Here is a 57,671-nt window from a genome sequence, read left to right as displayed (position 1 = left end):
GCTAAAGTTCTGGACTTGTTAGCAAGAGATCATGAATTCAGACCCGATTTTTATCTGGCAATTACCAAAGGAACAACGGCAGAAGAAGCCTTGAAGATCATGACTCCTATGGAAACCATTCCCGCCAATAAACTTTATAACTCTCTGCAGGTTTCAGATAAGTCCTGGTCACCCAGCATGGTCGTGACTCTGGATGAATTAATCAATGGCATAACCAGTACAGGAAAGCACCCCGTCCTCACTGGATTAATGGTAACGGGTGATAAGGAAATCGGAGAAGATAAGAAGAACGTAGAAGACATCTATACTCCAAGCCAATTGCAATATTCAGGGCTTGCTGTTTTCAAATTCGATAAACTAATTGGCTGGTTGAATGAGAAGGAAAGTAGAGGATATCGGCTGATTAGAGGAGATGTTAAAAGTTCTGTAGGCTATGTTTCCTGCAGAAACAAAGGAAAAGTCGTCTTGGAGACATTGCGCACGGACACCAAGCTGAAGGGAAGACTTGTTGACTCTCGTCCAGAGCTGGATATTAAGGTTAGCCTTGAAGGAAATATCGGTTCTGTGGAATGCAGCGGGTTGGATTTGACTGAACCTTCAACGATACGACAGATTGAAGTCGACATGGAAGAGAAAGTAACAAAAATTCTGGAAGAAGTCATAGATAAAGTGCAGACCGAGCATAAAGTTGACATATTTGGTTTCGGTGAGACTTTTCACCGTTCTCATCCGAAAACTTGGAAAAGAATAGAGCAAGAATGGGATGATCGTTATTTCAGCTCCCTTGTAACTCATGTAAGCGTTGATTACAAAATTCGCGGAACGGGTACAACGAATGATTCTTTTCTAAATGAACTTAAGGAATGAGGACAAGTCATGCTGAGTTATACATTCATCGCCATCGTTGCCGCGGTTCTAACCTGGTTGGAACTTCCGAGGATGCGCAAGGAGAAGGAATATAGGGAGATTTGGGGGTTTGCGGCATTCATGCTTCTGGCTATAGGGATCAGTGTGGCTCAAACCATCTTGAAGGAAATTCCAACTCCCTTGGTTCTCATGACGGCGGTATTCAAACCGTTCAGTGATTTGCTCTCAGCGGTAGGCTTGATTCGATAGGAAAAGGAGCAGGAATGATGCCCAAAGTTAAAATTTCTCTGCGTCAAGTGAGCATATTAACTGCAATGTATCTTATCGGGAGTGCCATTCTGATCCTCCCCTCAGGTATGGCTTCTATGGCGAAACAGGATGCTTGGATTGCATCTCTCGTTGGGATGGGATTCGGGTTCATCATTCTCACCGTGCAATGGCAATTGTCCAGAAAATACCCGGAAACCAACCTGCTGAGCTTGTCCGAGAAGCTGTTAGGTAAATGGATCGGGAAAACGGTGAACCTCCTATTCTTGGTCACATTGTTTCTGGGAGGACCCGCTCCCGTGTTACATGATGTTGGCCTCTTCATGACAGTTCAGATGCTTCCGGAAACCCCGATACAGGCAATTATATACCTCTTCGGGCTATTGGTTATACTGGGTGTACGCTTAGGGCTAGAGGTGCTTGCCCGTTCAGCGGAGCTGCTATTTCCTTGGTTCCTGCTTCTGTTCATCTCGATGAGCATCTTGTTGTTATCGACAATTAAATGGGAGAATGCTCAGCCTATTTTGGAATCAGGAGTTAGTCCAATAATTCCGGCAGCGATTTCGTTTGTCAGCATAGCCTTCCTGCCCAACATCGTACTGATGATCATTTACCCAGGCTCAGTTAACCGCGCGGAGGATACTCACAAAGCCGTATACATCGGGTCCCTGATCGGAGGGTTGGTGCTGTTTATGATTATTGCCTTGTCAATTCTAGTCTTGGGACCAGAAGTAACAGCACGGAATCAATATCCCAGTTACATGCTGGCCAAGAAAATCAATATCGGCAATTTTCTACAGCGTATCGAAGCCGTAATGGCTGTTATGTGGTTTATCACTTTATTTTTTCGCATCTCTCTGTATATTTACGCCATTACCATCGGCTTAAGCCAAATTTTTAATATCAAGAATTATCAGCCGCTGGTACTGCCGATTGGCTGGATTATGGCGATGGTTTCCGTTTTCATATACCCCAATGTTCCCTACGAGACCCAATTTAATGAAAAGACATGGGGCCCTTATACGATTACGGTGGGGTTTCTTTTTCCGTTACTCTTGCTATGCTTGCATTTTCTGCGTAAAAAGCGACCACAGAAGTCAAAAAAATCATCTAACTCGGCCTGAATGTTAGGGGTTTGAACAAGTTATCGGATAATCCAGTGAGGATTATTCTAGGTAAGACGTAAAACTATTTACGTGGAGAAAGTCGTGCCCGGGAAAATAGTTGACATAAATTATATTATGTTAACTATAGTGTGAAGCCGCATGAATCATGCGGTTTTTTCAATGTTGCCCCAAAAAAGTGTTTCTCTACTAAATCAGTGATTGAATCACAGTAATATTGGGTTTTTTTCATATTTTTGTTACTATAATCTTAATGTACATACTATCCAGGGGCGATGTTGAAAGCAGCATTGAACCAGGATAAAAAGTTACTTAAAGGTTCATAGCCACCTACATGAGGAGGAGTATGGAGGGATTATACTATTTTATTGGACTTGTGTTGTTAGTGGGCCAGTGGGTCCTGCCTAAGATCATTGATGTAGGCGAGGAGGAAATGAGGGACACGCCGGTTTATAGAGGGTTTCTCTTGGGGTCATGGGCTCTATTGATTCCTATTCTTATTCTCATATGGACGATGGATAGGAGCAGACCTTATCCCGTATGGCCATTTTTATTAGCAGTTCTTTACTGTTTTCGTGGGTATATGGAGTGGAAATACATACGGGAAACCATTCGTCACCAAGTTTCATTCATATTGGCAGGAGTATTCATTCTGTTTGCACTTTTAATGGTTTGTATCCTTTTATTTGGTACAACGAATCTCTGAAAATGTTAAACGTACACCTTTGCAAATATGGGGGAGCGTAATGAACTATGAATTCAGTTTAACTGCTTCGATGTCTGAGCTGGTATGGTATCCAGATGAGTGGGCAGATGAGTATCAAGTCCATCCGAACTTCAAATCGGTCATGGATTGGCTTGGCATCTCGGTTCCGGTATCGGATATTTACGAGCGTTATTTCGAGAGTCCCGTGAATAGCGGCCATGTTCTCGTATATGAGCAGACGTTGGATTCGAATTCCTGCATCGTGCTGGATACATATCGCGATCCACTAGATCAGATGGATTTGATTCGAATGGGTTGGCGAAGTAAGTTTGAAGATCGGGAGATACGCCGGATATCCCGTAAATTTTATGATGCATGTGAATATGCAATTCGATACCAGGAAGGACAATCCGCATTAAGCGAGTGGCTCCGTGAAGATCTGTACCCGCGGAAATTCACCTATCAGACATTATTTGAGCAGAGAATAAAACGATATGTGAACCTTGTGGAGTCATCAAACGATGACAAATGAACAATTTGAATAATAGAGGCTCACGATACCTTTCAAAAACAGGAGGAATATCCAATGGTATATGGTCAACCGGGACATTACACAACTGCTCCAAAAGTTAAAAGAAACATACTCAAACCGCCTGTTAGAAGTGTAGAACCTGCTTAAAGAATCCGGACTCATGGATATGTATTATCCGGTTGCAAACCATCAAAAAAGTATAGAATCGATAGGGGGGATGGATGCTGCTGTCCCATTGTTGAACGGCGGCAGCATGGAATTAACGCCGATGCTTCGAGAGAGATATAGTTATGCAACTTAGATTCAAGACTTGACTTGGTATTTTCCTAGCTTAGGTGAAATCAGTGACATGATGGACAAAGAAGATGTAATCGATGCTTATGAGGCGCATAAGGAGGACTGGGGAGATTCGGCGCCAGCAACCTTTCCTTTAAGCCAGCTCTCACTTCTAGCATACGCAAGCATAGAAGATGGAAATATCGCATATTTGGTTTGGCCTTATTCAGGCAACGGGAAAGAATTGGAACAAGAAGTATGGACTTATGTAGGACACAGTGAAAGCCGTTTCCGGAATTTAGCCGAATTTCTCGAAAGTTTGTTCAATTAATATTCATCCTTAGATCCGGCATTTCGATGCGATGACAATTGCTATTAAGTGATGAGCGACAATAATAACAAGATCCTGCAAACCACGCCAAACGTGGTTTTTTTTCATTTGTACTTACGATTGCTGTAAGTGATTAGTTTAAATGGATATAAGTTGTGATATTCGGGTTATCCTAACCTCAGAGGAAAGACTTTGAATGCATTCTGTTATGCCGCTGGAGGGCAATCATGAATAATACAGGACAATATAGGAGGCTTGAGCATGAAACCCATAACTGGTACATCGAATGTCGCGATCCTTGGAATGGGCACAGCTTTGCCTGTGCACGCTGTGGCACAGACGGATATTGCAGATTTGATTGCCTCAACTTTGCAGGATCGACCTGATCTGGCTCGCTTTGCCCGTAAGGTATTTCGATCATGCGGTGTTGAAAAACGTTATACTTGCGAATCCAATTACCTGGGGCCAGTTGAGGAATGCCGCTACATGCCTTCACCTGACGAGAACGGTGTCCCGACTACTGAGGAGCGAATGAATACATATAAAAGAGAAGCTCCTCCCCTAGGTATAGAAGCAGCACGGAACGCACTTCGGGATGCCGGAATGTCACCCGAACGAATCACCCATCTCATAACCGTTAGCTGTACGGGACAGTATCAACCAGGACTGGATGTTGCGCTGATCCGTCATTTAGGGCTATCTCCGCGAGTGAATCGGCTGCCGCTGATCTTCCAAGGTTGTGCGGCCGGTCTCAAGGCCATTCAAATGGCCCGGGATGTGGTCTTGGGAAAGCAGGACGCCCAAGTACTTGTGGTTAGCGTCGAGCTATGTACCCTTCATTTTCAGCCCGTTCAGGGGAGGGAGGCTTTGTTTGCATCTTCGTTCTTCGGAGACGGAGCTTCTTCCTGTGTCATTGGTTCCCCTGAAACACATCATCAGGATTATCTGGAGCTCGGTGCAGGTTATTCTGTTCTGTTGCCTGATACGACGGAGGATATGACATGGGAGATCGGTAATAGGGGGTTTGATCTGTTCTTATCCCCGCGTATTCCCAAGTTGCTGGGTACCCATCTGGAAGCAGAGCTGCGTGCTTTATCAATAAACGATACGCTTCCCGAGTTGTGGGCCATCCATCCGGGTGGACGAGGCATCGTTGATTCCGTACAAGAGGTGCTGCACTTGAACGATGAACAAACCCGTTACAGCAGGGACATTCTACGAACGGTAGGGAATTTGTCTTCTGCAACGATTATGTTTGTATTGAATGCTATGCGTCAAGAAATGCATGCTCGGAATAAAGCTTCGGCGGAAGGGGTAGCTATGGCTTTTGGGCCTGGTCTGACAGCGGAGCTTATGCGTTTTACGTATGTCAAAGCTTATGCACCATCAATTAAGGAGCAGGATCATGTCCTTCTTTAGAACATTGTCCTACCGTGCACGGGAAGATGAGCTTATGGATGACTTCAGCATGGGAGGAGAAGAGCTGAGCGAAGCGCTTCAGCATCTAAGGCGGCTGAATCGGATATTTGCGGCGCCTGGGCCAACGTTATCCGGTGTCGAGAAGTTATGGAAATCGATGGGCTGCCCGAGCACGCTGAGTATCATGGATGTAGGCGCCGGTTCCGGAGATGTCAATCAGAAGCTGCTGCGTTGGTCGGATCAAAAGGAGATACAGCTGAACATTACCTTAGTGGATAAAACCGAGGAAGCATGTGATGAGGCAAGACGGCTGTTTCGTCATGAACCAAGAGTTCAAGTACGGCTCGCCGACGTGAAAGAGGTCCCGGATGCCTCCGCCGATATTGTGACCGGTTCCCAGTTCATTCATCATTTCGAAGGAGAGCAGCTCATTGAGATTGTTTCGCATATGCTTCGGGCCTCCATCCATGGCGTTGTGATCAATGATATTCACCGGCATCTGTTACCTTATACAGCAGTCTGGCTTACCACCCGCATGATCTCAGCTAATCGTTACATTCGCCATGACGGGCCGCTATCGGTTGCCAAGGGATTCACAGGGAGAGATTGGAGAGAATTGAAAGAGCGGCTCCAGCATGAAACGATGACCTATGAATGGAAGCCGTTATTCCGCTATTCCGTTGTCATTCCGAATGATCCGTAGAGATATATTCTAATCCACTGCTTACTGCGTCAACAACTTCATCATGCTATAGGAAGGCAGGGATTCTTTCGATGTTGAAGCAAGCGGATGTCATTGTCATCGGAGCTGGAGTGGCTGGCACCAGCTGTGCGCTACAGCTTGCGAAGCAGGGACATCGTACGATTTTACTGGATCGCCAAGCTTTTCCACGCCACAAAACCTGCGGGGAATTCATGTCACCTGAAACCCGCGAGATGCTGAATTATTTAGGTGTTGAACTGCTTGTCCAAGAGGTTAACCCCACAATAATGGATCATGCCAAAATCGTGATGCCTCACGGCGGTGAGATAACGGCACCACTTCCGGGGCAGGCAACAGGTATAAGCCGCTATGAGCTGGATCGTATTCTGCATGAGAAGGCAACAAGTATGGGGGTGGAGATTGTTACCGGCATTACGGTGACCAATATTCATAAACGTGGTGATCATCACTACGAGGTCAATACGAAGCAGGGAAAGGAGTCTGCTCGGTATGAGGCTAGGGTTATTATTGGAGCATATGGCACCAAAAGACCCCAAGGTGTTGCTTCCCCTGATGGATATCGGGATGACACCGTATATGTTGGCGTAAAATCTCATTATAGCGGCTTGAACGTGACTTCACGGGTGGAGCTGTATTTTTGCACCGGTGGTTATGTCGGGATCTCGCCAATCGAGAATGGAACCGTCAATGTGGCTGCATTGCTTAGTCTGAATTCGGTTCGGGGAAGTGGTAAGTCGGTTCCGGAAATTCTCCGAGCTGCTTCCAGTACGAACAAAAGGTTAGCTGACCGAATGGCTGAAGGAGAACCTGTGCCAGGAACCCAGGTATCGATAGCCCCGCTTCGTTTATCCAATACACCGGAGCCATGGTCTCAATATCCGCATATTGGCGATGCCATGCTCATGCTTCCGCCCCTTTGTGGAGATGGAATGTCGGTTGCTCTGCGGTCTGCATGGTTATGCTCAGTGTGGACTAACAAGTATCTAAATGAAGAAATCAGCTTCGATGAATGGAAACAACAATATACGGATGAAGCGAATCGCACCTTTGGTCAGCTTGTCAGAAGGGCGAGGAGAATCCAAAGCTTGGCCTTTGCCAGAACCAACAGATTCTATCCACGCATTGCCCGGATGATGCCCGGACTGGCAACCTATATCGTAAAAGCTACCCGATTATCAGAGATGGATATCGCAACAAGATAAGCCGCTATTTGCGGCTTTTTTGGGTTGTATGGTCAGAATAGATTTAATCACGGAGCCTATCATTGTATAATGAGATCTATTATGACAGAATAAATGATGCTAAACAAAGCAATATTAGCCCATGGAACAAGGAGTCGTTTTCATGAACATAGCAGATCTGGAGCAGCTAAGAAGTCTTTTTGCAGAGCATCGAAATGATGTTTTGGCTGGTAAAATGAAAGGGTATATGCGCAATCACTTTGAGTTCTATGGCATACAGTCGCCTCTGCGAAGAGAGCTAACCAAGAAATTTCTTGATGAATATGGTTTTCCGCAGGAAGATCAGGTTTTCGAAGTGATTACGAAGCTATGGAGCATGGACGAAAGGGAAATGGCGTGCGTAGCGCTGCAGATCATGGATATGAGAAAGCGAAAATTCCACCTGGATGACATCAAGCTTATTGAATATATGACGGTCCATAAATCATGGTGGGATACGGTTGACCATATCGCTTCAAATCATGCGGGGCATTATTTTAACAAATTTCCTGAACAGCGGGGGATCGCTGATGAATGGATTCGTTCAGACAACCTTTGGCTGCAGAGATCGGCAATCTTGTTTCAGTTAAAGTATAAGCAGGAGACGGATATGGAAAGACTATTCCACTATATTACTTTAACTGCGGACTCGAATGAATTCTTCATTCAAAAAGCGATAGGTTGGAGTCTCCGCCAATACAGCAAATATAACCCCGACGCCGTAATCAACTTCGTGGAGTCAAACTCTTTAGCAAATCTAAGTAAACGTGAGGCCCTAAAAGTGGTTCAGCGAACAATGCTTTCCTCGTAAGACCTATTTCATTCTATAGTAAGTTGATACCGCCTGTTCCCGTTAAATATAATGAAGGCTCCAACGTTGTCATGTATAACCTTGAAGCCTTCTATGTACTTTATCTGAAAATTCGACTCAATTTTCGATTACGATCCGATTCAGCTTGAGATTAACGGGTGCGGCAATCGTATCGCCTACAGGGCATTTACTCTCCAGGAATTCTACGAATGCCTCAACCTTCTCGGTGGGTGAAGAAGTCTTAATGTAGAACGTATAACGAATATCGGAGTAACCTGGGCGCACGTCAGAACGGTTAAAGAATCCGTCGAGATCCAGATCTCCTTCTACATCAACCCTGAAATCATCGAGAACTACATCGAACTTAGGGGCATACACACGCGCTACAATGGATTGGCATGCTCCCAAAGAGGCGAGTAATGCTTCCACAGGATTCATACCCGTGTCTGTACCGCCGAGGCTGGCGGGTTCATCGATGATAAGTTCAAATTGTCTTGCTCGAGTGACGACTCTGACTCCTTCTTGCAAGTGAGCTGTTGATTTGAATGTTTGAACGTTTGGCATTGTTGTATCGCTCCTTAATATCCATGTTAGAATTGCTTCACACTATAAAAACCGACTTTTCTTGTATGATTAATGTGGATTATATCTTTGCAGCTCTTATCTGTCAATAAGAAATTAGTAATCAAGCGAAGAGGAGGGGCTGAAGCGATTGCGTGAGATTAGAAGAAAGGTGAAGGAGTCCAAAAAAACAAAGAGCATGTCTCGTAAGGAGAACATGCTCTTGCAGCGATACTAAGAACGGTCGGACGCGTTATTTTGCTGTTTCAGCAAATCGCGAATTTCTGTTAATAATTCTTCTTCCTTTGACGGAGCAGGTGGTTCTTCCGGTTTGGCTTCTTCTTTTCGTTTAAATCGATTGAGAGTCCGAATGAACATAAAGATCGAGAATGATACGATTAGAAAGTCCACTACCGTTTGAAGAAATACACCGTATGTAAGGGTTGCATCCCCGATGGTCGCATTTAATCCGGAGAGATCCACACCGCCCAGAAGTAATCCGATGACAGGCATAATGATGTCGCTCACTAGAGAGGAGACGATTTTGCCGAATGCTGCCCCGATGATTACCCCTATGGCCAAATCCAGGACATTCCCTTTGAGGGCAAAGCTCTTAAATTCTTTTAACAAGTTCATATGTATTCACCTGCTTTTCAATCCATAATATTAGGCAGCATACTGCCACTCGAAATATCCTAACAGCAACCAGCTCAATGTGCAAGATCACAAGGTCATATTTTTTCATGGCATTTTTACTTCTACCAAGGATTACTGTATGAGGAGGTGTGCTTCATCGGTTAATAAGCCTGGTATACAGGTTGACCGTGATTTATATCCATGTTAAGTTTTTATTATTCGAAATATAACGGGATTGTATAGAGGAGGGATAAAGCGATGACTGAGCTAGAGGTTGTAGATGTTTATGTGAACCTGTCGATACTAAGCAACTTAGACAAGGTTCACACTATAATGAATCAGATACCGGAACTTTATCCTTCTATACTTAATACGCAACTGTGCTTAGCGATGGCTTGATTGTCGCTTAGTTTCTTTATGGTATAGTTAGGTTAATGTAAGCGCGAAAATGCACCGGAACTCTGGTGTTTTTTGTGTTTTTTTTCGTTCTGAAATTTTGCCATAGAGGGATGAGAAAAATGTCATTAATCAATGTTTCAAACCTTTCGTTTACTTATGATAGCAGCTATGACCCGATATTCGAAAATGTTAGCTTTCAAATCGATACCGATTGGAAATTAGGATTTACCGGAAGAAACGGCAGAGGGAAAACTACATTCATGAACCTGCTGCTGGGCAAGTACGAATACAGCGGAACGATCTCGGCTTCCGTAAGTTTTGAATATTTCCCTTATCATGTCGAGCACAAGGAAAATCTCACCATCGATGTGATTGAGGAAATCTATCCGGAATATGTTCATTGGCAAATCGTGCGCGAGCTCAACTTGTTAAAGGTCTCGGAAGATATTCTCTACCAGCCGTTTAATTTATTGTCCAGTGGAGAACAAACCAAAGTGATGCTGGCGGCGCTGTTCATCAAGGAGAATCGTTTTCTGTTGATTGACGAACCGACGAATCATCTAGATATGCATGCGAGAACATTGGTGAGTGAATATCTCAGCAAGAAAAAAGGGTTTATTCTGGTGTCTCACGACAGGTCCTTTCTCGACCATTGTGTGGACCATATTCTCTCCATTAATAAAACCAATATCGAAATCCAGAAAGGAAACTTTTCCACATGGTGGGAGAACAAAAAGCGGCAGGATGAATTTGAGCTTGCCAGCGACGAGAAACTCAGGAAGGATATTAAACGTTTAACCGATTCTGCCAGAAGGACTGGAGGTTGGTCGCATGAGGTGGAAAAATCGAAGAACGGTACCCGCAATTCCGGCTCGAAGGTAGATAAAGGGTATATTGGCCACAAGGCAGCCAAAATGATGAAGCGATCTAAAAACTTGGAGCAGCGGCAGCAATCGGCCATTGAAGAAAAGTCAAAGCTTCTTAAAAATATTGAAAGCGCGGAGAGTCTGCAGATATTCCAACTGGATTACCACAAAAAACAACTGGTCGAGCTGGAAAATGTATCGATTTCCTATGGCTCCAAGCAGGTGTGCGATAACTTGAGTTTTGCCATCGAAAAAGGGGACCGGATTGCCCTTTCGGGTAAAAACGGTTCAGGAAAATCCAGCATCCTTAAACTGATAAACGGGGAGGATATTCCCTATACTGGACAACTTTCAAGAGACAATCAACTGAAGATATCCTACGTGTCCCAAGAGACGTCCCACCTTCAGGGCAGTTTATCGGATTATGCCTTCAGCTGCGGTATTGATGAGAGTCTGTTTAAATCGATATTACGAAAGCTTGATTTCTCCAGACTTCAATTTGAGAAGGATATAGCGACTTATAGCGGAGGACAGAAGAAGAAGGTGCTGATTGCTAAAAGTCTTAGTGAGCACGCTCATTTGCATATTTGGGATGAGCCGCTTAATTTTATTGATGTGATCTCCCGTATGCAGATTGAAGAACTGCTGCTTGAATATGCACCAACGATTCTGTTCGTTGAGCATGACCGTGCATTTTGCGAAAATGTGGCAACGAAGTTCGTTGAGCTTGAAGGAACTATGTAAACCGAACATGCCCTGCATAAGTAAAACTTTATACATCCCATCCGCATTCGCTATAATGGATACAGCGATTTAGGGAAAGGAATGTCAGGCATGAAGAAAGTGATCGTCATAGGATCAGGAATATTAGGAGCATCGACGGCTTACCAGTTGGCAAAAATAGGAGCCGAAGTTGTTATTATAGACCGTAAGGATAAAGGACAGGCTACGGATGCCGCGGCAGGTATTATCTGCCCCTGGCTATCACAGAGGCGAAATCAGGCTTGGTACCAATTAGCCAAAGCAGGGGCGCGTTTTTACCCTGAGTTAGTGCAAGAACTAATCCGCGAAGGTGAAACCGAAACAGGCTATGCCCAAGTTGGCGCATTGAGTATTCATGAGGATTTGGACAAAATCTCCAAGATGGAGGATCGGGCTCATATCCGAAAGGCAGATGCTCCCGAGATTGGTGAGATTACCCGGCTGAATGAGGAAGAAACCCATGAGCGTTTTCCACTGCTTGGCGAAGGCTATCATTCCGTCCATATTAGCGGTGCCGCCCGCGTTGATGGTCGAGCACTGCGCGACGCGCTGATCCGATCTGCGCAGAGGAATGGGGCTAAGCTTATAAACGGGGACGCTGCATTGTTATATCAGGCTAATCGGGTAACGGGAGCAGCTGTCGGTGACGATCGCTTTGAGGCTGATGAAGTCATCGTTTGTGCCGGCGCATGGGCGAATCAGCTGCTTCAGCCGTTAGGCATCCATTTTCAGGTGCGCTATCAGAAAGCGCAAATCATGCATATCCAGGCGTCTGATCAGCAAAATACAGGTGACTGGCCTGTTATTATGCCGCCTTCGGATCAGTATTTGCTCGCTTTTGATCATCAGAAAATTGTGATCGGGGCGACTCACGAAAATGAAGTCAATGGCTACGATACGAGAATAACTGCCGGTGGCATGCAGGAAATCCTGAATAAAGGATTGGCCTTGGCACCCGGTTTGGCAGACAGCATATTTCAGGAAGTACGTGTAGGTTTTCGTCCGTTCACACCCGGATTTCTCCCGGTTATAGGTGCTGTCCCTGGATGGGAAGGCCTGATTACGGCCAACGGACTCGGCGCGTCCGGACTGACGATGGGGCCATTTATCGGTAGTCAATTGGCGAAGCTGGCGCTGGGTTTGCCACTCGATATCGACATCCGTGAATATGATATTCGCTCGGCGCTAGGAGAGAGTTGAGGTAAGTACAACACAATCGGATTTGGTTCAAGCCAGTCATGGAAGGCAGACTTCCGATATAGAGGCCATAGGTAACACGAGGACAAACAGAAACTGACTATTTAGTATGATGAAAGCCGCGAATATTTCGCGGCTTTTTAATGTTGAGATGACTGTAGTCCAATCTGTTAAACAGTAGATAGTGATTTGTTCACTTGGTTCGCCTTGAGCTTGCCGAATATAAGTCGAACTGTCGGTCCTACAATGAGAAGCTGAAGCGGCAGGGCAAAAATAAAATTTTTCAGGAGTATGGAGAAGTAATTACTAAGCAAAGAGCCTCCAGCAATGCTGTTTGCATGGTAAGCGGAAGCCAGTCCGTACATGGACATAAAGGTAACCATGCCGATCACCATACATAGTGCCATCAAGACAACCATAAGGATCTTGCTGGATTTATTACGCATTAGGGAAAATACAATTTTCTTTGCTGTGGGTCCCACAACAAACGATTCCAGCAAGAAGGCTATTACAAAGCCCAATATCAATTGCATGAGTATGGCCATGAACGATATCTTTCCAATTAATCCGTTGGTGATCAGATTGTAAATCGTCATGAAAATGACCATTCCCGTGCACATCATCAACCCGAAATAAATATGCTCTTTCTTTGTTGCTGGCAATTTCATCATCCTTTCTAGTTACCTTAGTCATTATAGAGATCGGGGAAAGCCTCTCGTAAGTGAACGTTCTGTGAACATTTACAGAAAACATTCCGTTTTTTATGAATTCTTAGTCCTAAAGTTTTAAAAGTTGAACGAATCCTGGTTGAAAAGTTATAAGCGAATATCAGTGGACCTAGATGAATTTACGGACCTCCGGCAGATGTGCGGATTATCCATGTCATGATAGGGTTAAGATAGGATCAGACAGCCATTGTAAGTGAAAACGAACGATGTAGCGTCGAATCCTCCTTTTTTAACAAAAAATGACCATATTACGATATTGGTCAATCGGTTCTGTATCGAGATCCACGATGTCCCAATGGGGACAAACTTAAAGAGATTATAGGATTATGGAGGGAGATATCATGACACAGAATAAGGCAGTGCCTCAACCTAAAACCTACGGTCCGCTGGGCAATTTACCGCTGCTGGATTCAGCAGCTCCGGTCCAATCGCTTGTGAAGGTTGCTTCAGAACTTGGTCCAATCTTTCAGTTTCAGTATCCTGGTGGACGTAAGGAGCTGTATGTATCCGGCTATGAATATGTGAAAGACGCTTGTGATGAGAAGCGGTTTGATAAACGAGTCTGGGCGCCGCTCCAGAATGTACGGCCTTTTGCAGGAGACGGATTGTTTACGAGCGCCACACATGAGCCCAACTGGAAAAAAGCACATAATATTCTGCTCTCCAGCTTTAGTCAGCGAGCGATGCAAGGCTACCACACCAAAATGGTAGATATCGCCATGCAGCTTATTCAGAAATGGGCCCGGCTCAACCCCGACGAAACCGTTGATGTTCCTGCCGACATGACACGGCTAACGCTGGATACCATCGGCCTGTGTGGATTTAATTACCGGTTTAACAGCTTCTACCGGGAAGACAATCATCCGTTTATCGACAGCATGGTGCGAGCTCTGGATGAAGGTATGAACCAGCTGCACCGACTGGGCATCCAAGACATGTTTATGCTCAAAAAGAAGCGGCAGTTTCAGGAAGATGTCCAGAGTATGTTCTCACTTGTTGATGAGCTCATTCAGGACCGCAAGAAGCATGGCGGCGATGAAGGGGACTTGCTTGCGCATATGCTGGAAGGCGTTGATCCTGATACAGGCGAGAGACTGGATCAAGAGAATATAAGGTACCAGATGATTACGTTTCTGATCGCCGGGCATGAGACGACAAGCGGTTTGTTGTCTTTTGCCATCTATTTCTTGATGAAAAACCCGGATAAATTGCAAAAAGCGGTAAGCGAGGTGGACCGCATTCTGAAAGATCCTGTGCCAACGTACAACCAAGTGCGGGAACTCAAATACGTCCGTATGGTTCTGAACGAGTCACTGCGATTATGGCCAACTGCACCTGCGTTCTCGCTGTATGCTAAGGAGGATACGCTAATTGGTGGAAATGTTCCGATCAAGAAGGGCGATAGTGTAACGGTTCTGATTCCTGGACTGCATAGAGACACCCGTGTGTGGGGAGACGATGTGGAGACGTTCAGACCGGAACGCTTTGAAGATCCCAGCAAGGTACCACATGATGCTTACAAGCCTTTTGGTAACGGACAGCGAGCATGCATCGGACAGCAGTTTGCCCTGCAGGAGGCGACCTTGGTGCTTGGCTTGGTTCTCAAATATTTTGATTTGATTGATAATCCGCCGTATGATCTGAAGGTTAAGGAAACCCTCACTTTAAAACCGGAAGGATTCCATATACAAGTTCGAAACCGTCAAGAGGGAACAGCACTCTTGGTCCCTGGAGGAGGCAAGGCGCCGTCATCCGATTCGGAGAAGAAGGCAAACTCCGCGGCGGCTGATACGGCTGTGGCGAATGCCCATCATACGCCGCTGCTCGCTTTATACGGATCCAATCTCGGTACGGCTGAGGGAATTGCCCGCGAGGTCGCAGATGCTGCGATGCAGCAAGGGTTCGACAGCCAGGTAGGCACATTGGATGATTATGCCGGAAAGCTACCGAAAGAGGGCGTCGTTATTATAGTCAGCGCCTCATACAACGGACAGCCGCCTTCCAATGCAAGAGCGTTTACAGAATGGCTGGAAAAAGCCGAGGCATCGGAAATCCAGGGTGTGAAATATGCCGTATTCGGCTGCGGGGATCACAATTGGTCCAGCACTTATCAGCGGATTCCCCGCTTGATAGACGAACAGCTTGCTGCCAAAGGGGCCAAGCGTTTGCTCATGCGTGGTGAGAGTGATGCCAGCGGCGATTTTGAGCGTGAAGTCGATGAATGGACCGAGCATTTATGGCCGGATCTGATGCAATCCCTAGGACTGCCGATGACTTCTGTCAAAGAGCCGAAACGAAGTAGCGTGTCTATCCAGTTCGTTCAAGGAGCCGCCGCCGTGCCTCTGGCAGAAACTTACCAGGCTGTTACAGGACATGTGGTTCACACACGCAATCTGCAGCATACGGACAGCGGAAGGATCACGCAGCATATCGAAATCGAGCTACCCGAGGGAACGGATTATCATGAAGGAGATCATCTGGGGGTGCTCCCCATCAATCCGGTGGAGCTGGTGCAGCGTGTTCTTCGAAGATTCACACTGGAGGCCGGATCGAACTTGATCCTGTCTGCTGAAGGAAGAAGCAGTGCACATTTACCGACAGGCATTCCTGTCCGTTTGGACGACCTACTGTCCCGCAGCGTGGAACTGCAGGAGCCTGCCACAAGAGCGCAGATTCGGGAAATGGCAGCCTATACGGTATGCCCGCCACATGCCAAGGAGCTTCAAGCGCTGCTAGAGGAAGCGACCTATCAGTCTGAAGTGCGGGCCAAACGGATCACCATGCTTGACCTGCTCGAGCGATACGAAGCGTGCGAGCTGCCATTTGAACGTTTCCTTGAGCTTCTGCCACCACTGAAGCCAAGATATTATTCAATTTCCAGTTCCCCGAAGGTTAGTCACCATACGGCAAGCATCACGGTCAGTGTGGTTCGAGGACAAGCATGGAGCGGTCATGGGGAATACAGAGGTGTGGCTTCCAACTATTTGGAGCAATTGAAACCAGGCGCTGAGCTTCTGATGTTCGTTCGTACGCCGGAGTCGGGCTTTGCACTGCCGCAAGATCCGGCAACACCAATCATTATGATCGGACCGGGTACGGGCGTGGCTCCCTTTAGAGGGTTCATCCAGGCAAGACAAGCACTTCGGAAGGCTGGTCAGGAGCTGGGTGCTGCGCACTTGTACTTCGGATGCCGGAATCCGGAACATGACTATCTTTACCGCGAGGAATTTGAGCAGGCAGAGCGGGAAGGTCTGGTGACTTTGCACACGGCGTTTTCGAGGGTCGACGGCGTAGATAAATGCTATGTGCAGCACTTAATGACACAAGACGGCGAATTATTGCTATCCCTGCTGGAGTCAGGAGCACGAATGTATATTTGCGGTGATGGCTCACGAATGGCACCGGATGTGGAACAAACGCTGATTCGTGCTTACCAGGAGCGACATGACGTAAATGAGGAACAAGCAGCCGCCTGGCTATCCGGGCTGGAGGCGTCGGGACAATATGTCAAAGACGTTTGGGCCGGATTATAATCATGACACCGTGATTTGTCGTTCTCAGATCTCCTTGCGATCTGCTACGGTTATTATGTAAGATGGTCAGTACATGATAATTGGAAAAGATTCGAAGGAGAGTGTGACCTATGCTCGAAACTGAAACCTGTGTTCCGACTGGTGTGAAACCCCAAGATACCGGCTTTGGTTATACATTATCCTTGATCGGCGGTAAATATAAAATGATCATCTTGTATTGGCTGGCTGAAAATAAGGTGATGCGGCATAATGAACTGAAGCGAAGCATTGATTCCATATCCTTTAAAACACTAAGCATCATGTTAAAGGAGCTGGAGGCAGATCAGTTAATCGTTCGCACGGAATATCCGCAGGTCCCTCCAAAAGTCGAATACACCTTATCAGAACGCGGGTTATCCCTCATTCCTGTGTTACATATGATGTGCGAATGGGGAGAGAAAAACAGTTTGCCGGCTCTGGAAGCTGTACAGCGGAAAGTGTGAGGTTGTTCTATCCAAAGAAGTGTTTCCTGAACCAGGAAATACTTCTTTTTTTAACGGTTTCATTCTGTCACTCATCATAGGTTGTCTATGAACTTCAAATAATCTCGTGCACTTATATCCAGTGCGCGATCAGGAGGCGATAGGTCCATGTCAGGCGTGTTCCCGCCAGGAGCAGCCTCCTGCCCGTAAAACGCAAAGAACGAACGATAATCTGCGTCGCAGTAGAGGAAGGTTGTTTCAAAAGGAGTTAGGATCTGGGCAAGCGTGTAGCGATACCTTCCGTCTTCCCGATAATCTTCATTCTTTATGCCGGCGGATACAGCTAAAGCCACTTTTCGATTCTTTAATTTATCGCCTCCATTTGAACCGTAGGCCCAACCATAAGCAAAAACATCGTCAAGCCATTTTTTGAGGAGCGGCGGGCAATTAAACCAATAGATGGGAAATTGTAAAATAAGATTGCCATGTGATTCGATGAGCTGCTGTTCTTGTTGTGCATCCATGTTTCCGTCTGGGTAAACCTTATGCAATTCGTGAACCGTATACCGCTCCGGATATTTTTGGAGTTCCTCGACCCAGCGCTTATTTATGACCGAGGTTTCCAGGTTTGGGTGTGTAACGATAACAAGTGTTTTCAATGATCTGTCCTCCTTGAGCATGATTGATTTCCTAGAGTATAAAGTTCGAACTGCAATTATGTAAGTATGCACTTTTAGTACAGGTACTTACCAAAAGGTGAGTGTTAAATCACTGAAAATTATATAAATCGGACATTATATGCCCAAAAGTACATCCTGCGAGTGCCCCTATGTACGATTTCAAACTACTGCACGGACGTTATAATGACAGTTATTCTTGCTAATAGAGGAAGGTGATTACGTTTGGCAGCATTTTTGTATAAACTTGGAATTTTAGCTGCTCGAAACAGAAAGAAGGTCTTTTTCGGAAGTTTGGCGGTTCTCATCATCGCCGTTTCAGTTGGTCTCGGCATGGGAGTTCATTTAAACGGTGAAATGACCATTCCTGGCACAAAATCCGAGGAAGCGATGAAAGTATTGAAAGAAGAATTTTCACAAGGAGAAGGTACTGAAGGCGGGACGATTCAAGTGATTTTCAAGGCTCCTGACGGTCAAACGCTGGAATCGGAATCAACGCAAAAAATGATCGCCAAGACACTTAAGTCCATATCTAAAGACTCTGAGATTGCATCGATCATCAGCCCATACGAGGCAGGTACAATCAGTTATAAAAAAGAGATTGGATATGCGGTAATCACGTACAAATCAGAGGCCTTGCAAGTCACGGATGCATCTAAAGAGCTCGTGTTGGAAAGTGTAGAGAATGCGCGTAAAGAGGGCTTACAGGCTGAACTCGGAGGAAGTGTCGAACTCTCCGAACTTGAAATAGGAGGAATCTCCGAGATCATTGGCATTATTGCCGCATTTATGATCCTGGCCATTACATTCACATCCTTGCTCGCAGCCGGGTTGCCTATACTAACAGCCGTAATCGGACTTGGAATAGGCGTCATGTCCGTCATTATTGCTTCTAATTTTATCGAAATGGCGTCGTTCTCATTAATACTTGCCATCATGCTTGGATTAGCCGTCGGAATTGATTATGGCTTATTCATTATTTCAAGATACAGACAAAATCTTGTGGAAGGTAAAGGTGTTGAGGAGTCCATTGCGCATGCAAATGCTACCGCCGGCAGCGCTGTTATTTTCGCCGGATTGACGGTTATTATAGCACTTGCCGGATTATCCGTAACGGGAATTCCGTTCATCACGGTAATGGGCGTAGCGGGAGCATTCACGGTACTTGTGGCCGTAGTTATTTCCGTCCTCGTCGTTCCTGCGCTTCTTGGATTTGCGGGTGAACGGATTCGTCCGAAGTCGAAAACGGCTTCCTTTCAGGATCCCCCTAAAGTCATTGAACAATCGAATCGCTGGGGACGAATGATAACGAAGTATCCATTACCTATCGCACTTGCAGGCATTTTGCTGTTAGGAGCCATAAGTCTGCCTGCACTGCATTTGCAAACGGGCCTTCCGGATAAAGGTTCAAAATCAACCGAAACAACGGAACGGCGCGGTTATGATTTGATGGCGGAAGGGTTTGGGCCTGGTATGAACGGACCGCTCGCTATTATTCTTAAAGCAGAGTCAACAGACGACGCGCAAGCGACATTTGCTAAGGTAGGTAAGGAACTAAGCGAGCTGCCGAATGTGACAATGGCAGTTCCGCCGGTCACGAACACAACGGGCAATGTTGCTATGGTAACGATCATCCCTGGAACCGATCCGAAAAGTGACAAAACAACCGAATTGGTTCATTCCATCCGTGAAAAGGCGGCCGAAATTAAGCAACAGGATCAAGTTGAGGTTATGGTTACGGGTACAACGGCTGTGAATATCGATATATCTGAGAAATTAAATGAGGCTTTGCCCAGATTTGCAGCTCTGATTGTGGGACTGGCTTTGATTCTACTTATGATGGTATTCCGGTCCGTCTTAGTTCCGATCAAAGCCGTGCTAGGTTATCTCCTTACGCTTACGGCAACACTCGGATTCGTCGTTTTTGTCGTTCAGGACGGTAACCTGGCCAAGTTTTTCGATATTCCTGCAGCCGGTCCTGTATTAAACTTCTTGCCCATTCTGACTGCAGGCATACTATTCGGCTTGGCCATGGATTATGAAGTGTTTCTGGTCAGTCGCATGCGCGAAGAATTTAACCATTCGGGAAATGCGAAAAATGCCGTACTGTCCGGCCTTAAAAATAGCGGCGGCGTTGTAACGGCCGCTGGTCTCATCATGATTGCTGTGTTCGCAAGTTTTATCTTCGTCGAAGATGTCATGATTAAATCAATGGGTTTGGCATTAGCTTTCGGCATATTGTTCGATGCATTTGTCGTAAGGCTGACAATCGTGCCAGCGGTCATGACCCTAATGGGCCGCTCGGCATGGTATCTGCCGAAATGGCTTGGACGCATATTACCAAATATCGATGTTGAAGGCGAGTCCATGGAGAAAGGAACGAAGAGCAAAAAAGAAATCGCCTAGTGAGCTCAAAATTAAAATCTGTATTACATTATTGCCCGATCGTACATAAGGGTCTCTGCCCTTAAGTACGATTTTTTCATGTTTACTAAAAGGTATAATAGAAAATACAATTGAAAATTGTAATTGTTGTTATAATAGGGGGAACGAAAGGGGAGAACTCATGGAAACGGGAAACGAGTTCAAGCGGTGGTCGCAAATAAATCGAGATAACGACTTACCCGATGCCATGTTTAATGCCAGAGTCCCGAGTATGACATGGATTTTTTTCGTTTATTTCATATCCGTGATTGTACAGGTTCTGCAGGAACCGTCGATTATTTCTTTGATCTTCTTTTCGGGATTGATGCTGCTTCACGCCTCATTAATTTGGCACTTCTCATCTCTAACTGAAAAATATCCTTGGATCTATTTCATGATTCAAGGTCTCATAATTCTGGGATGTTCGCTTATCATGGATCAGGCAACTTTCATGCTATTGCTCGGGATGTATCCCGTGTTGACTGGCCAAAGCGTCGGGGTCTACTTTAAAAGAATCAAAATGCTCATGCTGTCCGTTTTCTACTATGTGTTATTCCTATCGACTTTCTTCATTATGGGACAATTTGAATTGTTGATTTTAATGTCGATTTTGTACGTAATGATGACCGTCATTTTCGTTTCTTTTGCTGATTTATTTTTAAAGCAAGCTCATGCTCGGAAACGCACCCAAACTTTTCTTGAAGATCTAGAGCGTGCACATCGCAAGGTTGAGGAATTGACATTGGCTAACGAACGTCAAAGAATGGCCAGGGATTTGCATGATACGCTGGCACAAGGTCTGGCTGGTATCATCATGCAGCTGGATGCGGTTGACGCACATTTGACGAAAGGCAATTCTAAACGAGCTCAAGAAATCGTCCAGCAATCCATGATTCATGCAAAGAAAACGTTATCGGGAGCAAGATTGGCCATTGATAATCTTCGTTCAAAAACGTTCGCGACGGTCGATTTCTCTGATGCCATTCGAGACGAAATAGAGAGGTTCCAAAATGCGACCGATATTCAAGTATTTCTTGACATGAGCATAAATGGGAGCATCCCCAAGTTGATGATGGAGCATGGACTTTATATTATAGGCGAATGTTTAACCAACGTAGCCCGTCATGCTGAAGCCAGTCGTGTCTGGCTGTACATCCGCATAGAGGCCGAGATTATGAATCTTGAAATAAAAGATGATGGGAAAGGCATGACTTCGAATCAAAAGGGCTCCATGTCTGGGCATTACGGACTAATCGGTATAAAGGAGCGAGTTCGCATCTTGGGAGGATCGTTTATTATAACCAACAACATCCCTCGGGGAACTTTAATTAAAATTGATACATCTGATGAGAAGGGAGAGAGCCCTGATGACATATAACGTGCTTATCGCCGATGATCATCTTGTGGTAAGGGAAGGGCTAAAATTCATTATTGAGACGAATGATGATTTTCATGTCCTCGGAGAAGCGGAAAACGGTGAGGAGGTCCTGAGATTATTGGAGTCGCTAACCCCGGACGTCATTCTTATGGACTTAAATATGCCTAAAATGAGCGGATTAGAGACCATGGAGGAATTAAATAAAAGGAACATCAACATCCCTGTCGTTATATTGACAACATATAATGAAGATGAACTGATGATAAGCGGACTGGAATTGGGGGCCAAAGGATATCTCTTGAAAGATACCGGCAGAGATCATTTATTCCGCACGATAGAATCCGCGGTTCGCGGCGACACGCTGCTGCAGCCTGAAATTATGGCAAGAGTATTCGCTGCAAGGAACAAACGAGAAGAGGCACTTGATTCGTCTTCAGATCAAACGGTGCTCTCCGAGAAAGAGCGAATCGTTCTACGGGCCATTGCGCTCGGTTATCGAAGCAAAGAAATAGCCGGCGATATGGGGATATCCGAGCGTACGGTCAAAGCTCATTTGACGAACATTTATAACAAACTTGGAGTAAACTCCAGGTCACAAGCAGTCGCTGTTGCAGTCGAACGGGGTATCGTTCAGTTATAGGATGATGGCGGACCTCATGAACAAACCACAAGGCACAGAATTCCCATGATTGTAAGCCCATAAACAAGGTTGCTTGCCAAGCTAATGCGGATTGCCATAAATTCATAGCCCCCGTATTTCGATACTAACATAATGTCATATTATGATATAATAAATTGCACTGACTGTAATTAGAATGAACTCTCGCGGGTACATAAACACTAGATCGCTCTCTAGATCACGGCTAGAATTATGCAAGGCACATATTAGAGGAGCGTATCGGTATCATACTTTTTAACTAAAAGGAGTTCTTGTATAATGGTAGATTTCTTTATGAATTTCAATCCCATTATCCAAGCATTACTAGCCACCTTGTTTACTTGGGGAATGACGGCATTAGGGGCGGCTCTTGTGTTTGTGACAAGAACTTTAAATCAGCGCCTGCTGGATAGTATGCTCGGTTTTGCTGGTGGTGTCATGATTGCGGCGAGTTACTGGTCCTTATTGGCACCAGCCATCGAAATGTCGGAAGGCCATGCGATCGGGAACTGGTTTCCCGCAGCCTTCGGATTTTTATTAGGCGGGGTTTTTATATGGGGTATCGATAAGGTATTGCCTCATCTTCATCCCAATTCTCCGATTGGAGGAGCAGAAGGATACAATCCAAAAGTAAGAAAACGGAGTACGCTGCTGGTACTTGCCATTACTCTCCACAATATTCCTGAAGGACTAGCGGTCGGGATCGCGTTCGGTGCGCTGGCCAATGGAGGAACCGAAGCTTCGCTGGTGGGCGCTCTGACGCTGGCTCTGGGGATCGGCATTCAGAACTTTCCGGAAGGCGTAGCGGTTTCCATGCCACTGCGAGGAGACGGAATGTCTCAGCGGAAAAGTTTCTTCTATGGGCAGTTCTCGGGGATGGTTGAACCGATTGCCGCTGTCATTGGAGCTGTAGCCGTCACCTTCATCGAACCCATGCTGCCATACGCACTTAGCTTCGCGGCCGGTGCCATGATCTTCGTCGTTGCTGAAGAGGTAATTCCGAGCTCGCAAGAAAAAGGTAATAAGGATTTGGCTTCCATGAGCCTCATGTTTGGTTTCGTATTGATGATGATTCTCGATGTAGCATTGGGATAAAGAGCAGAACAGCCAGCCGGATGGGGACTGGCTGTTTTTTGTCGTTCAGACCTGCTTACTACAAGCAGGGGATACATATGTAATTGTTATACGAACGAGTGATACTCCCTGCCCATTCATACTGGTCTCAGGTCGAGGTTTCCATTTCATTCCCAGGACCAATGTTCATTTTCCTAAGGAATGCTATACTATTTCTGGACTTCAAAGATTTGGCATTTAGGGAGATAGTTAAAAAGGACCGTGGAGGGAATGAGAGATTCGATATGAAGAAAAAAACAGGTGTATGGATTGTGGTGGCCGGCGTACTGCTCCTGCTGCTTGTGATGAATCCGTGGAACATTTTTTCGGATGTTCAATTCGGATTTTCATGGGAATCGAAGAAAGTCAATGAAGAGAAGACATGGCCAGCGGATGATGTCCAGGCGTTGAAGGTAGACACTGGAAGCAGCAATATTGCCATCATTAAAGGAAACTCAGATGAGATTAAGGTCCGCTTGGACGGAAAAGTAAGCAAGACAAATGCAGATCAGGTGAGATTAAAGGCCGAGACAAACGGCGATACGCTGGTAGTCGGGATTGATATGCCTGAGGGAATTCAGTTTGGAATTCGTATTATGGATCTTGAGTTAACGGTGGAGCTGCCGGAAAAGCAATGGAAGGTTGCAGAAATCAAGAGCGGAAGCGGTAATATTGAAATCGATGGATTACGCGGTGACACGGTTTCAGTAAAGTTATCCAGCGGCAATATGGATATACAAGATGTGAAAGCTGGATCACTAACAGCGCATACCAGCAGTGGACGGATTGAGATCGAAGATATAGAAGCCGAATCCTTGGAGTTAACATCTGGGTCCGGCAATATATCGGCAGAACGTTATCATGCCACTACGCTGAGCTTTCAAAATGGAAGCGGCAATGTTGAGCTGAAGGACGGGGAGTCAGCAGTACAAGGAAAGACAGGTTCGGGCAACATTCGTTTGGAAACTGAGCGCTTGATTTATGATACCGATCTGCAGGTAGGCAGCGGCAATGTGACCATTGATTTAGAGCAAGAGCCAACTTCCCTGAAGGTTGATTATCAAGGAAGCTCCGGCAATGGGAGAATCGAGTGGGATGGAATCCAATATGAGTTAAAGAACGAAGACAGAAACAAACTGAAGGGAACGTTCGGAAGCGGAGATGCGTTACTGAAGGTTCGCACAGGCTCCGGAAACTTCAGATTGGAATAAATGGAATGGCGATAATAGCATGAGATGAGAAGAAGACACCCCGCAGTGCGGGGTGTCTTCTTCGTCATGTATGGTAGAAAAGGGGAGATGACAATCCATTAGATTAACGAACAAGTGATTGTTGAATCAGTTTTGCATAGATCACCGCAGCTTCCTTACGCAGGAGTTTATCGGACGGCCGGTAATCTGCGGCGCCGTTCGCGTCAATTGTTACATCAGGGCCATGCAAGCCGGCACCGACCATAAATTGAACGGCTTCATCTGCCCAGACGGCCGGTTGCGAGCTCAATTTTGCTTGAACGGCTTCTGCTCCTAGCACATTGTGTGCCGTCCGCCATATGATGGCCGCAGCTTCTTGGCGAGTAATCGGCCGGTCAGGTTCGAAGTTCTGGGTTGGCGTGCCGGTGACAGCGCCCATATCCACCACGTTCTGCACATAACTGGCGAGTGGGTGCCCTTGCAGATCGTTAAATGTGCTTACGTTCGAATTTGGCTTGATGCCTGCCAGACGACTGATCACACTGACAAACTCAGCCCGCGTGATCGGTTCATCCGGTCGGAAAGTGGACGACTCTTGATCTCCGAAAGCCTTAAGAGATGATATAAAGTAAATATCCTTGGCATATGGATTCTCTTCGGCAACGTCATTGTATGCGGAGGGTTCCGCCAGCTTCTCGGACATGCTGTCTATCGCTGTGTAATACATATAAGCTATCTCACCTGTATCATCCTGCTTGAACGCAGCCGGAGTTCCCTTTTCATCAACGAAGAGCAGAGGACCCACTGGCGTGAGCTTATGTTCACCCTGAGCATCCAAGACTGATAACCCACCTGGGATAGCCTTGACTTGTGTCGTTATTATTGGTGTCCTCAAACTTCTATAGAACCCTTCAAAGCTATTGAGCTGTTCCTGATTGAGAGAAAAGTTGTTCTTCTGTTCCTGTTTCTTCGGATAGAAATAATTCATGAATGCGGTGAAAAAGTCTTCACGGATTGGAATGCTAGCATCGCTGTTTACAACGATCATGCCTCCAACATTCTGGTCGGGGAGCAGCCACAGCCAGGAATGGTAGCCGTTTAAGTCGCCTCCCTTGCCTATGACGGTCTGACCATTGTGGCTGCTGTGCAAGAACGACTCGAAGCCGTATGACATCAAGGGAATGCCGGCTGCGTCAACATGAGTTTGGTGCATCAAGCGCATGGTCTCTTCCTTCAGGATGCGGGAGGACCCGAATTGGCCATTATTTAAGTGAGCTGTAATGAAATTGGCCATATCGGTACCGGTGGCAAACATGCCGCCCTCTGGTGCGATTGTAGGTATATTGGGGTATGGTTTGATCGGTTCGCGGTGGATATTGTAGCCTGTAGCCAGATTCGTGATGATGTCGTTATCCATTCGAAATGCAGCATGCTTCATTTGTAGCGTGTCGAAAATATGTGTTTTTACATATTCTTCAAACGGGTGTCCCGATACCTTCTCGACAATATAGCCCTGCATGGAAGAGGCAAGATTATCATAGCGGTAAACTTCTCCTGGCGAGCGGACCACAGTCGGTGCATTGACCCGAAGGAAGTCGGCGAGCGGTACCTCATCGTTCTGTAGGAGCTGAGGGGGCACGAGGTTGCTGTCAGTATAATCAAACCCGGTCGTATGAGTTAATAAATGCTCTACGGTAACGGGCTTGCCAGTATTATTGACGATTTTGATATCGGGCATATAGGTCGTAATATCCTGTTTTAGATCGATTTTACCTTCCTCAACCAGCTGCATCATCGCTGTTGCAGTGATCGACTTGGATATCGAGGCCATGCGGAACAAGGTTCGATCCGGATCTATCTTTTTCTTTGTTTCCAGGTCGGCATAGCCGTAGCCGGTATTGAGCAGCACCTTGTCATCTTTTACAATTACGACCAGTGCACCAGCCAGCATGTCTGAAACCTCGGGCTTGGCAAAATAGGCATCGGTGAATGCCTTGACTTCTTTGGCGCTCAGTAGCGGTGTTCCCATGTGCTGGATTACGGTTTGCCCCGTGGTGGGTTTTGCCGTATCAGCATACATATCGGCTGGATAAGCCAACAGGCTGGCGGACAGCGCAGAGGCTGCCAGGATACAGATGGTTCTTGACTTGCTTTGTTTATTTGACTTCATGCGTTCCTCTCCTTCTCAATCTCAAGTGGTTTCCATTTCATGGTAGACGATGGAAGGAGAGGGAAGAACGGACCGCAGAAGGAGATTTACACAGGTCTCTAGGGGGAATGGAGGGCTCGACTTAAGTCTAGGTAAGTTAGAACTTTCTCGTGGAGCCAACCACTTGTTTGTTATACTATAATGAAACGTGATGCAATTATATTTCATGCCAATAATTATTAATGATATTTATTAATCATAAAACAGGATCAGGAGGATGATCAAACTGAACAATCTATACATAAAGGAAACCGGAAACAGCGAGGCAGAGAGACTGATTGTATTTTTGCATGGCGGTGGAGTGAGCGGCTGGATGTGGAACCATCAAATCTCGTATTTTAAGGATGATTATTGTCTGATTCCCGATTTGCCCGGTCATGGGCGCAGTCCAGGCACCCCGCCTTTTTCCATAAGCCGCACAGCTGAGGTCATCAACGAGATGATATCGGCAAAGGCAGACGGAAGAGAAATCGTCGTATTCGGCTTTTCGCTGGGGGCACAGATTCTGGTGGAGATGATAACTCAACAACCGCGTCTTATCGATTATGCAATCATAAACAGCGCACTGTTGAGGCCGATGCCGTCCGCGTACAAGTGGATTGAGCCTTCCATTCGGATGACTTACCCGCTCATACATTACCGATGGTTCTCCAGGCTGCAGGCCAAGACGCTTTATGTGGATGACGGCCATTTCGAGCAATATTATGCTGAGTCGCTGCAAATGTCCCGTGAGATGTTAGTTTCTGTTCTCCAGGAGAATATGTCCTATGCCGTCTCTCCAAGAATTCAAGAAACAACGACGAAACTATTGATTACGGTAGGAGAGAAGGAGAGAGGAAGTCTCAAGAAATCAGCGGAGGATCTTGAGAAGCTGTGCGTTCATGCCGACAGAATCGTCTTTTCTGGTATCGGGCATGGCATACCGCTTGCTGATCCGGGGCTGTTTAACCGGGTAGTTGATCACTGGCTGGGCACGGGTACCGTTCCAGAGGATGTATCTCGAAGATAGAGTCCCGCTTATTGTCTACATAACCCAAGATACGATGGACTGAGCTGGAGAGTTTATCCTTTGGGGCACTATGGCCGACAGCCATCCATGTATGCCCTGCACCACGCACCGTGCGCTCAGGGATTCTCATCGCATCTCTAAAATTAGCTGTAGACTTTGCCCTTACGGCAAGATGTATAGTGGTCTTGAACAAAGGTCGTTACCAGAAAAGAGGTGAATCAGTGCTCACGATTGGAGAATTCTCCAAAATATGCGAAGTGTCCGCCAAGACGCTTCGTTATTATGATGAAATCGGATTAATCCATCCGGATCAGATCGACCCGGACAATGGCTACAGGTATTATTCCATCCATCAATTGAAGAAAATGCTTTATATCAACCGATTGAAGTCGTATTATTTTTCACTCGAAGAAATCAAAGAAATTATTAACGGGGAGACCGATCCATCCGAAGAGAAGCTTCGCTATGCCCTCCATCGCAAACGTAGGGAAATTCAAGAGAAGCTGACGAGGTATGAAGATACGCTGGTACAGATGAATCAGGATATCGTGAACTTGGAGCAGGGGATCCATGTGATGGCGTATTTGGATGAGATCGAAGTGCAGCTTGTTGAAACTGAGTCTATGAACATTCTCTACGAGCGCCAATTGATGAGCAGAGAAGAATATGCAGAGGGATACGGAAGGTATTACAGCAAGCTATATGAACAGATAGCCAGGGAGAATCTGACTTTGGCAGGTACGCCCATGACGATTTACCATAGTGAGGAATTCAATCCTGCAGGCAATGATACGGAGTTTGCACTTCCGGTAAGGGAAGCAGTCAAAGGTACAAGAGAATTATGCGGCGGTCTCTGTGCGAAGTCTGTCTTGAAGGGCTCCTATTCGAACCTGACTTCGGTATATGCCAAACTAAGGGAATGGATCGAACAAGAGGAATATGTGCTGACACAATCCCCGTATGAGGTGTATGTCACGGACCCCTATCAAACATCTGCGGCTGATGAACTGGTTACCGAGGTGTACTTTCCTGTGACGAAGAAGTAGAAGGACTGTTGTCGATACGACCTTGTGGTTTTAAAAAACAAATCTGTGAGGTATTTTCAATGAAAAGAACCTACTGGCCAACGACCGCATGGCAAAGCCTGGACCCGGAGAGCCTGCGAATGGATGCAGGCAAGCTTGCGATGCTTGAATCATTGATCCAATCGGAATATCCAGATATTAAGGGAATGGTCATTGTAAGAAATGGATCCATCGCGTTTGAAAAATATGCACATGGGAATGGTCCTAATGATACATATCATGTGGCATCGATCACGAAGAGCGTCCTCTCTGCCCTCATTGGCATCGCCATCGATTCAGGCTATATTCAACATGCAGATCAGAAGGTGCTGGACTTTTTCCCCGAATATGGACAAGAGACTGCCCACCGGCAAATAAGAGATATCACGATACGCCATCTTCTCACGATGACGGCGCCTTATCCATTTGAAGATTGGCAGGAGCCGCTAGACCAGCTGTGCATGCAATCGGACTGGGTAAAGTATACGCTGGATATGCTGGGAGAAGGAGGAACATTGGGGGCATTTAAATATTCTACCGCTGGGGCGCATCTTCTATCGGCCATCATTACCCGCAGCACCGGACAAAGTGCGCGCGCTTTCGCAAACGCATGCTTATTCAAACCAATTGGCATGAACGAAATTCCGGATTATGACATGGGTTCATTCGGATTTGATGAGTTATTCGGAAAAAACGTCAGGGGATGGGTCAAAGACCCGGCTGGCCATTCTACTGGCGGGTGGGGACTTACATTAAGTCCTCAGGATATGGCTCGTTTTGGATTTCTATATCTAAACCGCGGCATATGGGACAGTCAACCGATTCTTTCGGGGGAATGGATAGACCAATCCACGGCCATGAACTCCAACCATTATGGCTATCTGTGGTGGTTGCGAGAAGAAGACGGCCTATCTACATACTCGGCCATAGGCGATGGAGGCAATATCATCTGCTGCATTCCGGAAAAAGATATGGTTGTTGCGATAGCATCCGCATTTTCTGTCAATCCGAAGGATCGGTGGACCTTGATCAAAGAACATGTCATCCCGGCAATCGTTGAATAGCATAAGATTTCAGTAATGCTTCAGGTATCAACTGGATAACGAAAAACTGATGTCACTAGATAGTAATATCTATATAGAAGAAGCCGCTGAGCTAGCGGCTTCTTTCTTGTCACCGAAGATCCTCCTGATTATTCTGATTAAGCGCCCATGTTCATACAATGTAGGGACAAGCGAAAACTCTGGTAAGCAGAGGAGGGATAACTTCGGTGAAGCTGCATCAAATCCATGTGACGGGCATGACATGTACAGCTTGTGCAGCCCGAATCGAAAAAGTTCTTCGAAAAGTGGAAGGCATTCAGTCAGTTCATGTCAGTCTCGCCTTGTCACAAGCGACCATACATCATGAACCGAAGCAGATTGGATTAAAGTCAATCCTGGAGAAAATCGAAAAACTTGGCTATGGCGCACACGTTCGGCTGTCTGATCCGAAGGAAGGGAACAAAGCGGAGATTGATGCGTACCGCATGAGGTTCATCAGTGCTGCTTGTTTAGCGGTCCCGCTCATATGGGCGATGATGGCACATATCCCCTTCTGGCCAGCACATTGGACGCCAAGCTTGTTTATGGAGCCGGTCTTCCAATGGGTGCTCGCTACTTTGCTTCAGTTTGGCGTAGGTTATCCTTTCTATTATGGTGCTTACCAGGCACTGATCCATCGTACAGCAAATATGGATACTCTCGTTGCGTTAAGCACCTCTGCTGCTTATTTTTACAGCCACTATGTTATGTTCGAATCGAGACATAGCCTAACTCATCCCACGCTGTATTTTGATACAATCGCGATGGTAATGACGGCAGTTTTACTAGGCAAGTGGCTTGAGACGATGGCCAAGGGTCGAGCGCTGAAACAGCTTAGCGCCTTATATGCCCTTCAAGTTCAGCGGGTTCGAATCGTACGCATCCACGGGGAAGAGTGGATTACAGCAGATCTGGTGCAGATCGGGGACCGTATTCGGGTGAAGCATGGCGAATGGATCTCCGTGGATGGTTACGTACAGTCGGGAATCGCGGATGCCGATGAATCCATGCTAACAGGGGAAAGCAGAGCTGTGGCCAAGGGAAGAGGGGATCGAGTCTATGCAGGGACGCAGTGTCTGGTAGGCAGCTTGGACATTGTGGTGGATAAGAATCATGCCGGCACCCGTTTATCCCAAATGATCGGGCTGATCGAGACTGCGCAGCAGGGTAAACCGGCCATACAGCGAACCGTTGATCGAATTGCGGCATATTTTGTACCTTTGATGATCGGTTGTGCAGCGCTCACTTATGCTGGATGGCTATGGTTCTCCCATGCTGCAGATGCTTCCGAAACGGCCATGCGCCATGCACTGTCTGTTCTGCTGATCGCCTGTCCCTGTGCGCTTGGTTTGGCTACGCCTGTATCCATTCTGATCGCTACGGGTTCGTCAGCCCAAAGAGGTGTACTCTTTAAAGACGGCGGTTCTCTGGAGAAACTAAGGAGAACTGATATCGTGCTCTTGGATAAGACAGGCACGTTGACAGAAGGCTCTCCCCAGGTAACGGCCATTCATCCAGCCGATGGCAGTCATAAAGCTTACATATTATCCATGTCGGCTGCGCTAGCTTCCCGGTCGGCTCATCCGCTCGCACAAGCCATTGTACGAGCCGCTCGCGACAAACAATCCATCTATTCGGAAGTACAGGATTTTCGGGAGTGGGCCGGTAAAGGGATGGAGGGTTATGTAACAGGAAAACGTGTCCTTGTTGGAAACCGGAGATGGCTGCTGGAGCAAGGCATACATTTGAAGGCTCAAGCAGATCAACCCGGCTATACGAGGCTTTATATCGCTGTGAACGGTAAGTTTATCGGTACGCTGGTGCTGATTGACGAACTCAAGGAAGACGCGAGGAAGGTTGTCCAGGCGTTACAACGCAGAGCCGAGGTATGGATGGTAACTGGGGATGAGGAGCCGGCAGCTGCAGCTGTAGCTATCCATGCAGGGATTGACCAAGTGCGTGCGGGCATGCTTCCTGAAGACAAACTGGCATTCATTCGTGAGCTTCAGCAGCGAGGAAGATCCGTCGCCATGGTTGGCGATGGAATAAACGATGCGGCAGCGCTTGCGGCGGCTGATGTGGGGATGGCAATGGGTGGTGGTACGGATGCTGCTAAACAAGCCGGAGACATCGTGCTGATCGGGAACAGGCTGAGCAATATTATCGATGCCTATACTTGGAGCCGCCATACGATGCGGAATGTTCATCAGAATCTGCTCTTCGCCCTGCTGTATAACACGATTACCGTGCCGCTCGCAGCCTGCGGATATTTGGATCCGCGTATTGCATGCATGGGTATGGCGGCAAGCTCAGTACTCGTCGTTGCAAATGCGCTTAGACTTCAGGTCAGCCTGAAGAGAACGGACAAGAAGGGCTTAATCAGCTGAATGGTTGAACACCAGTAAGGCGTGACGCTGTGGTCACGAACATGGCGAAATCTTAAGATTCTCACCGCCTTTCTGTTCTGCTAAAATATCTCATATAAGGGAAAATAGACAGGTTGCGAGAAAGGAAAGCCAAACCTGCTAGCGGGAGGTCCTTATTGGTATGAAGCTTACCTTACAGTATGTTACATTCATTGTCGGTTTTGATCTTCAACCTGAGATGGTTTGATTCATTGGCAAGGAGCGAATTATCTATGAATGAAGCATTATTGGAAAGATTACAGAAATTCCTGTCAAGGGAGGATCGGGCCTCACTGGTAGGATGTCCGGCAACCCAAGAGGAAATCTCACATGCAGAGCAGTTACTGAATGTAAGGTTTCATGAGGACTATTTACGTTTCATAAGAATGTTCGGTGGAGCTTATGTGGGTCTTGCTATACACGCATTCTCTAATGGTTCCAGTATCGGAAATGAAACAATCGTTGATTTGACGCTGGATTTCCGTGAGCAAAGTAAGGAGCTTCCTTTTGGAGATGAATTACGAGCAAGTTATGTCATTTCAATCGACGGTTCCGGCGATCCGATTATCATCGATCAGACGGAAAAAGTATTTATCTGCTATCACGACACAGGCGAGGTCAAATTTTTGGCAGATTCCTTTGAGGCGCTCATCGAGGACAATTTTTATGAATGGTAAGACATTCATAAGTTGTTGCGTGATACAGCGGTCTACAACGGAATCAACAAGTTCGTACGAGAAGAATACGCAGCACAATCTCCCTTGGCGAAGGGAGATTGTTTGCTCTTCTTGGAACTAAGTGCAAAGGATAATGGCTTATCCACACCGTCGTATAACACGAATGCGATCCTCCAGCGTATCCGAGACCTTGAAACTCACTGTTGGGGAAGACCCAGAGACTAAGAATTTTACCAGAAGGGATCATATACTGATAGGCAAAAAGCAGCTTGCCACTGGTTCATTTACCGGGCGTAAGCTGCTTTTTATTACCGGAAAGGGAAGATATACATTTCTGCATATAACACTCAAGTACATGTATTATTCGTTGGGTTTTGGCTTATGCATATCGTTCGCTCACAAATTCACCTGAATACTTTGAGCGCCCATAATGAATAATAAGGTTGAATTGCGAAAAAATTTCAAGCCGGTTGATATCATTCGGTGTCTTTAAAAGCGAAGAACAAAGAAAATAGGAGGCTAGTGTAAATGAATCAACAACCACAAAATCATCAGAATATGCAAACAGGAACGGTTCCACCGCAGCTGAATCATGGCGGTCATGAAATGTTTGATGTGCACGAGGTGCTGAGCGGGGCTATCAATACGATCGATACCTATACCATGCTGAGCGGGCATGTACAGGACCCCGAGCTTCGGGATATCTTGCAGCGTCAAAAGCAATTTATGACAGAGGAATATAACATTACCTTGGAGTGCTTCAAATCAGGGATGGATCCGTCCCAACCGACGAAAAGCTATAAAATGAAACAAGGAAACGATTTTGTTTACGGTGTAAAACCAAGTCAACCGAAAAAGCCGATGCAATCTGCAGCCGAACTGACTGATGAATGTATCTCACTCAGCATGTTGAACGCGGTCAAGTCAGGCGCCACAATGAAAACCAATGCTGCGATGGAATCGACGAATCCAGTGGTGCGTCGCGTTCTTGCGGATTCCCTTCCGAACTGTATCGAGATGGCTTACGAAATTTCTCTGTATCAAAATAAACATGGCTACTATCAAGTCCCACAATTATCACAGCAAGACATGCAGCATATCCAGAACAGCTATGCTGCCGCAGTAATCCAGCCGCAAATGCCTGGGAAGATGACACATTAATAATAGAAAAGCGCCGTGTCTGTTAAAGGACGCGGCGCTTTTTTTGATCATTAACAGGCTAGATTAACAATCGCATCGTACCTCCGTTAAACCAGTCCGCTCTATGGGCTGTTTTTTTGGTTTCCAGAAAAACAGGCGCTGTATCTGTAAGCTTGTGAGAAACTTCACACTATGTTACATGTGTCAAATGGTTTATAATGATTAGATGATAGTAGGTATTTTCAACTTTGAATATATATTATAAACTATAATATGGTTGGAATTGACACAAATGACCATGTGATTTCAGGAGACGCCTTGCTTTATTAATGACATTAAGCAAAAAGCGCCTGCCTTTTTTTCAAATATATGAGATAAGGAAGGTTATCATGAGCAACGTGGACAATAAAACGGATGTAATCTTGATTGGTGCCGGAGTCATGAGCGCTACATTAGGATCTATACTGAAAGAATTGGTACCTGAATGGGATATCAAAGTGTTTGAGAAGCTCGGAAGCGCAGGAGAAGAAAGCTCTAACGAATGGAATAACGCAGGAACTGGCCATGCCGCATTATGCGAACTCAACTATACTTCCGAGAAACCCGATGGATCTATAGATATCAGTAAAGCCATCAATATCAATGAGCAGTTCCAGCTTTCAAGGCAATTCTGGTCCTACCTTGTGAAACGTAATCTGATCCGAAATCCGCAGGATTTCATTATGCCCATACCTCATATGAGTCTCGTTCAAGGCGATAAGAATGTAGCCTTTTTGAAAAAGCGTTTTGAAGCGCTGTCAACTAATCCTTTATTTCAAGGCATGGAATTCTCCGATGAGGTCGATAAATTAGAGGAATGGATTCCGCTAATTATGGACGGCCGTACTTCAAGTGAACCAATCGCCGCAACCAAAATCGACTCCGGAACGGACGTTAACTTTGGCGCTTTAACGCGTATGTTATTTGAACACTTGAAGAGCAATGACGTCGAAATCAATTACAAGCATAGTGTCAAGAATATTAAACGCACCAGTGATGGCTTGTGGCAAGTCAAGGTTCATAATCTGAATACCGGGATCGTCGAATATCATACGGCAAAGTTTCTATTTATCGGAGGTGGCGGCGGAAGTCTGCCATTGCTGCAGAAAACAGGCATCCCGGAGTCGAAGCATATCGGCGGTTTCCCTGTAAGCGGGCTGTTCCTGGTATGTAACAATCCAGAGGTTGTAGAACAGCATCATGCTAAGGTATACGGCAAAGCCAAAGTTGGAGCTCCTCCAATGTCGGTTCCGCATCTGGATACCAGATACATCGATAACAAAAAATCTTTGTTGTTTGGTCCATTCGCCGGCTTCTCGCCTAAGTTCCTGAAAACCGGTTCGAATCTTGATTTGATTGGTTCAGTTAAACCGAACAATGTGATCACGATGTTGGCCGCAGGTGTTAAAGAGATGGCTCTCACCAAATATCTGATCCAGCAGGTCATGCTCTCGAATGAGAAGCGGATGGAAGAATTGCGAGAATTCATTCCAAATGCCAAGAGTGAAGATTGGGACATCGTGGTTGCTGGTCAACGCGTGCAAGTCATAAAAGATACCGATGCTGGTCGGGGAACGCTGCAGTTCGGTACGGAAGTGGTCAGTGCTTCTGACGGCTCGGTAGCTGCTCTGCTTGGCGCTTCGCCTGGTGCTTCCACTGCAGTGCATGTCATGCTGGAAGTTTTGCAGAAATGCTTCCCGCAGCATATGAAAGAGTGGGAGCCGAAAATAAAAGAAATGATTCCTTCTTATGGAGTCTTGCTCGCCGAGAATCCTGAATTATTCCAACAGATCTATAACGAAACTGCTCAAACGCTTGGGCTCAGCAACAAAGAACTGGTTTATCATTAGATTCTGGCTATCATTCCATATACATTACAAACCCATGAATCCATTTAAGGATCATGGGTTTTCTTATTTCATATGAATGATGATTCATAAATCAGGTTATGGGGTAATGTTGAATGAAATTTTTCTGTAGATTTAGAGAGGGGGAGATACTCGACGAATATGACAGGGCAAGCCCGTTATCTGGATTCGGGTTGTGCAATACACTTATTTTAATGGATGGAGGTTTGTTTATGTTTCGATTTAAATTAAACCAATCATTGAGAGTTCTGACTTCATTGTCGCTCGCTATACTCTTGTTTGGCATGTCAGGCTTGTCTGCTTTTGCGGCCACGCCCGGGAAGACGGTTAATGCATCAGCTACGCTCGCGTACAATCTCAAGGGACTAAATCATAATGTTGCGGTGCAGAAGGCTTATATCGCGGATAAGTACATTTACGTTACCCAGCGGTCGAAGGGAAACTGTTATCTTTCCCGATTACTCATTAACGGAAAGGACGCTACATATGTTGATGAGATGACTGTTACGAATACGGGGCATTGCCAAACACTCGATATGTATACCTACAACGGAAACAACTATTTTTATTTCAGTTCCAAGGCTGATCCATCCACCGATTATTACTGGTCCCTCCAAGTCGCTAGACTCCAATACACAGCAGGCAAGACAGTGGACTATACAGCTCTTCCACGATTCACCTATATGAATTACGCGAATAAGACGGGCAGTCGGCTAGGTGAAACCTACCGCGTTGATGGGGGCGGTAATAGTACCCACACGGTCTTCCGTGTGCAAACTGCTGAGAAAACCGTGACTTGGTCCATTTACGACACCGTTGCATTAAATAAGCTGCTGGATAGCAACCAACAGGTGCGGATGGATAGCGCGGCAGCGGTTAACGCTGCGGTCACCAGCTTTACGCAGTCTGGTAGTGATATCATCAGACCAAATGGATCATTCCAGGGAGTTGACCTCCTCGGTCAATCAAAAATATTTACTTCAGGCGGGGCAGAAGGTGAAGTCCCGCAAATCGCATTAATATCAAGTTCAGGGGCTTATAAAACGCTGGCGAAGATAACGAATGTGGGCAATCATGAAATTGAGGGTGTGCAAACGAAGAACGGAAATGTGTATTTCACCATCGTAACAGATCCCGTGAACAAGAAAAACACACAAAAGATCTATTATGTTGCAGACAGCATATTTAACTAATATATAGTCAGTCACTAGGTTGTCGCCGAGCTACTGCTTGGCAGCAGCCTTTTTTATTGCACACATCACCTAAAATGGTAACTTCGAATTCACAGAGTGTTGCATTTCGGTATGACTGTAATCACAGTGGTGACGGAAGAAGTTTCATATACTTGAGTCATAAGAAGTGAAATTAATCACAAATCGATTCATTATAGAGGAGGTTTCATTATGAGTTCATTTACACTTCAGACTCTTGTATCCGATATCGTAACAGCCGTTCCACAGACTGCGGATATATTCCGATCACTTCGGATTGATTTTTGTTGCGGAGGACAGGTCCCATTGGAAGAGGCCGCTAAACAGCGTCAATTGGAACCTGCAGCCGTATTGAAGCAAGTGCAATCCCTTGAGGATAAGTTTGCAGATTACCTTGAGAGTCGTCCATCGTCACTGAATGAAGTGGAACTGATTGAATATATTCAGGAGAAACACCATGCTTTCTTGCGGGAAGAGCTACCAGCTCTAACCCCGTATGTGACAAAATTGGCCCGTGTCCACGGCGACCGCCGTCCAGAGCTTCTCGAGGTGCAGAAGCTTTTTTCTGGATTGAAACAAGAGCTTCTGGATCATACACAAGACGAGGACGATCAAGTATTTCCGCTTATCTTAAAGTTCGTTGCAGATCCGAATCCTCAAACTGCTGAGCAGCTTAAGCCTCATGTGTCTGAATTGGTGCAGGAGCATGCTCAAGCTGGCCGGATCCTTCAAGAGTTACGCAATGTAACAACGGATTATGAATTGCCGGCAGATGCTTGCGGTACGTATCGACTGGTATATCAACGGCTCGCGATGATTGAAAAGGACACCTTCGAGCATATCCATCTTGAAAACAACGTGTTGTTCGAAAGGATTCGTGCAGCGGTTTAACTAAAATAGAAGCCTTTCCTCGTTAGAGGAAGGGCTTCTTGTTTTTACTGGTTAGAATGTAATCGATGCTTGGGTTAAAATAACAGGTACAGCCTGAAAGATAAATGATGATTATAGTTAGTTTTAATATTGCTATAGGTATGGGAGGTATTCGCATCGATAAGCTTTACAGGAGATTAAATGAGATCGGAGACAGGGGAAATGCGTTAGTCCTACATCGTCTGCTCCAAAGAACAATGCATCTTACTACAGGAGAAGATTGGGAAGAAAGGCAAGTTGCGAATAGAATGTATCGGCTGCTAGTAGAGGAGATCGAGTCCGTTTACAAACAGCAGATACGAGCCGAGGAACTTCAAACCCACGTCCATATCGTGTTCAGTCTTTCAAATGCGGGTTCACTGAAAGTAGCGCTAAGCAGGCTTGGAAAACGGGAGGAAAATATAGTATTAGCTTTTAATGATCTTTTCTCAATCGGCCCCATTGCAGATTTGCACACAACGGAAGGACAACATCAACGGCAAATGTGGTTAATGGAACATGACAGAGATTCCTTCCATGCAAGTCTTGCCAATCAAGAGCATCAAATCATGCCTATGATTGAAAAGTTAAAGAATATTCAAGAGAACAAGTCGGTTGTGATTTGGTGTGCGGATAATGCACACGATCAAACAGGACTTCGCTTCGCAATGTTTTTATTGAGAGAACGGAAAGCACCCGTGCATATAGTTAACTTGACAAAGATATTTCAAGAGACAGGATCATACGGAGAGAAGGGAAAAGCTCCGTTTGCTCAATCGTCAATCGAATACGATAATTATTTGGATATCGTCAGAAACTATGACAATGGTGTTCTTCTGGATGCTAATCAGAGAAAGCAGTTTGTCTCTGAATGGACAGAGTTAGCAGGCCAAGACCATGTTCTCCGCCTGTGGGTACAGGGGAGAATCGTAGGTTGTGATGAGAATCAACTGGATGAAGTTATTATACAATCAGTTATTGAACTCCAGGCAGGCTTGGATGCTGATGAGTTCGTCAGGGCAGGGGAAGTCGTGGAGAGAGTCATGGAAAATTCTCAGCAACTTATAAGTTATTCTTACATGGTCAACCGAATCTGGACGTTGGTCAATGATGGCCTCCTTGTATTTAAAGGAATACCTAATTTGTTGCACCAGTTTTCTGTTCGTATGTCTAATGTTCATTATGAATTGAACCAGATTCCAAAGAAACGTTAAGTTATAGGAGCAAATAGAAAAATCAACATAAATATAGTCAGCGCGCATCGATGAGTAATCGTTGCGCGCTGTTTTTAGTTTACTATTGTAATCGCTGTTCCCCTCTGGGCATCTACTCACTGAGTAACTCCAGCTTCGCGATCCTCTTGTTGTACACGATCCGCGACAGTCCAATGCTGATCTCGTATAAGAGAAACAGCGGCACGATTACAAGAATGTCTGATACGATGTCCGGCGGCGTAATCGTAACGGCTGTAATTGTGAGCAGCATATAGGCAATCTTCCGCATTTTAGCAAGACGGATTGGATTCAGAATGCCAAGCGAGGTTAGGAACATGATGACCACAGGCATCTCGAACAACACGCCAAACGGAACTGTCATATGGATCATGAAGCGAAAGTACTTCTCTGCCGTATAGGCGGTGATGAAATTGTCCGACAGCGAGTTCAGGAATGAAAGTACCATGGGATATATAACGAAATAGCCGAAAGCGAGTCCCATAATAAACAGAATCCCGATCGCCGGAATATAGGCAAGTGAGATGCGTCGTTCAAGCGTGCTTAAACCGGGTGCAACGAACCGCCATACCTGAAATCCGGCAATAGGCATCGTTACGGCAATGGCAATCACACCAGCAATCATGAAATATACCCATATGACGTCGGTTGGTCCGAGGAGCTGCAGCTGGCCATCAACATCCCGGGTCAACCTTTGGTACAGCGGTTCTACATATAGAAAAGCAGCACAAAGGGCAACCAAAAAGGTGCCCAATGTGATGAGAATCCGCTTGCGAAGCTCCGTCAAGTGCTCCGTAAGATATTGCTCCGGTTGTTGCTGATCCATCATTTCAATTTATCTCCATCGCTTGCATCATCACTGGTTACCAGTTCCCGCGTTGAGTTTTTGAACTCGGCAAGTGTTCGGCCGAATGCACGACCGAGCTCGGGAAGTTTAGAGGGACCGAATATAATTAATGCGATTAACAATATCAGAATCAGCCCCGTTACGCCTATGTTTCCGAAAGGCATAAAATCATCTCCTTCAGCCAGTTATTTGTTATTGGATGCCATTTGCAGCAGCTCGGTTATATCCTTGGCGATCGAGCTGTCCTTCGGCGATTTGTGCAGTTTCGTTGTGATTCGTTCAATGATTACAGGTGCTTGCGGATTGGTTACCGTGAGAATATGAATCTCCTCATTAAACATCTTCTTCACCTGTTCTTTAGCTTGTGACAAACTATCGCCATCCACTGACTTAGCACCGCTTACGCCTTGATCAGGCTCACCCTTGCCTGATAAACCATAATTCTGGTTCAGAACCTTCTGCTGCATTTCGTCGTACCGATTCGATGAAACATGTGATTCTGCCCTGGCAAGAATTACCGTGTCGTTGAGTACAAAAGCTTGGACTCCTTCAATACCCGCACTTGCAAGTCTGGATCGAATATGCGAGGAGATACCACCTTCGTGCAGATTGGAGGAACCAATCATACTGTACACGGACATGCCCATTCCACTCGTCGTTTTTCCATGGACATTGGTCGTTTGCGTTTTGGGTCCATGATAGTTCGGAATCACCGAAGAATCATGAAGTCGCGCCGATTCGACATTGTTTTTTTTCACGGATTGACCCTTTTTTTGCTGGTTGTCTGCTGCTTGATTGGAACAAGCCGTTAGAGCAAGAAGCAGGGACGAGCCCAACAAGAGACCTTTCCAACTGCCCCACAATTGATTCATAACATTCGCCTCCATCATCTTGGTATAGTTATCATGCCCGGATGGAGAATAATGTATGAATGGAATTTTCATGGGGACAATACCCATTATCCAATACATGAAGAAGAGTAGGAGGTCTCCAGCTTGAGTGAGCAAGAACAACAATCTAAACCATCGAAATCCGATCAAGGGCAAGCTATGTCGAGGCGGAAATTTCTGACTAACTCTGGTTATGCCGTAGGAGGCGTCGTGTTAGGCGGTGTACTTGGTTATTTGCTGCCAAAGGCAAAAAAACAACCCGCTGCCCAGCCTGCGCCTAAACCAAATGAAAACAAAAACTTTAATGAAGCCTTGATGTTCTTCAACCAGGAACAATATATGATCACGCAAGCCGCCGTTGAGCGGATTTTTCCTGCGGATGACAATGGGCCTGGAGCAAAAGAGCTGGGTGTTCCTTTTTTCATCGACCACCAGTTGGCTGGAGATTGGGGTTTCAATGCCAGAGATTACATGCAGCCGCCTTTCTATGTCGGTGAGAAGACGCAAGGTTACCAGGGGCGTCTCAGAAGAAGAGAAATCTTTTATATTGGGCTCCGTGAATTGCAGAATTACAGCCAAACCAAGTATAAGAAGGACTTCCCAAGTCTGACGCCCGAGGAGCAGGACGCCGTCCTGACTGCATTCCAGAAAGATGAAGTAAAATTAACGACGATTTCCGCAAGTGGTTTTTTCAATCTGCTCCGCAGCAGTACCTTAGAAGGAGTCTACAGTGACCCGCTGTACGGCGGAAACAAAGACATGAAGGGATGGGTCATGCGGGAATACCCGGGCAACCAAATGTCTTACACGAATGTCATTGAGCAGAAGTTCAAGGTTATGCAGCCGAAAAGTCTAAGGGATCATCTATAAAACCAAGGATCGAGAGGGGTATCAACATGGCAAAAAAATTGCCGAAAACGGATGTTGTGATCATAGGTGTCGGCTGGGCAGGCGGTATTATCGCTTCGGAACTGACTAAAAAAGGACTCTCTGTTGTCGGGCTGGAGCGAGGTAGGGAACGTGTGACTGAAGACTATTACATGGCCCATGACGAGCTGCGTTATGCGCTGCGGTATGATTTAATGCAGGATCTATCTAAAGAAACGATCACGTTTCGAAGTAATGAGAAAGTACGCGCGCTGCCGATGAGGTCGTATGGTTCTTTTCTGTTAGGTGAGGGGCTTGGAGGTGCGGGTGTCCATTGGAATGGACAGACTTTTCGCTTCCTGCCATATGATTTCAAAATACGGAGCATGACAATAGATCGATATGGGAAAGATAAAATACCCCCAGGTATGACGATCCAGGATTGGGGCATTACCTACGAAGAGCTTGAACCGTTCTTCGATAAGTTTGAGAAGACTGCGGGAATCTCGGGTGAAGAGAATCCTATGGCAGGCAAGCGTTCGAATGCTTATCCGACTCCGCCCATGAAGCACACGCCATCCATGAAGATGTTCTCGGAGGCTGCGAGTAAGCTCAAACTTCACCCATATACGTTGCCCTCGGCTAATCTGTCGGAGAACTATACGAATCCCGATGGAATATCGCGAGCTGCATGCCAATACTGTGGGTACTGTGAACGGTTTGGTTGTGAATATGGGGCGAAAGCCGATCCGGTCGTTACCGTCATTCCTGTTGCAAAGAAAACCGGTAAGTTTGAAATCCGTACCCTTTCCTATGTAAGGAGAATCCTTCATAAAGGTGGCAAAGCCACTGGGGTTATGTACACGGATCTTACGACAGGTGAGGAGATCGAACAACCTGCAGATATTGTCGTCTCGACAGGGTATGTGTTCAACAATACAAGGTTGATGCTGCTCTCCAAAATCGGCAAGCCGTACGACTCGGCCAGTGGAACAGGTGTGATCGGAAAGAACTACGCTTATCAGGTTATTAAAGGGACCGCGGCCGGATTTTTTGAAGATCAAAAATTCAACTTGTATGCCGGCGCTGGAAGCCTGGGAATTAGCCTGGACGACTACAATGGGGATAATTTCGATCACTCAGATTTGAAGTTTATCCATGGGGGGAATATCGCCCACACCGTAACAGGGCAAAGACCGATCCAGAACAATCCGGTTCCGGAAGGGACACCACTCTGGGGTAAAGATTTTAAAGCGAAATCCTTAAAGTATGCGAACAGTGTGCTCTCGGTTGGTTCACAAGGATCATCCATGCCATTTCGTCATCACTATCTGGATTTGGATCCTACTTACAAGGATCAGTTCGGCGATCCATTGATTCGCATCACCTTTGACTTTGAAGATCAGGATCGTGAACTAGCAAGATATCTGTCCGACCGCTGCGGAGATATAGTGAAGGAAATGGGCGGCCAGAACATTTTGAAGTTAAAGGAATTGGGGCCTTACGAAATTACGACTTACCAGTCCACGCATAATACTGGTGGGGTCATTATGGGGGAAAATCCCGGGAATTCAGCGATTAACAACCACATGCAAATGTGGGATATGGAAAACCTGTTTGTCATCGGAGCATCCGCGTTTCCGCATAATAGCGGATATAACCCGACAGGGACTATCGGCGCCCTTGCATATCGAGCTGCAGAGGGGATAGTCGAATACAGCAAAAAGGGTAAGTTATTAGTGTAGCCTAATTAATTCACAACAGGAGGTAACAAAATGATCAAAAAGAGTTTGCTGATTATGATGCTGCTCGCGGCTTTTGTCATGGTGGTCTCGGCATGCGGAGGGGGTAATAAAACTTCCGAGCCAGCCCCGGCCCCTTCAGGAAACGAGGCGCCAGCAGGAAACGAGGGAGAAACGGGTGGCAACGCGACAGAAGCTACATCGCTATACAATGCGAACTGTATGGCTTGTCACGCGACGGATTTGTCAGGGGGCGGAAGCTTCCCGAATCTGCAGAAGGTAGGATCGAAATATGACGCCAGCCAAATCGCAGGTATTATCACGAACGGTAGAAACGGGATGCCGTCATTCCAGGGCAAGCTGACAGATGCTGAAATCACAACATTGTCCGAATGGTTGGCCGCCAAAAAATAAAGGAACCAAATGCAAGGGTCATCCCGAATGATGGGATGACCCTTTTGATAGTGATTTGGCCTTAGAAGCACATTCAATTAATGGTGATGATGCGAGTGAATGTCAGAGGTACCCCCTTTAATTGAGCATAATAAGGATTGGTCGTGGAGATGCTTTTCTGATTCAATTTGAAGAGTTACATGTTGAATTTCTTTATGCTCCAGCATATGCTCAATTTTTTGTTGTAAAAGTTCGGATTCATAGATGGTTTTATTCCCATCAACTACGATATGCGCAGAGAGAGCATTGAAGTTACTTGTGATGGACCAGATATGCACATCATGAATTCCTTCGACACCATCTACTTTTTGAATAGATTGAATAAGATCTTGCAGATCAATATGCGATGGTGCTCCTTCCATCAGAACGTGCAGGGACGCCTTGGTCACATAGTAACCACTCCGTAATACAAGCACTGCGACGATGACGCTTGCGAGAGGATCCGCCCAACCCCAGCCAAAAAACATCATCAACAATGCCGCAGCGATAGCCCCTACAGAGCCCAGCATATCACTTATGACATGAATAAAAGCGCCGCGCATATTCAGATTGCTATGGGTATCACCGCCTCGCATCATAATCCAGGCGACAAGGATATTAATAAGTAAGCCAATAATGCTGATGATTAGCATACCGGTCGTTGCAACTTCAGGAGGATTCGCAAAACGGATGACAGCTTCATAAAAAATGTACAGCGAAATCGCGATTAATGTGAGTCCGTTAAATGTTGCGGCGAGTATTTCGAAACGTTTATAACCGTAGGTCTTGCCGTGGTTTATTGCTTTCTCTCCAAACTTGAAAGCCAGAATGGCGATCCCCAAGGAGATTGAATCAGACAGCATATGACCTGCATCGGATAACAGAGCTAAACTATTGGTAATAAATCCTCCGAAAGCTTCAACGATCATATACAATGTGATAATGGAAAATGAAATAAACAATATTCTCTTGTTCTTGGTATGGCCATGATCATGGCTGTGGTTATGCTCAGACATATGGAAACCCTCCACATTACATATTTGTATTTGAACAACTGCTCATATACTCATGATAAATATTAGTTCTTGGTTTGTCAATCCATCTAAACCTATAATTTCTTAAATGATACGAAATTATGAATGAGGGTTGGAGAATGTCTCATCAGGTAAACGGTCTTGAACATGAAGGAATGTAGGTTATTAAGTAGAATTATTGCATATAACGGACGATTGGGATGATATCGAAAATGTTAAAACCTGTCTAAATAAGTATCCATTGCGGGTTGAGGTGTATGGACTCATGAGTTTCCTCTTGACCCTATACCTTAGTACGGGGTGTAAGATCATGAGTGGAGGGAGGAGCGGTGTTTGACTTATATAACGATCGGAGAACTGGCAAAGCGGGCAGGCGTTCATCTTGAAACCATAAGGTATTATGAGCGGCGCGGATTAATTGCGGAGCCTCCACGGAACAAAGCCGGTTATCGGCTGTACACCACATCGGATATTGAACATATCCGATGGATACGGCAGGCACAAGGAATTGGGTTCTCTTTGGAAGAGATCCGTTATCTAATGAGTCTGCGTACGGGAAAAGCATGGCCGGAAGCAGAGCTTCGTCAACATGCAGAGGAGAAGATCAAGGATATCGAGAATAAGATCAAGCAACTGGAGCAGATGAAAGTTCTTCTAATTCGCACCGTGGGTCAAACGAACGAATCACATATGTCATGCCCGGTCCTCCTCACGATTACTAAAGGAGGAGAAGCCCATGAGCAAGAAAATTGATGTGTACTCTGACGGGAGCAGTTACAGTCAATCCCTCGTCAAGTTGGTTCAAGAACATGCATGTTCGAAATGTGAGATTACGATTCACCATATTGAAGAGGGACAATTCATGACACCGTCAATCTGGATGGATGGGAAGGTAGTAAACATCAGCAAGTATGAAGAGAAAAAAGCTTAAAGAATGAATGGCGGAGCTGCCGGCACATATCGGCAGTTTCGTGTATATGAAAATATAGAAATCCATTTGTAGCGCGAAAAAAGACGCTGTTTCTGTTCATATTTGATGCTTGACTTTTTTGTTCTGTTCAGGCGGGTACTTGACAGCCGTGTGCTATATTAAGAGAGTATGGCTTCCTATATTTCATGACAAGCCATAACACTCAAGGTTTTTAACCATACATAGGAGGCAACTCATGTTTCAATATAGCAATCAGAATTATGAAGGAGTCAACTTTAGCACACAAGATTTAAGGTATGGAGAGCTAATTAGCTGTACATTTAATCAGTGCTCGTTTACTAACGGATCACTCGAAGAGATTACATCCAACAACTGCCATTTTATAGAATGTGATTTTCGCGGAGCCATGTTGAACGGTTCTATTCATACAGAATCAGCGTTTGTGAATTGCAGCTTTAACAGCGCCAATCTTTTTGTAGCAAAATTTGAAGATTGTAAAATGACAGGATCTGATTTTTCCGGATCGAATATGGATGGAATCACGATTTCGCAAGGGGATTGGTCCTATACGAATTTGAGACACTCCAGATTAGTTAAGCAAGATTTACGTAACGTGAAATTTCATGAAGCAGATCTGTCAGGTGCTAATCTGGAAAAAGCCGATTTAAGAGATTGTGATTTAACTATGGCAATCATGGCGAATGCAAAATTGCAGAATGCTGACATTCGAGGGGCAGATATGAAAGGTGTAGATTTTACAACATTTACGATTAAGGGAATGAGAATGGATAAAGAGCAGTCCGTGTTATTTTCGCTTTCTCACGGTGCCAAGGTCGATTAGCATAAAGGTTAACAATATAGAATTAGCAGCGTTGGATTGGCATCATGAATGGACGACTGCAAATAGCCCATACAGAAAGGTGAAGTGAAGAGGATGACAAAGACAAGGCAAACGATACTGTTCCAAGGCGACTCCATAACAGATGGGAATCGGGGGAGAGACCAAGATCCTAACCACATCCATGGACATGGTTATGTTTATCTGATTGCGGCTGAGCTGGGATATGAATTAGCGGGAACTCAGCCGCAATTCATCAATAGAGGGATAAGTGGTAACCGTGTCTCTGATATGTACGCGCGGTGGAATGAGGATGCAATTAGTTTACGTCCGGATTTAATCAGCATCCTGGCAAGGGCAAACGATGCCGGGCGGATCATTGATGGGTCGCCAAGTGGAGCTACCGACAGATTCGAAAGAGCCTATCGCCACATTCTGGAGGAAACGAAAGAAGTGTTGCCTGAGACTGGACTCGTATTATGTGAGCCGTTCGTGCTAAAGACAGGAGCGAGAACCCTAAACTGGGAAGAGTGGCGTCAAAGGTTGGATGAATATAGTCTGGTGATTCAGCAGCTGGCTCAGGAGTACGATACGTTATTTGTTCCATTGCAAGCGGCATTTGACCACGCATCTGCACGATCAGGTCCCGATTATTGGATATGGGATGGTATCCATCCAACAACAGCTGGTCATAGCTTGATAGCTCGAGAATGGTTGAACGTCGTTCAGAATAGTTCATGGGCTATTTGTTAAATGGAATTATGCCGAGAGACAAGAACATGGTACCATTAAAGTCGCTGTTTTAGCGGCTTTTTTTAATAGGCACAAGTTCTTCTTCAGAATGGACGGCTTTTCAAAATGGACAAGAATATAGTCCCATTACGGAATAGATGATTATCTAAACAATAAGCACATTTAGTTAGAACCTCAATAAACACCATTAGTAGGTATTGATTCATAATCCGTGATCTTCGATCTTCATGGTCCGAGCGAGTGTATTGTAAGAGATGGAATATTTCATGGTGTAGGTGGAACATCGAATCTAGATGAGATACTCATTTACTTTAAAAGTTGGGCTCTCATGCATTAATCAAAATGGGAATCTTGGTCGGGTTGTGCCTGCCTTCAATCAAAGTCTTCAATATATACTGACGGACTTTAACAAAAAGTAGTTGTGAGGATAAAACGTGGTACATTACCGATTAGGTAAGAAGTATCTAGTCTTTTCTCCCCGTTATTTCATTAAGCTGATAGCAAAATGAAAAGCAAGAAAGCAGCCGATAGAAGTGATTCGATGCTCTTATACAGTTAATGGACAGTTTAACACTGTCTTTCTATATTGTTAATCTTCATCTATCTAACTACCGCATTGCAATCGAAAGCCTATTTTTGTAACTTCACTATTTTAAAAATTCACTTGTATGCAAAGAGAAATATAACTAAAGTTAGATGCAGATAAAAACACAAGATTTGTTTATCAGATAAATTTGAATAAGGTATTCCTAACATAAGAATCTTTTGATGGAAGTAATGTATTTATTTATCATATATTGTATGTTATGATGCATAGGAAAATAGAACCAGTAGGAGAGAGCTTAAAATGAACAAAAAGGCACTTGTTACTACCGCATTATCTCTGCTTCTTCTTACTAGTGTAACAAGTATGTTAGCTAATCCAGGGAGAATAGATTCAAATGGTGGTATACATGTTGGACAAAAATACTACACCAGTAAAACCCAAAGAAACTAAACCTCAATATCCGGAATCTTCTTTAATAGTATATGTTAATGACAAAAAATTGATTTCACCAAATAAGCCGGCACAATAATCTGTTTCCTTTACGAGACATTGCAGATGCATTCGATGCAACATATAATAACACATTAAAAATTGTGATATAAAACAAACTAGTGGGGAGCTAGTAGCTATCCCTTTTTATTCAATTCTTTGCTAATTTTCAAACGAAATAATGTTGATGAACTGAAAATTTAGTGGGGTAGGTGATCTGATCCACATTGGTGGGATTCAAGACTGTATACATGGTATCAGATAATTACCTCTTTGAACCAGTTGAAAATAATATTGGAAGCATGCTCAGCAACATTAAGGATAGAGCTAAGTTCTATCTGAACGAAAAATATGACTGAAAGAGCACTTATAAAAAATACTTCGTTGCTTCCAATTTATTTTGTAATAAGAGGAGAAGATTTGTATGGAATTACTAAAGTATCTTAATATACCTGAATTAACAACAATAGTTACTATTGTTTTCATGATAGTAATTGGAATACATTTCATAAAAATGTCGGAGCCAGAGAAGTTGATGGAATCAGGGCGATTAAAAACATTGCGAATGCTAATTAATGAAATCATTCTTTTTGTAATAGTAACTATAGTATTAACTTACGTACATCAAGTAGGAATCATTAACCCTGCTCTGATGCTTATCAATTTGTTTTGTTTATTGTTTAGTACTATTCTAGCATTTAGTTATTCCGATTTTAAACACAATAGGTTTCAGATAGCCGTTAATAAAGTAGTTATTCGTTTCTTGGGACAGAGGTTTTATAAGTATTTTGTATACCTGTTGATCTTAGGACATTCATTTTTAGTTATATGGTTCTATAAACAATCAATTTCAATGCTGATAGATAATTTAAATACATATTATAAGTTGAATCAAACAGACCCGGTACTTATCCTAATCGAAGCTACTCAAAAAAATAAGTTAAATATATATTTGTATTTAGGATTTGCCTTTTTTATGTTTTTCTTATTAAGAAAAGCATATATGCATCCAATTAATAAAATTACTAATGGTATATTCCAAACCAAGCATAGAAAAAATATTAGATTAAGCAGTGGTGAACAAATTAAGAATGTATATGTTTTCCAATCAGCTGACAACAAATTCATCATAGCTAGTGTAGATGAAGTCTTATCAAGCTCAGTTAAGCATTACCATATAAACAAGGATAAAATCGACTATATTGAAGTAGCTTCGAATTCATGGGATAAGATAATTAAGTAATCAAACCAAGTTTTAAACTTGGGAACATTCTTTTAATTACGTAATTATAGGGGAATAAGAGGCATTCAATGTATAGATTTTAGAGGGTATAGCACTGTCTCGTGACCTATCCGGTCAATCAGTTATTTTAATGAAGCATACACCGTTACAGTTTGCATCAAGAGTGTTTTTTACTTTCGATTCCTTAAAATAGCAACAATAACAGAAAGCTCATTTTCCACATCTCAACCATTTGTTTTGTTATTTTCTTTCATTGGAACGGTAATTAGCCCCATGGTCTCACACGATAATATACCGAGAATAAATGCAGGCATATCTGTTTCATGGTTTCAAAACGGTGATCTACAAATCTTTAATGTGCAAATAAATTTTTTTATATAATAATAGGCTCATTCCCCCTCGGAGGTGATTTTCCCCTGCCACCTTACTATGAAAATCATTTTTTTAGCCAGTCTTTCTGTTGAAATATATATATTGAGTAATCATTCAAAGATTGTAAGGTTCTATTTTTATATGTAATCTGAGTGGTTGTCACAATGGGCATATAGTAGAAAGTAGCATAATCAAGAAGGAGAGGATTGCTTGGCTTCAGGGACTATATTTACTTTAGGAATTATGGGAATTGTGTTTATTATAGGTATCATTTTTATGATAAGGCATTTTAGAAGTCATCAACGAGAGGAAGGTATTGCTTATTTCATCATCATGTTTGGTAGTGAAGTAGTTGCTACATCTTTCGGGACACTAGATGATAAGATAATTGCTTTTCTCCGTCACAATGATGTAGATACGAATTATGCGCAAATAATATCCGGGTTTATTTTAATCGGGATAGGTGTGTTCCTTATGTTTCACAGCAGAAACAAGATGTATATCCTAAATCTCAACGGTATGTTCCATGATCGTAGAATTGACAATCATCATAAAGAAGTGGGCTTGAGTCCTTTTCAATTCAAAGAAAAGGAAGTTGATTTTGTTCGCTTGTACAAGAAGACGATGAACGCTGACATTGCCGCTGAAATAATTGAAGAAATAAAACATAAAGTTGAAGTCTTTAAACAAGAAAGCAAAGATAAGAAACGTGGCTATACGGGGATTGCATCAATACCTTTCGTCTTGTTTGCTGGTAAGTACTTTGAGCGTTCAGTTATGCATGATTATTTTGAGTATGATAAGTTCCAGCAAGTTTACTACCGACTTACTTCTAAACATCGATTCCCTAAGCTAAGTTTATCCCAGAATGATGCTATTACTCGATTGCAATCAATACATTGTGTGGAGGTTGTTATTGCAATCAGTATCACAGCATCCATTAGAGCCGAGCAACTAGTACAGTTTACTTGTCCTCAACTATATTTATCTGTACCTAATCCAAACGATAATTTAATTAAACACAAAGAACAGTTGCACTCATATGTTGAGAAGACATATGATGTTTTGAAAGAGACGCATGAAAGAATACCAAACTTAAAGAAAATCCATCTTGTTATATCATCTCAAAGTTGTTTTGCTTTTAAACTTGGTCAGTTAATTGAAGATACACGAATGCCTATGGTCATAAGTTATCAGTATAACGCCCAATCGTCACCAAAGTATCCATGGGGCATTATTATTAATGGCGATCAAAAAGGTGATTTTGTGCAATTCTAGAGAAGAGGAGTAAAAGGATGACTACTAGCATGTACAATGCAAGTTCAAAGTTTAAGAAGTTCTACGATGAACATGTTGTGCTTTCTGCCTCAGAGCAAACAAATTTACGTGAGAAAAAAGATATTAACATTGAGAGATTGAAGTCTGGATTAGTAGAATATAATGCGGATAATAAAACTACTTATGAACTAAAGGATCATAAAGTACAAGGAAGTATGGCTATGAGCACAATTGTACAAAATGATGAAAATGAATATGACATAGATGTAGCCATTATATTTAACAAAGATAACCTTCCTGTTGGGAACATTGCGACAAAAAAAATGATTGCAGATGCACTAAAGCGTAAGTGTAAAAGATTCAAGACCGAGCCCGAAGCAAAAACCAATTGTGTTCGGGTTGAATATGCGGATGGGTACCATATTGACTTTGCAGTTTATCGTAAATCACAAGATGAAAATGGAAACAATCTCTTTGAACATTGTGGAAGTGACTGGAGAAGACGAGATCCAGAAGTAATTACTAACTGGTTTAATAACAGCAACAAAGAAAATAACGGGGATGTTCGTGTTGTTGTTCGATTGCTTAAAATGTTTTGTAAGTCCAGAAGTGGCTGGTCAATGCCCGGTGGGCTCATTCAATCTGTACTTGTAGAAGAATGCATTGATTCGAAAGACAGAATGGACGAAACCTTCTACTACACAATGCTAAAGATAAGAGATCGGCTTGAAGATAATAAAGAAGTGTACAATCCAACCGATATAGAAACAAGTTTGTTGTTAAATGCCAAGGACCATCAAAAGGTAAAAAATTTACACACACGATTAAAAAGTTACATCAGTAAACTGGATGTATTGTTCAATATCGATTGTACCGAAAATGATGCTTTCTCTGCATGGAAAGAATTCTTTAATCATAACTTTTGGGGGGATCTTGTTTCAGAGTCTGCTGAAAACAAGGCAATACTCTCAAAAAGGATGTATGGTGATTATTCTGTAGATATAATTACTATGGTAGAATGGAATCCTGGCGATTACATTCCAATTAATGAAGTTTTGGGGCCGATTCCAAAAGGAAAAAGTATACGTTTTACTGCAAAACCTAATTTCTTTCAATTCAATAAAGTTGAGTGGGAAGTAAAAAATGAAGGCGATGAGTGCTTGGAAATGGATGACCTCGGACATTTATCTGAGGGAGTGAGTGTTACTGAAAACACCGCGTACAGAGGTATTCATAAAATGATTTGCCGTGTCTATCAAGACGGAGTTATCGTATGTGAAGACTATGTGAGAATACAAATTAAATGAGTAGTACTTTATCAGAAGGTTAAGTTGCACAAAAGAAGAGTCAGTCCTCTTCAATGTATAAGGCTTTAAATTTTTCGCTGTCAACTAGAAGGAAACCTTAATTCATACTATACAGAATTAAGGTTTCTTTTTCTTTTTGGAAGTATTCGCGACTGTAAAAAGGGTGGTATTGTAAATCGTTTGTTAGCTTTTCGTCGGATGAGAAGAATGTGAGCCCAGACATTTTCATTTGTAGTCCCCAAAATAATCTCTTGTTTCAGCTGTGTAACTATACATAAAGGATTAGTTCACTCCGAAAATTTTCTATGAGGAGTAAAGCCGAATAAAAGGTTGAAGTGGTCGCTCACGGATAAATAATACTAAAATCTATTAAAAAAGGAGCCTTTCGTCTGCCTGCATTACGGTCTAGATTCAGTATTGTGACATGGAAGAAGCGTGTCGGTATAGTCATCAAGATACAAGCTGTTTCCACATTTCGGGCAGGTAAAAGGACCTTTGCCTGGCTTTCTCCGGTGGTTGATTATGGTATTCCCTCCTTAAATGGCTTGATTTTAACGTTTATTTCTTATGCTTCGTGGGATCTACCAACTTATAACCATCTCCTGGCATTTGGGTTGGAGGTAAGGGGTTACTTTAATTGATAATTTCCCGACCTTAATCGCCACCGCGAGGACCTACTATAGCGTATTGATCGGATTTTGGTGTCGAAGTTCCTGGTTTTAAAGGCTTAGACTAGTGAGATTACGAAGGATAGATGAGATGAGAGCGTATGTTCTCTATCAAAAAGCAGATTCAAGGATTAGATTAATTAAGTGAAAGACACGAGATTAGAACCTGATTTGAAAAGAAGGCAGGAACGTTGTGTATTACAGGAACGTTATTATACGTGGTATCTTTGCTTGGGGTCACTAATACTAGCCCTAGTTCAATAACATTTGAATAAAAATATATTGCAGGGAAGATCTAATCATGTCAAACCGTATTCTTTCCATAGAAGAAAGGAGGCCGTAGCAATAGCTGGAGTTTTAGACGGGATTTCATTGTATACTTTGAATGGTGTTGCTAACCACTATATATAGTTGTAACAATAGAGTCGAGAGACAAGAATATATTCTTAAAGAAGTCGCTAAATAGCGACTTCTTTATTTCCTCGGTACAATTTCTTTTCTCGGGCCTTCAATATAGAATTATAATGTGAATAAGTATTATTTTCTAAATAACTATAATTAGTTTACCTAACATCTATTATGTAAACATTAGTTGATAGATTTATGTACTTTTGAAAAAATTATATGTTAAAACGTAAAATTCAAATAATGCAAGAAAGCAAGAGGAAGCCTGAGTTCAGGCTTCCTCGTTCTTGTTTAGAGTTTGAAATCTTGTCATATGAGAGACATGTACAGTCAGGCGATAGGATAAGCCTTCACTTCAACAACTGCACATCGATTTCCTGACCATCTGCGGAATAAGCCTTGTAATCCACTTCACCTATAGGTTGTTCACTATAATAGTAATAAAGCCTGGTATCCTCATTTACCGTGCTGTTAAAAGCAATTTGATCTCCGCCATCGCGAGTGGCCTCGATCTTATCAACTTGGCTCGTCAAAGTCGGAATCAAGATTAGGTATACGTCTTTCTTTGATTTGGAATGGAAGGTTTTCTCAATTGCATTGAGAGAATCTGGTTCGGGATGTAAGATGAGTAGTTCATCGGTAACGGTCCATCCCCATAACCCTTTTGACACGCCATACACCTTAAAGCCTTCTTCGACCGGCTTTATCGTTAAATTATACTTCTCGGCCTTATCAACAAACATGCCAATTCCGGGCCCACCTTCATAATCTTCCAAAGCCTGATCGACCGTTGAATCTGCAAAATAAACATCCCACACGAATAATCGAAACAGAACGATACCTATAATGATCAACAATATGATATAGCGGTTTCTGTTTGCGGATGTGTTGCTTCTAGTCTTTTCCGTGTTCATCTGTCTCCAACCTTTCATCGGGTCATTGTTATGTACATAAGACATGATGTACAAGATTAAACATATTTGGCATAGCTTAGACCACATTGTACCCGAAAGGCTGCATAACGCCAAGTAGTGATCGTCCTTAGAAGAGCTTGAGTGGCTGCGTCAGTGATGGGATAGAGCATTGATTTAGAAGAAAATATAATTTCAATCTTAATAGGCCCTCCAGGTCAGAACATCTGACTTGGAGGGCCTATCGTTATTATAAAGAAGAAGCAGTGTATCAGAATCCGATCTTAAGTGTTTCACCATTAAGATATACGCTCTCCGAGCGGGTAATCGGAAGCTTATGATCTGCTGAAAAACCGATGGTTTCCCCATCCTTTAAGGTAACATCCTGTTCAACGATGTATAGCGAAATATCCATCAAGAACTCACGGAGCTCTTCGGGCGTTACCTGGCTGTCCAACACTTCAATCTCGTCCTTACCAAACGATCTAAGTCCGTAGGTATATCCGCTGATTCCTGTCTCTGTGCGCACTAGACCGAAGTATACCAAATTTAACAGAGGTAGAAGATCGTCATCGGATTTCATCAAGTCTGCCATATCCACATAAAACTCCGGCTGAAATACCGTGCCTGAAGAGTAGAGTCCAATCGCATTAGGCAGCTTTAGACAGCTTGCCGCGAGCTTGGTGTACATTCTGCCGGCTGCCAGCGGAGATGCCTGACGTGGAAACAAAGCCAGAATAAGCTGGCTGACATGAGTCTTCGTAATCTCCTCGGCTTGTGGCCACATGTAGTTGCCCTGAGCATAATACTCGGCTTCGCCATCCGGGATCGGAGCATCGACGAAGCTGATAGCTGCCATACAGCCATCAGCTTCAAAAACGAGAATACCTTCCTTTTCCTCTCCCTGGCTACCATCCTCATCTTCCCCAGGAGAGCATGTGATATTCCAGTCACGTAACAGATTGGCTTTGATCTGCTCCAGATCACATTCCGATGAATTGAGCAGAACGAAGCCGTTGAATAAACCGGATGATTCCTGTGTATCTGCGGCATCTTCATCTGCATTCTGCGCCGCTTCATATGCCGCTGCTTGCTGCATCCAATACTCACGAATCATTTCCACCATATGTATGGATTCCTCTTCGGCGGTAGCAGCGTTATACGGCTGCATCTCACTGAATATATGTCCGCAATGCTCGGTATCCGAGGGATTCTCATAACCACCGCAGACGCCAAGAAGCCATTTACCAAGCAGAGTCTTCTTATATTTAAATATATAGTAATGCATGTCGTGCAGATCGAATTCTCCCGCTAATTCAATTTTGCTGGGCTGATGACCAAGCTCTTGCTCATGCATCAACCATTCGATCATGGAATCCTTAGCTGCTTGCTGTTGCGCTGTCATGGGTTCTTCTCCTTTAAAATAATAATGTAAAATGACGACTGTTATATTTTACCGGGAAGGGAGTAGATTCAGCAATAGAACAGAGGTACCTTGAAATAGCAATTCATTTTCATGCATATAAATACCTTAGCCCTATGAACATGCAGACTTTGTGAAGGACGAATCAACCATTTTTACTCAAAGATTCGTATCGCTAGAATTGTGTATGATAAAATATCTTTATATAGGAACATACGATCTGTATTAGACGAGAGGAGTTTACATACATGCTGGATATGATCAAGCCTCCTGCGGAGACGATGTATGAAGAAGAGCTGCGTGCCCTGCAGGGGGAGGATACCGGAAGACGGCCTCCTAACTGGCTGCTGTCACCAGCTGCGGTTCGTGATTTCATTATCGGCCGCGACAAACCTTCCAAGCTGGACGGAAGGGACATTCCGATCACCCGCAAGTTCTATGGTAACGATGTGCTGGTCGAGCGGGCAGTCGTCACGCTTGCCGGTAATCGGGGGCTTATGCTGGTGGGGGAGCCTGGAACAGCGAAAACGATGCTGAGCGAGCTATTATCGGCGGCTATCTGTGGAACCAGCCTGAATACCATCCAAGGAACAGCGGGCACGACCGAAGACATGATGAAATATTCCTGGAATTACGCCATGCTCCTGGATAAGGGACCAACCGAGGCTGCGCTGGTTCCATCTCCGTTATATAAAGGAATGAAGGAAGGTATTATTACCCGTTTCGAGGAGATTACGAGATGTCCGGCCGAATCCCAGGACAGCCTGATCAGCATCATGAGCGACAAGGTCATGAACATTCCCGAGCTCAGTGGCGGCATTCTGTTTGCCAAGCCGGGATTTAATATTATCGCAACAGCGAATATCCGGGACAAGGGAGTCAATGAGATGAGCGGCGCGTTAAAACGCAGATTCAATTTCGAGACGATCCGTCCGGTGAACAATGTCAAAATGGAGGCCAAAATCATCGAATCCCAGGCCCGTACAATG

General features: G+C 44.5%; 52 protein-coding genes (2 of these 52 cut by a window edge). 41 read left to right on the top strand and 11 right to left on the bottom strand.

Features of this window, described 5'->3' with window-relative positions; translation table 11 throughout:
* The 10 genes from ABEQ74_RS26505 to ABEQ74_RS26460 all read left to right on the top strand — a co-directional run.
* Positions 1-867 carry the 3' portion of a Ger(x)C family spore germination protein gene (locus tag ABEQ74_RS26505; protein WP_430125227.1) on the top strand. 324 nt of this gene lie to the left of the window's left edge, so only the last 867 of its 1,191 coding nucleotides appear in the window; the start codon falls outside the window, past its left edge; the stop codon is at positions 865-867.
* 9 nt (positions 868-876) lie between these two features.
* Positions 877-1,116, top strand: a complete 240-nt coding sequence (locus ABEQ74_RS26500) for a hypothetical protein (RefSeq protein ID WP_430125226.1) — start codon at positions 877-879, stop codon at positions 1,114-1,116.
* A 17-nt stretch (positions 1,117-1,133) separates the two neighbouring features.
* Positions 1,134-2,258: a GerAB/ArcD/ProY family transporter gene (locus ABEQ74_RS26495; protein ID WP_430125225.1), complete on the top strand. Its 1,125-nt coding sequence runs from the start codon at positions 1,134-1,136 to the stop codon at positions 2,256-2,258.
* Positions 2,259-2,592: 334 nt separating this feature from the next.
* Positions 2,593-2,964: a DUF4181 domain-containing protein gene (locus ABEQ74_RS26490; protein WP_430125224.1), complete on the top strand. Its 372-nt coding sequence runs from the start codon at positions 2,593-2,595 to the stop codon at positions 2,962-2,964.
* Between the two features lie 40 nt (positions 2,965-3,004).
* Positions 3,005-3,496: a hypothetical protein gene (locus ABEQ74_RS26485; RefSeq protein ID WP_430125223.1), complete on the top strand. Its 492-nt coding sequence runs from the start codon at positions 3,005-3,007 to the stop codon at positions 3,494-3,496.
* A gap of 349 nt (positions 3,497-3,845) precedes the next feature.
* The gene (locus ABEQ74_RS26480) at positions 3,846-4,103 is read left to right on the top strand and encodes a hypothetical protein (RefSeq protein WP_430125222.1); all 258 of its coding nucleotides are present in this window, start codon (positions 3,846-3,848) and stop codon (positions 4,101-4,103) included.
* Positions 4,104-4,364: 261 nt separating this feature from the next.
* Entirely contained in the window at positions 4,365-5,522 is a 1,158-nt protein-coding gene (locus ABEQ74_RS26475; protein ID WP_430125221.1) for a type III polyketide synthase, read from the top strand.
* Entirely contained in the window at positions 5,509-6,225 is a 717-nt protein-coding gene (locus tag ABEQ74_RS26470) for an SAM-dependent methyltransferase (RefSeq protein ID WP_430125220.1), read from the top strand. The genes ABEQ74_RS26475 and ABEQ74_RS26470 overlap by 14 nt, the downstream gene beginning before the upstream one ends.
* A gap of 71 nt (positions 6,226-6,296) precedes the next feature.
* Positions 6,297-7,448 (top strand): NAD(P)/FAD-dependent oxidoreductase, encoded by a 1,152-nt coding sequence (locus ABEQ74_RS26465; RefSeq protein ID WP_430125219.1) that lies wholly within the window; start codon positions 6,297-6,299, stop codon positions 7,446-7,448.
* Between the two features lie 142 nt (positions 7,449-7,590).
* Positions 7,591-8,277 (top strand): DNA alkylation repair protein, encoded by a 687-nt coding sequence (locus ABEQ74_RS26460; RefSeq protein ID WP_430125218.1) that lies wholly within the window; start codon positions 7,591-7,593, stop codon positions 8,275-8,277.
* A 117-nt stretch (positions 8,278-8,394) separates the two neighbouring features.
* Here ABEQ74_RS26460 and ABEQ74_RS26455 read toward each other — a convergent pair whose 3' ends face one another.
* Both ABEQ74_RS26455 and mscL read right to left on the bottom strand, forming a co-directional pair.
* Positions 8,395-8,841, bottom strand: a complete 447-nt coding sequence (locus tag ABEQ74_RS26455) for an OsmC family protein (RefSeq protein WP_430125217.1) — start codon at positions 8,839-8,841, stop codon at positions 8,395-8,397.
* Between the two features lie 231 nt (positions 8,842-9,072).
* Positions 9,073-9,474 (bottom strand): large conductance mechanosensitive channel protein MscL, encoded by a 402-nt coding sequence (gene mscL / locus ABEQ74_RS26450; RefSeq protein WP_430125216.1) that lies wholly within the window; start codon positions 9,472-9,474, stop codon positions 9,073-9,075.
* A 518-nt stretch (positions 9,475-9,992) separates the two neighbouring features.
* Between mscL and ABEQ74_RS26445 the strand changes: the two genes are divergently transcribed.
* Together ABEQ74_RS26445 and ABEQ74_RS26440 are read left to right on the top strand one after the other, a co-directional pair.
* Positions 9,993-11,483 carry an Lsa family ABC-F type ribosomal protection protein gene (locus ABEQ74_RS26445; protein ID WP_430125215.1) on the top strand — a complete coding sequence of 497 codons (1,491 nt, stop codon included), beginning with the start codon at positions 9,993-9,995 and terminating at the stop codon, positions 11,481-11,483.
* A 90-nt stretch (positions 11,484-11,573) separates the two neighbouring features.
* Positions 11,574-12,701, top strand: coding sequence for an NAD(P)/FAD-dependent oxidoreductase (locus ABEQ74_RS26440; protein ID WP_430125214.1), 1,128 nt, complete (start codon positions 11,574-11,576; stop codon positions 12,699-12,701).
* 167 nt (positions 12,702-12,868) lie between these two features.
* Here the strand turns inward: ABEQ74_RS26440 and ABEQ74_RS26435 are convergent, their stop codons facing one another.
* Entirely contained in the window at positions 12,869-13,360 is a 492-nt protein-coding gene (locus tag ABEQ74_RS26435; protein WP_430125213.1) for a hypothetical protein, read from the bottom strand.
* A gap of 407 nt (positions 13,361-13,767) precedes the next feature.
* Here ABEQ74_RS26435 and ABEQ74_RS26430 point away from each other — a divergent pair, with 407 nt between their 5' ends.
* Both ABEQ74_RS26430 and ABEQ74_RS26425 read left to right on the top strand, forming a co-directional pair.
* Positions 13,768-16,959, top strand: a complete 3,192-nt coding sequence (locus ABEQ74_RS26430; protein ID WP_430125212.1) for a bifunctional cytochrome P450/NADPH--P450 reductase — start codon at positions 13,768-13,770, stop codon at positions 16,957-16,959.
* A gap of 110 nt (positions 16,960-17,069) precedes the next feature.
* The gene (locus tag ABEQ74_RS26425) at positions 17,070-17,441 is read left to right on the top strand and encodes a winged helix-turn-helix transcriptional regulator (protein WP_430125211.1); all 372 of its coding nucleotides are present in this window, start codon (positions 17,070-17,072) and stop codon (positions 17,439-17,441) included.
* 74 nt (positions 17,442-17,515) lie between these two features.
* On the opposite strand, the gene ABEQ74_RS26420 is transcribed toward ABEQ74_RS26425, so the two are convergent.
* Positions 17,516-18,079 (bottom strand): NAD(P)H-dependent oxidoreductase, encoded by a 564-nt coding sequence (locus ABEQ74_RS26420; RefSeq protein ID WP_430125210.1) that lies wholly within the window; start codon positions 18,077-18,079, stop codon positions 17,516-17,518.
* Between the two features lie 243 nt (positions 18,080-18,322).
* On the opposite strand from ABEQ74_RS26420, the gene ABEQ74_RS26415 reads away from it, so the two are divergent.
* The 5 genes from ABEQ74_RS26415 to ABEQ74_RS26395 all read left to right on the top strand — a co-directional run bounded on the left by ABEQ74_RS26415 (position 18,323) and on the right by ABEQ74_RS26395 (position 24,881).
* Positions 18,323-20,503: an MMPL family transporter gene (locus tag ABEQ74_RS26415; RefSeq protein WP_430125209.1), complete on the top strand. Its 2,181-nt coding sequence runs from the start codon at positions 18,323-18,325 to the stop codon at positions 20,501-20,503.
* Between the two features lie 160 nt (positions 20,504-20,663).
* Positions 20,664-21,899 carry a sensor histidine kinase gene (locus tag ABEQ74_RS26410; protein WP_430125208.1) on the top strand — a complete coding sequence of 412 codons (1,236 nt, stop codon included), beginning with the start codon at positions 20,664-20,666 and terminating at the stop codon, positions 21,897-21,899.
* The gene (locus tag ABEQ74_RS26405) at positions 21,889-22,539 is read left to right on the top strand and encodes a response regulator (RefSeq protein ID WP_430125207.1); all 651 of its coding nucleotides are present in this window, start codon (positions 21,889-21,891) and stop codon (positions 22,537-22,539) included. Before ABEQ74_RS26410 ends, ABEQ74_RS26405 begins: the two co-directional genes overlap by 11 nt.
* A 297-nt stretch (positions 22,540-22,836) precedes the next feature.
* A complete protein-coding gene (locus ABEQ74_RS26400; RefSeq protein WP_430125206.1) occupies positions 22,837-23,652 on the top strand; it encodes a ZIP family metal transporter in 816 nt (271 codons plus the stop codon).
* 263 nt (positions 23,653-23,915) lie between these two features.
* Positions 23,916-24,881: a DUF4097 family beta strand repeat-containing protein gene (locus ABEQ74_RS26395; RefSeq protein ID WP_430125205.1), complete on the top strand. Its 966-nt coding sequence runs from the start codon at positions 23,916-23,918 to the stop codon at positions 24,879-24,881.
* A gap of 103 nt (positions 24,882-24,984) precedes the next feature.
* On the opposite strand, the gene ABEQ74_RS26390 is transcribed toward ABEQ74_RS26395, so the two are convergent.
* Complete coding sequence (locus tag ABEQ74_RS26390) at positions 24,985-27,030, bottom strand: serine hydrolase (protein WP_430125204.1); 2,046 nt, start codon at positions 27,028-27,030, stop codon at positions 24,985-24,987.
* A gap of 256 nt (positions 27,031-27,286) precedes the next feature.
* Between ABEQ74_RS26390 and ABEQ74_RS26385 the strand changes: the two genes are divergently transcribed.
* From ABEQ74_RS26385 to ABEQ74_RS26340, 10 genes are all read left to right on the top strand, one after another.
* A complete protein-coding gene (locus ABEQ74_RS26385) occupies positions 27,287-28,078 on the top strand; it encodes an alpha/beta fold hydrolase (protein ID WP_430125203.1) in 792 nt (263 codons plus the stop codon).
* A 221-nt stretch (positions 28,079-28,299) separates the two neighbouring features.
* Complete coding sequence (locus tag ABEQ74_RS26380; protein ID WP_430125202.1) at positions 28,300-29,124, top strand: MerR family transcriptional regulator; 825 nt, start codon at positions 28,300-28,302, stop codon at positions 29,122-29,124.
* Between the two features lie 59 nt (positions 29,125-29,183).
* The gene (locus ABEQ74_RS26375) at positions 29,184-30,206 is read left to right on the top strand and encodes a serine hydrolase domain-containing protein (protein WP_430125201.1); all 1,023 of its coding nucleotides are present in this window, start codon (positions 29,184-29,186) and stop codon (positions 30,204-30,206) included.
* A 206-nt stretch (positions 30,207-30,412) separates the two neighbouring features.
* Complete coding sequence (locus ABEQ74_RS26370; protein ID WP_430125200.1) at positions 30,413-32,611, top strand: heavy metal translocating P-type ATPase; 2,199 nt, start codon at positions 30,413-30,415, stop codon at positions 32,609-32,611.
* Between the two features lie 251 nt (positions 32,612-32,862).
* The gene (locus tag ABEQ74_RS26365; RefSeq protein WP_430125199.1) at positions 32,863-33,306 is read left to right on the top strand and encodes an SMI1/KNR4 family protein; all 444 of its coding nucleotides are present in this window, start codon (positions 32,863-32,865) and stop codon (positions 33,304-33,306) included.
* Positions 33,307-33,834: 528 nt separating this feature from the next.
* Positions 33,835-34,467, top strand: a complete 633-nt coding sequence (locus ABEQ74_RS26360) for a spore coat protein (RefSeq protein WP_430125198.1) — start codon at positions 33,835-33,837, stop codon at positions 34,465-34,467.
* Between the two features lie 368 nt (positions 34,468-34,835).
* Positions 34,836-36,335 (top strand): malate:quinone oxidoreductase, encoded by a 1,500-nt coding sequence (locus tag ABEQ74_RS26355; protein ID WP_430125197.1) that lies wholly within the window; start codon positions 34,836-34,838, stop codon positions 36,333-36,335.
* 230 nt (positions 36,336-36,565) lie between these two features.
* Positions 36,566-37,546, top strand: coding sequence for a hypothetical protein (locus ABEQ74_RS26350; RefSeq protein WP_430125196.1), 981 nt, complete (start codon positions 36,566-36,568; stop codon positions 37,544-37,546).
* 210 nt (positions 37,547-37,756) lie between these two features.
* Complete coding sequence (gene ric / locus ABEQ74_RS26345; protein ID WP_430125195.1) at positions 37,757-38,455, top strand: iron-sulfur cluster repair di-iron protein; 699 nt, start codon at positions 37,757-37,759, stop codon at positions 38,453-38,455.
* A 104-nt stretch (positions 38,456-38,559) separates the two neighbouring features.
* Positions 38,560-39,687 carry a DUF1835 domain-containing protein gene (locus ABEQ74_RS26340; protein ID WP_430125194.1) on the top strand — a complete coding sequence of 376 codons (1,128 nt, stop codon included), beginning with the start codon at positions 38,560-38,562 and terminating at the stop codon, positions 39,685-39,687.
* A 112-nt stretch (positions 39,688-39,799) separates the two neighbouring features.
* Here ABEQ74_RS26340 and tatC read toward each other — a convergent pair whose 3' ends face one another.
* From tatC to ABEQ74_RS26325, 3 genes are read right to left on the bottom strand one after another with little or no spacing between them, the layout of a single operon-like run.
* Positions 39,800-40,531 (bottom strand): twin-arginine translocase subunit TatC, encoded by a 732-nt coding sequence (gene tatC / locus ABEQ74_RS26335; RefSeq protein WP_430125265.1) that lies wholly within the window; start codon positions 40,529-40,531, stop codon positions 39,800-39,802.
* Positions 40,531-40,716, bottom strand: coding sequence for a twin-arginine translocase TatA/TatE family subunit (tatA, locus tag ABEQ74_RS26330; protein WP_053493573.1), 186 nt, complete (start codon positions 40,714-40,716; stop codon positions 40,531-40,533). Before tatA ends, tatC begins: the two co-directional genes overlap by 1 nt.
* Before the next feature lie 21 nt (positions 40,717-40,737).
* Positions 40,738-41,424 carry a hypothetical protein gene (locus ABEQ74_RS26325; protein WP_430125193.1) on the bottom strand — a complete coding sequence of 229 codons (687 nt, stop codon included), beginning with the start codon at positions 41,422-41,424 and terminating at the stop codon, positions 40,738-40,740.
* A 123-nt stretch (positions 41,425-41,547) separates the two neighbouring features.
* On the opposite strand from ABEQ74_RS26325, the gene ABEQ74_RS26320 reads away from it, so the two are divergent.
* Genes ABEQ74_RS26320 through ABEQ74_RS26310 form a run of 3 tightly spaced genes read left to right on the top strand, consistent with a single transcriptional unit; the run spans position 41,548 to position 44,465 of the window.
* Entirely contained in the window at positions 41,548-42,312 is a 765-nt protein-coding gene (locus ABEQ74_RS26320; RefSeq protein WP_430125192.1) for a gluconate 2-dehydrogenase subunit 3 family protein, read from the top strand.
* Between the two features lie 26 nt (positions 42,313-42,338).
* On the top strand, positions 42,339-44,054 hold the full coding sequence (locus ABEQ74_RS26315) for a GMC family oxidoreductase (protein ID WP_430125191.1): 1,716 nt from the start codon (positions 42,339-42,341) through the stop codon (positions 44,052-44,054).
* 30 nt (positions 44,055-44,084) lie between these two features.
* A complete protein-coding gene (locus tag ABEQ74_RS26310; protein WP_430125190.1) occupies positions 44,085-44,465 on the top strand; it encodes a c-type cytochrome in 381 nt (126 codons plus the stop codon).
* Positions 44,466-44,542: 77 nt separating this feature from the next.
* On the opposite strand, the gene ABEQ74_RS26305 is transcribed toward ABEQ74_RS26310, so the two are convergent.
* Positions 44,543-45,499 carry a cation diffusion facilitator family transporter gene (locus tag ABEQ74_RS26305; protein ID WP_430125189.1) on the bottom strand — a complete coding sequence of 319 codons (957 nt, stop codon included), beginning with the start codon at positions 45,497-45,499 and terminating at the stop codon, positions 44,543-44,545.
* A 351-nt stretch (positions 45,500-45,850) separates the two neighbouring features.
* On the opposite strand from ABEQ74_RS26305, the gene ABEQ74_RS26300 reads away from it, so the two are divergent.
* The 8 genes from ABEQ74_RS26300 (at position 45,851) to ABEQ74_RS26265 (ending at position 53,275) form a co-directional block, all read left to right on the top strand.
* Positions 45,851-46,270, top strand: a complete 420-nt coding sequence (locus tag ABEQ74_RS26300; protein WP_430125188.1) for a MerR family transcriptional regulator — start codon at positions 45,851-45,853, stop codon at positions 46,268-46,270.
* The gene (locus ABEQ74_RS26295) at positions 46,254-46,448 is read left to right on the top strand and encodes a hypothetical protein (protein WP_430125187.1); all 195 of its coding nucleotides are present in this window, start codon (positions 46,254-46,256) and stop codon (positions 46,446-46,448) included. The genes ABEQ74_RS26300 and ABEQ74_RS26295 overlap by 17 nt, the downstream gene beginning before the upstream one ends.
* A 235-nt stretch (positions 46,449-46,683) precedes the next feature.
* Positions 46,684-47,289, top strand: a complete 606-nt coding sequence (locus ABEQ74_RS26290) for a pentapeptide repeat-containing protein (protein ID WP_430125186.1) — start codon at positions 46,684-46,686, stop codon at positions 47,287-47,289.
* Positions 47,290-47,382: 93 nt separating this feature from the next.
* Entirely contained in the window at positions 47,383-48,039 is a 657-nt protein-coding gene (locus ABEQ74_RS26285) for an SGNH/GDSL hydrolase family protein (RefSeq protein ID WP_430125185.1), read from the top strand.
* Between the two features lie 847 nt (positions 48,040-48,886).
* Positions 48,887-49,036 carry a hypothetical protein gene (locus tag ABEQ74_RS26280; RefSeq protein WP_430125184.1) on the top strand — a complete coding sequence of 50 codons (150 nt, stop codon included), beginning with the start codon at positions 48,887-48,889 and terminating at the stop codon, positions 49,034-49,036.
* A gap of 463 nt (positions 49,037-49,499) precedes the next feature.
* Entirely contained in the window at positions 49,500-50,318 is an 819-nt protein-coding gene (locus ABEQ74_RS26275) for a hypothetical protein (RefSeq protein ID WP_430125183.1), read from the top strand.
* Between the two features lie 582 nt (positions 50,319-50,900).
* On the top strand, positions 50,901-51,968 hold the full coding sequence (locus ABEQ74_RS26270; protein ID WP_430125182.1) for an SAVED domain-containing protein: 1,068 nt from the start codon (positions 50,901-50,903) through the stop codon (positions 51,966-51,968).
* Between the two features lie 17 nt (positions 51,969-51,985).
* On the top strand, positions 51,986-53,275 hold the full coding sequence (locus ABEQ74_RS26265) for a cyclic GMP-AMP synthase DncV-like nucleotidyltransferase (RefSeq protein WP_430125181.1): 1,290 nt from the start codon (positions 51,986-51,988) through the stop codon (positions 53,273-53,275).
* A gap of 1,423 nt (positions 53,276-54,698) precedes the next feature.
* On the opposite strand, the gene ABEQ74_RS26260 is transcribed toward ABEQ74_RS26265, so the two are convergent.
* Both ABEQ74_RS26260 and ABEQ74_RS26255 read right to left on the bottom strand, forming a co-directional pair.
* On the bottom strand, positions 54,699-55,262 hold the full coding sequence (locus ABEQ74_RS26260) for a hypothetical protein (protein WP_430125180.1): 564 nt from the start codon (positions 55,260-55,262) through the stop codon (positions 54,699-54,701).
* Between the two features lie 268 nt (positions 55,263-55,530).
* The gene (locus tag ABEQ74_RS26255) at positions 55,531-56,664 is read right to left on the bottom strand and encodes a DUF4261 domain-containing protein (protein ID WP_430125179.1); all 1,134 of its coding nucleotides are present in this window, start codon (positions 56,662-56,664) and stop codon (positions 55,531-55,533) included.
* A gap of 266 nt (positions 56,665-56,930) precedes the next feature.
* Between ABEQ74_RS26255 and ABEQ74_RS26250 the strand changes: the two genes are divergently transcribed.
* Positions 56,931-57,671: the 5' portion of an ATP-binding protein gene (locus ABEQ74_RS26250; protein ID WP_430125178.1), read on the top strand. It continues 363 nt past the right edge of the window; only the first 741 of its 1,104 coding nucleotides appear in the window; the start codon lies at positions 56,931-56,933; its stop codon lies off the right edge, out of view.

Source organism: Paenibacillus solani (assembly GCF_050475945.1).
GTDB lineage: Bacteria > Bacillota > Bacilli > Paenibacillales > Paenibacillaceae > Paenibacillus_AQ > Paenibacillus_AQ solani_A.
The sequence above is the reverse complement of the archived record's forward strand: the minus strand, read 5'-3'. Positions and strand labels throughout refer to the sequence as shown.

What these genes read in the sequence shown, in the direction of transcription:
- ABEQ74_RS26390 (WP_430125204.1), bottom strand. Translation starts at nt 27,030, where the DNA reads ATGAAGTCAAATAAACAAAGCAAGTCAAGAACCATCTGTATCCTGGCA.
- tatC (WP_430125265.1), bottom strand. Translation starts at nt 40,531, where the DNA reads ATGGATCAGCAACAACCGGAGCAATATCTTACGGAGCACTTGACGGAG.
- ABEQ74_RS26405 (WP_430125207.1), top strand. Translation starts at nt 21,889, where the DNA reads ATGACATATAACGTGCTTATCGCCGATGATCATCTTGTGGTAAGGGAA.
- ABEQ74_RS26445 (WP_430125215.1), top strand. Translation starts at nt 9,993, where the DNA reads ATGTCATTAATCAATGTTTCAAACCTTTCGTTTACTTATGATAGCAGC.
- mscL (WP_430125216.1), bottom strand. Translation starts at nt 9,474, where the DNA reads ATGAACTTGTTAAAAGAATTTAAGAGCTTTGCCCTCAAAGGGAATGTC.
- ABEQ74_RS26455 (WP_430125217.1), bottom strand. Translation starts at nt 8,841, where the DNA reads ATGCCAAACGTTCAAACATTCAAATCAACAGCTCACTTGCAAGAAGGA.
- ABEQ74_RS26325 (WP_430125193.1), bottom strand. Translation starts at nt 41,424, where the DNA reads ATGAATCAATTGTGGGGCAGTTGGAAAGGTCTCTTGTTGGGCTCGTCC.
- ABEQ74_RS26365 (WP_430125199.1), top strand. Translation starts at nt 32,863, where the DNA reads ATGAATGAAGCATTATTGGAAAGATTACAGAAATTCCTGTCAAGGGAG.
- ABEQ74_RS26375 (WP_430125201.1), top strand. Translation starts at nt 29,184, where the DNA reads ATGAAAAGAACCTACTGGCCAACGACCGCATGGCAAAGCCTGGACCCG.
- ABEQ74_RS26470 (WP_430125220.1), top strand. Translation starts at nt 5,509, where the DNA reads ATGTCCTTCTTTAGAACATTGTCCTACCGTGCACGGGAAGATGAGCTT.
- ABEQ74_RS26490 (WP_430125224.1), top strand. Translation starts at nt 2,593, where the DNA reads ATGAGGAGGAGTATGGAGGGATTATACTATTTTATTGGACTTGTGTTG.
- ABEQ74_RS26385 (WP_430125203.1), top strand. Translation starts at nt 27,287, where the DNA reads ATGATCAAACTGAACAATCTATACATAAAGGAAACCGGAAACAGCGAG.
- ABEQ74_RS26425 (WP_430125211.1), top strand. Translation starts at nt 17,070, where the DNA reads ATGCTCGAAACTGAAACCTGTGTTCCGACTGGTGTGAAACCCCAAGAT.
- ric (WP_430125195.1), top strand. Translation starts at nt 37,757, where the DNA reads ATGAGTTCATTTACACTTCAGACTCTTGTATCCGATATCGTAACAGCC.
- ABEQ74_RS26395 (WP_430125205.1), top strand. Translation starts at nt 23,916, where the DNA reads ATGAAGAAAAAAACAGGTGTATGGATTGTGGTGGCCGGCGTACTGCTC.
- ABEQ74_RS26460 (WP_430125218.1), top strand. Translation starts at nt 7,591, where the DNA reads ATGAACATAGCAGATCTGGAGCAGCTAAGAAGTCTTTTTGCAGAGCAT.
- ABEQ74_RS26500 (WP_430125226.1), top strand. Translation starts at nt 877, where the DNA reads ATGCTGAGTTATACATTCATCGCCATCGTTGCCGCGGTTCTAACCTGG.
- ABEQ74_RS26255 (WP_430125179.1), bottom strand. Translation starts at nt 56,664, where the DNA reads ATGACAGCGCAACAGCAAGCAGCTAAGGATTCCATGATCGAATGGTTG.
- ABEQ74_RS26340 (WP_430125194.1), top strand. Translation starts at nt 38,560, where the DNA reads ATGATGATTATAGTTAGTTTTAATATTGCTATAGGTATGGGAGGTATT.
- ABEQ74_RS26430 (WP_430125212.1), top strand. Translation starts at nt 13,768, where the DNA reads ATGACACAGAATAAGGCAGTGCCTCAACCTAAAACCTACGGTCCGCTG.
- ABEQ74_RS26285 (WP_430125185.1), top strand. Translation starts at nt 47,383, where the DNA reads ATGACAAAGACAAGGCAAACGATACTGTTCCAAGGCGACTCCATAACA.
- ABEQ74_RS26350 (WP_430125196.1), top strand. Translation starts at nt 36,566, where the DNA reads ATGTTTCGATTTAAATTAAACCAATCATTGAGAGTTCTGACTTCATTG.
- ABEQ74_RS26410 (WP_430125208.1), top strand. Translation starts at nt 20,664, where the DNA reads ATGGAAACGGGAAACGAGTTCAAGCGGTGGTCGCAAATAAATCGAGAT.
- ABEQ74_RS26480 (WP_430125222.1), top strand. Translation starts at nt 3,846, where the DNA reads ATGATGGACAAAGAAGATGTAATCGATGCTTATGAGGCGCATAAGGAG.
- ABEQ74_RS26310 (WP_430125190.1), top strand. Translation starts at nt 44,085, where the DNA reads ATGATCAAAAAGAGTTTGCTGATTATGATGCTGCTCGCGGCTTTTGTC.
- ABEQ74_RS26290 (WP_430125186.1), top strand. Translation starts at nt 46,684, where the DNA reads ATGTTTCAATATAGCAATCAGAATTATGAAGGAGTCAACTTTAGCACA.
- ABEQ74_RS26495 (WP_430125225.1), top strand. Translation starts at nt 1,134, where the DNA reads ATGCCCAAAGTTAAAATTTCTCTGCGTCAAGTGAGCATATTAACTGCA.
- ABEQ74_RS26355 (WP_430125197.1), top strand. Translation starts at nt 34,836, where the DNA reads ATGAGCAACGTGGACAATAAAACGGATGTAATCTTGATTGGTGCCGGA.
- ABEQ74_RS26275 (WP_430125183.1), top strand. Translation starts at nt 49,500, where the DNA reads ATGGAATTACTAAAGTATCTTAATATACCTGAATTAACAACAATAGTT.
- ABEQ74_RS26485 (WP_430125223.1), top strand. Translation starts at nt 3,005, where the DNA reads ATGAACTATGAATTCAGTTTAACTGCTTCGATGTCTGAGCTGGTATGG.
- ABEQ74_RS26265 (WP_430125181.1), top strand. Translation starts at nt 51,986, where the DNA reads ATGACTACTAGCATGTACAATGCAAGTTCAAAGTTTAAGAAGTTCTAC.
- ABEQ74_RS26305 (WP_430125189.1), bottom strand. Translation starts at nt 45,499, where the DNA reads ATGTCTGAGCATAACCACAGCCATGATCATGGCCATACCAAGAACAAG.
- ABEQ74_RS26315 (WP_430125191.1), top strand. Translation starts at nt 42,339, where the DNA reads ATGGCAAAAAAATTGCCGAAAACGGATGTTGTGATCATAGGTGTCGGC.
- ABEQ74_RS26260 (WP_430125180.1), bottom strand. Translation starts at nt 55,262, where the DNA reads ATGAACACGGAAAAGACTAGAAGCAACACATCCGCAAACAGAAACCGC.
- ABEQ74_RS26475 (WP_430125221.1), top strand. Translation starts at nt 4,365, where the DNA reads ATGAAACCCATAACTGGTACATCGAATGTCGCGATCCTTGGAATGGGC.
- ABEQ74_RS26295 (WP_430125187.1), top strand. Translation starts at nt 46,254, where the DNA reads ATGAGCAAGAAAATTGATGTGTACTCTGACGGGAGCAGTTACAGTCAA.
- ABEQ74_RS26440 (WP_430125214.1), top strand. Translation starts at nt 11,574, where the DNA reads ATGAAGAAAGTGATCGTCATAGGATCAGGAATATTAGGAGCATCGACG.
- tatA (WP_053493573.1), bottom strand. Translation starts at nt 40,716, where the DNA reads ATGCCTTTCGGAAACATAGGCGTAACGGGGCTGATTCTGATATTGTTA.
- ABEQ74_RS26360 (WP_430125198.1), top strand. Translation starts at nt 33,835, where the DNA reads ATGAATCAACAACCACAAAATCATCAGAATATGCAAACAGGAACGGTT.
- ABEQ74_RS26280 (WP_430125184.1), top strand. Translation starts at nt 48,887, where the DNA reads ATGAACAAAAAGGCACTTGTTACTACCGCATTATCTCTGCTTCTTCTT.
- ABEQ74_RS26400 (WP_430125206.1), top strand. Translation starts at nt 22,837, where the DNA reads ATGGTAGATTTCTTTATGAATTTCAATCCCATTATCCAAGCATTACTA.
- ABEQ74_RS26465 (WP_430125219.1), top strand. Translation starts at nt 6,297, where the DNA reads ATGTTGAAGCAAGCGGATGTCATTGTCATCGGAGCTGGAGTGGCTGGC.